Raw genomic sequence first — 57,671 nt, 5'->3', positions numbered from 1 at the left:
ATCTTCAAACACTCATGACGAAAAACACGACCCGGCTCGATTCAAGTGATGCGGAAACGGTGTCCATTCTCACTTCACAGATGATCTGGCCCGCAACCCATGGGAATAACCAGCCCGGTACGGTCATCCTTGTTCCACAGAGTCAATGGCAGCTTGGATTGGCGGCAGTCGATCTTGTCCATCATCCGAATAACGGACCGGTCCTCTTCTATCAGGAAGACGGGATCTCGGATGCTACCATGAATGAAATCAACCGATTGGATCCGAAGGGGAATGTCAACGAAACCGAGATCATGGTGATGGGAGATGCACCGAGAGCCGTATCAGAACAGCTGAAAGGATACAAGACAGAAGAAATGAAAGCCTCATCCCCTGAACGCTTCGCGGCTGAAATCGACAAAGCCTATGCCGAGGTGACCAATGGGACGTATCCGGAAAACATCATCATCGTCTCCTCCGAAGAAAAAGCAAAGCTTTATTCGCTCATCGCGGCCAACTGGATCGCCCATATGCCGGAGCCCCTCCTGTATGTGAATGACGGCGGCATCCCGGAAGAAACGAAGAAAGCGCTCGAGAAAAGGGACGGTCAAGCGAATCTTTATCTATTGGGCTCGACGGATGTGTTATCAGAAAAGGTAGAAAAGGAACTGAAAGACTTCGGAAACGTAACGAGGATAAAAGGGAGTGACCCTGTAACGATGAGTGTGGAATTCGCATCGTTCAAGGATGATGACACAGGATTCGGCTGGGGCTTCGATGAACCCGGACACGGTCTGTCTTTCATTTCTACCTCTACCTCTCAGCTTGCAATTCCGGCGGCACCGTTTTCCCATCTCGGGAAACACTCCCCTCTCATTTGGCTGGAGGATGGTGAAGCCGGTAAGATCGTGACCGACTTCCTGGCCGGTATCAAGCCACTATTCAAGGACAGTCCACAAGACGGTCCTTATAATCACGGCACGGTCATCGGAGGCCGCGAAGCCGTTTCCCATCAATCACAGGGTATCCTGGATGATGTCCTGGAGATCGTCCCTGCGAGCGGCGGAGAGCATGGAAGTCATTAATCCGACTTGTAGGGTGGCTTGATGGCAGTAGTACCGGATAATCCGGAATCTGCACATTTTCTTCAAAAAATTCAGGTACGATATCATTGGTAGGAAAGGAGGGTATCCATGAAGAAGATTTCCACGAAGCTCGCGGTGTATTTTACGGTGGTCGTGTTGATCCTTGAAGCCCTGCTCATGTTTTATCTTCATGAAAAAATCGTGAACAATCGCATCGGGGAAGAACTGGAAGCCATTCAATCCCGCGGGAACAGCCACAGGGATGTCCTTGAGGATCATTATTCAGAGGATACCCTCCGGCACATTGCATTGATGGAATCAAAAACGGAAACCGAAGTATTGATTACAAACCGGGAACGAAAGGAAATCATCAGTTCCCCAGGACTCCCTTCAACGCTGAAAAAACAGATCATAAAAGCGCCCCCTCCTTCCGGCCGCAACGGCACGGTCCTTGAAGGGGATTATCGAGAGCAGCAGTATCTGGCAACGGTCACTCCATTCAGGACAGACAGTCAAGCAGGCTATGTGTATATGTTCAAAAGCACGGCTCCGCTCCGGGAGTTGATCAGGGAACTGAACGCCCACTTCTTGATTGCGGGGATCTCGAGTCTCATATTGCTCGTCGTCATCCACTTCACCCTATCAAAGCTTCTGACCAGGCCACTGATCCGGATGAAGCATGCCACGGAGAGGATCAGCAACGGAGATTATGATGTCACCCTTCCCCCGCTCGGCCATGATGAGCTCGGGGAACTCGGCGAATCGATCAACAAGCTGTCACAGGATCTGAACACGATGAAAAGGGACAGGGCTGAATTCCTTGCCAGCATTTCACACGAACTGAGGACGCCCCTTACATATGTCCAAGGCTATACGAATGTCGCCTTGCGAGAAAATATCGACGAACGTGACCGTCAGGAATACTTACGGATCATCCAGGAAGAGACGGGCACGATCGTGAAGCTTGTGGAAAATTTATTCGAGCTCGCGAAACTCGATGAAAATGCGTTTACGATTTTTAAAGAAACATTCGATCTTTGCCCTTTCCTGCACAGCATCCATTCAAAGATGGCACCCGCTTTCAAGAGCGAAGGAAAGATGCTGCACGTAGAGTGTGAACCCCACCTCACTTTGCACGCCGATCCAATCAGGCTCAGGCAGATCCTCGTGAATCTTCTGGATAACGCAAGGAAATATTCGAAGGAGGATACATCGGCAATCCTCCACGTCACATCCAAGGAACAATCGGTTGAGTTCATCGTCAAGGATGAAGGAATCGGCATTTCACAGTCCGACATCCCCTTGATTTTTGAACGCCTCTATCGTGTCGAAAAATCAAGGTCACGCGAGCTCGGGGGCAGCGGGTTGGGACTCTCGATCGTCAAGATGCTTGTGGAAGCACATGGTGGCGCCATTTCCGTCACCTCTACCGAAGGAAAAGGGACAACGGTCGCAATCAAGATGCCAAATACTGAAGGAGGATGAAGATGAGGACAATGTTACTTGTGGATGATGAATCCCGGATGTTGAACCTGTTGGAGCTTTATTTAAGGCCAGCGGGGTATTCGATCGTGAAAGTGAATAATGGCCATGAAGCGATACAAATCATACGGAAGAAAAGAATCGATGCCGTCCTCCTCGACATCATGATGCCTGAACTCTCGGGTTGGGAGACATGCGAGCGGATCCGCTCCTTCTCCCCCGTCCCCATCATCATGCTGACGGCGAGGGATACAAAAGAAGATGTGATCAAAGGGCTGAATGCAGGGGCGGATGATTATATCACAAAGCCTTTCGATGAAGAAGAGCTCCTTGCCCGCGTAAATGCCCTATTGCGACGGGAGAACAACGAATTCCATTCGGCTGAGAGCCTACGTTTGAGCCGGGGTGAGTTCACCCTTGATTTCAGCTCTTATACGTTCCATCACGGGGACAATAGAATCTCACTCACAATGAAGGAATTCAAGCTTCTTGAGGCGCTCATGAAGAACCCGGAGCGCGTCTATACCCGGGATCAGCTGCTCGTGATGGTGTGGGATGTGAATGCGACGACCGAGACAAGGACGGTCGACTCCCACATCCGTAACTTGAGGGACAAGCTCAAACGCGCCGACTTCCCGATCGAAGAACATCTGACGACCGTTTGGGGAATCGGCTATCAATGGAAAATCTAATGTAGAAAGCAGGAGATTCAATGAAGAAGTTAATCGGAATGGCAGCGGCTGCAGCCCTTGTAATGACAGGATGCTCTTCTTCCGGAAGCGAAGATTATGCATTCACGGACATAGACAACGGAAAGGTCGAACACCTCCATGGCGCAGGTTACCCGAATGCTCAAGAAGCCTTCGTCATTGCGACCCATGATGGACTATTAAAATACGAAGATGGAAAATGGTCCGAAGCGAACAGCAAGAAACACGATTATATGGGATTCTCCCCATACAGCGAGGGGTTCTATTCAAGCGGTCACCCCGAAGAGGGCTCTGACCTGCAAAACCCACTCGGTCTCGTCAAAAGCACCGACTACGGAGCAAGCCTTGAGAAGCTTGCTTTTTACGGGGAAACGGATTTCCATTACCTTGCCACAGGCTATGACTCCGGTGTTGTGTATGTCTTGAATCAAGAACCCAACTCAGAACTTGAAGCCGGGCTGTACTCCACAGATGACGAAGGGCAAAAGTGGGAGAAGAAAAAAATGGACGGATTCGACTCCACCGGGATCGGCAGCATGGCTGTCCATCCAACTGATCCAAACCTGTTCGCAATCGCAAGCCGGGACGGCCTCTTCCTTTCAGAAGACGGAGGAAACAGCTTCAACGCCAAGACCGAAGGCGTGATGACGACCGGAATCTTACTAAGCGAAAAAACAGGCGTGTATTCGTCCATTGAAAATGGTAAAATCACACTGGTCGAGTTCAATCTTGAGAGCGGAAAAGAAACCCCGCTTCAAGCGCCCGACCTAAAAGAGGACAACCCGATCATGCACATCACCCAGAACCCCGACAAGCCCGATGAATTGACGGTCGTGACCTATAAAAACGATATTTACCGCACAACCGACAAAGGCGGGGAATGGGAAGAAATCATGAGTGAAGGACAGATCGAATAGTCCCCCTCACACTGTTTAAATAAGGAATGAAGACGATGGAATGGCTGTCACTGATAGTAAAAGAAATCATGGAAAACGAATTGAGCGGGACTGCCTTTCTCCCCGCACTATTCAGCATTATCGTAAACGTCGTAATCAGTGTTGCCGGTGTGCTCCCGAGCGTCTTCCTCACCGCAATCAACATTTCCTACTTCGGCTTTGAAACCGGCTTGCTCATTTCCATCATCGGAGAAGCACTCGGCGCGATCATCACCTTTATCCTGTACCGGAAAGGGATCTCTCTTGCCAAGCTGGATAACATCTCGGAGAACCGTTACTTCATGAAACTGAAGCAGGCGGAAGGCAAAGAGTGGATCTTCCTCTTGTTCCTGTTCCGGATCATGCCCTTTGTGCCATCCGGGGTCGTCACGGCTGCCGCGGCATTCAGCAGCATCTCCACATTGGCATTTGCCGTCATCAGTACGATCGGGAAGATTCCTGCACTGGTGATCGAGGCGTTGATCGTCGTGAACGTGATCCAGTCATCGAACGGGACGTGGATCATGCTCGGTGCGGCTATCGTATTGGTACTTGGCTACGGAGCGGTACGACTCATACGTTCAAATAGAGGATAAGAAAACGCCCGGAACACAACGTTCCGGGCGTTTTCCCCTGTTTCATCCATTAAGTTCGTTCCTTACTTCCACACGTTTAAAATCATCGACGCTCATTTCCATTTTTCCTGCGTCTTTTTCACTCTTATACTTTTCTTTGAATTTCTTATAATAGTAAGAATGCCCGGAAGTTGCTCGGACATACCCTTCCATCATCAGGGCGACGGCAAACATCGCACTTGCAAAGAACAGGATCGGCGTGAGCGGAATCCACGGTGCCCCTTGTAGATACCTGAACGTGTCGCCGATCAAGCCTGACCACTCATTGGTCATCGACTGCGGCGGATCCTTTACTACGGAGTAATCAACGTCCGTCCCTCCCACAAACAGTTGCAGCAATCCAAGGTGGATGAAGACGATCAGTGTCTGTATGATCTGCTGACCGAACAGGACGACCAGCTTGTCTTTCAACATCGGGAAAATATGCTTGAAAATGATCCGAAGCTTACTTGCCCCAAGCACCCTGGCGCTGAGAATGAATTCTTCCTTATAGATCATCGACACTTCATTTCCGAGTAAGGACGACAGAATCGGGACGATCAGCAAGGTCAGTACGATGATTTCAATGATGAGGCGTTCCGTCATCGTTGTCGGGAAGCCGTTGAACGGTTCCCATAGCACAGGGTGAAGCAGGAAGTAAGCCAAGATGGATAACGGAATGTAATGAAACGAATCGATGGTCCCATTGATCGACTTTTTGAACCGTTGCAAGTACGTCCCGAGAATAAACGCCACCGGAAGGGAAATCGCCACTCTCAAGAACGCGATGATGAAGGAAATGATCAGCGTATACTTCGCCCCGATCAGGATCTTCGCAAGCATATCGAGGCCAAGCGGATCGGTCCCGAACGGAAAGCTCCATTTTGGAGAGATGGGGGCCGACTCGACCAGAACCCCATTCTCCGAGATAAAATAGAGCCTCCTGACCTCATCGTCCCATATGAACGTATACAGAAAGCTTGCCAGTATCAGAAAAGACAGATACAGGAATCCTGTGAGGAATAACGGATTCCTCCATACACTTCGTTCCGTCATAGCTCCTCCCCCCTGTTGGCCTTGCGGGAAAGGATGTACTCCCCAAGGTTATAAAATAAGAATAGCGGTACGAATATGCTCAGCAGCGCGAGCGTAAATAATTTGGGCTGCAGGGTGGCCATGAGAAATCTGGTGATGCCCGGGATATTGAACAGCAGCTCGACGACAAATAAATTCGAGAGCATGAACCACACCGTTTTCTTTGATTGAAAAAACACGGAAATAACGGCATTCCTAAGGATATGTACGATTAAAATGAACAAGCGGCCAAGCCCGATGGACTTTGCTAGCAGAACGTAATCCTTCTTCTCTTCTTTCTCGAACGTCATGATGGTCAAGCGATACAGCTGGATCGTCGGCAGAATCGAGAGCACAATGATCGGAAGAACATAGATTTTCTCTTCATAGGTTGCGGCGATTCCGACCAAAACTGCGCCAGTTTGCTTGTAGGAATATAAAAGGGCCAATTGAAGCAGCAGGATGATGAGGAGATCCGGCAGTGATTCAAATAAATAGAAAACAAATTTAATAGAATCCCTGATTTTTTCGGAGAACATCATGGTGAAGATCGTAAGGAGGGCTGCCATCAGCATGCTAAGGAAAAAAGAAGAAAAAAGGACCGTCAATGAATACTGGATCGGTTCCCAAAGATAAGGAAACAGATCGCGCTCCTTCTGTCCCCCGATGACCTTGTATGTCAAACCTGAAGGGTGCAGGATGGCATCGATGATCTCACCGATTGTCATCCAATATTGACGGAATCGCCATTCATTTTGGGCAAGTCCTGAAACGAGGACCGGCAAGCCGCCCATCAGGAGAATCCCCAGAACGGAGAGAATGAATGTTTTTAAGATTTGCAGAAATTTCATCGACAGCCTCCCATAAAGTGGAATTTATTAATGATAGTTAAATTATACCAAAAAGGGACGTGATTGCACGAAAAAAAACAGGAAACCAATTCGGTTGCCTGTTTTAACGATGGATTGGATCAAACAGAGCAATTATTCGGCCCAGTCTCCATCTTCTGCTGTGTGCTCTCATCCGGTTGTTTCTTCCCCATATTCGTTTCACGGATTTCTTCATGACTATTCGGTTCCTCCGGCAGATGATCAGTGACGAGATGACGGAACTTCTCACGGTCATCCACTTTCAACTTTTGATTTTTCTCATAAAGCCTGTCCAATCGTTCATAGACACTTCCATCAGCATTCAGTTCAGTCATTTCACCGAAGTGGGAAGGAAGGACGGTTAATACCGGTGAAAGGCTCTTATACCGTTCGTACAGGGTGTCCCTTAAATCGCCAACCCAATCCTCTGCTTTACCGGCAAGATCGGGACGGCCGATCGATTCAACGAAGAGGATATCACCCGATAGCAGAAATTCGTCATTCACAATCAGGCTCGTGCTACCGATTGTATGACCGGGAGAATAAAACGGCTTGATCGTCACCGCTCCGACCGTGATTTCATCCCCATCCCTTAGCGGCGTGTATTGGAATTCGACACCTTCATCATCCTTTTCAGGAAAATAATAAGCAGCATCGTATTGCTTCGCCAAGTCGCGGCCTCCCGAAATATGATCGGCGTGAAGATGGGTGTCCATCACGGCTTTCAGCCCTATTCCCTGCTCATCGATGAAATCGGTATAAAATCCTGTCATCCGGTTCGCATCGACGATTGCAGCTTCCCCGTCGGATTCAATGAGATAAGAAAGACATCCTTTTCCGAGTCGGACAAATTGATAAATCGCTCCGCCTTCACCAGGCAGCTTGCCGATTTTCACAGGCTCAAGATGCTCACTCCAGCCGTTCATCCCGTTCACGACATACGTGATGTCTTCCACTCCTGCTTCCCTCAGGATTTCGACTCCATCCTGTGACGAGATCCCCTTGGCACAAACAACATAGATCGGCTCATCTTCCGGCAGTTTCGCTTTCGCTTCCTGCGGGCTTTCCTTGATTTCCTTAAGCGAGATATTCAAGGTTTCCACGGTTTCTCCTTCAATTTTCCAATTCTTATAGTCCTCCTCACCTCGGACATCGAGGATGAAGATTCGTTCTTTTTTCATGATTTTCTTGGCTACATCTTTGACCGGCATCGGTTGCATAGACACACAAACATCTCCTTTCGAATTCATTCACACTCAACTATACCCTTATGCGTATTTACGAAACATGAATTTTCAATCTTTTTCAGGAGGAAACTTGTTGGCAAGACATGCCTTTTGACAATAAAAATAATGTGTTGTATCGTAGTTTAATCCCGACTAAATCAATACGAATATTTTCTTTACTAATAAAGGATTCTTATAGAGCTTATAGGGTAAAACTACCAAACAAAGGAGGAGATAAGATGAAGGCGATATGGACGAAATACCTCAATGCCTCTCTTATTTTAAAAATAACCATCGCACTGGTTCTAGGTGTCATCGCGGGGCTCGTATTCGGCCAAGACGCGGCCGTTCTGAAACCGCTCGGTGACGTCTTGATCCGCTTATTGAAATTTCTCATCCTTCCACTGATCCTGTTCACGCTGATTGTCGGAGTGAACCAGACGAATGTGAACAAGCTCGGACGGATGGGCGGAAAAATGTTCTTATATTATGTACTGACTTCTGCTTTAGCCATTGTGGTCGGGGTTTCGGTCGCCAGCCTGTTCGACCCTGGTACAGGCATGACGCTCGATACAAGTGAAACGTTTGAAGTCCCTGAAAATCCAGGGATCGTCAGCGTGCTGCTCAACATCATCCCTGATAACATCGTGACGGCTTTCACCGAGTTCAATCTGCTCGGGATCATCTTCACGGCACTCACCTTTGGAATTGCAATCTCTTATTTACGTTCGAGTGAACAGTTCCATGAAGTCGGGGAACAAGTCTATAAGGTTGCAGAAGGCTTGAACGAAGCCACACTCGTCATCATGAAGGCAGTTTTACAGTATGTGCCGGTCGGCATCTTCGCCATCATGGCAAATACAGTCGGGAATCAGGGCATGGACACCCTATTGTCCCTCGGGAACATGGTGCTTGTATTGTATGTGGCCATTGCGGTTCAGATCGGGCTGTACATCCTGTTTATGATCTTCTTTAAAATCAAACCGGGTGCTTTCTTTGCCCAGGCCCGCACACCGATGGTCACGGCCTTCGTCACGCAAAGCAGCTCAGGCACACTGCCCCTTACGCTCAATGCGGCGAAGAACTTAGGGCTGTCCAAAAGCCTGTATGGCTTCAGCCTTCCGCTCGGCGCGACCATCAACATGGACGGCGCCGCCATCCGGATCGCGGTATCCGCTGTATTTGCCGCTAACGTGGTCGGCGATCCATTGACGCTGACAGAAATGCTTGTCGTCGTCCTGATCGGGACACTTGCATCAATCGGAACCGCCGGCGTTCCAGGTGCGGGAATCGTCATGATCGCGACCGTATTCGCACAGCTCGGATTGCCGATGGAAACCGTCGCACTCTTGACTGCAATCGACGCCCTGGTCGGCATGGGAGCGACAGCGCTGAATGTCACAGGTGACTTAGTCGGGACCGCCATCATTGATAAAACAGAAAAAAATGAAGCCGAATCGACAATCTAATCATAAAAAAGCTTGCAGACTCATCTCTGCAAGCTTTTTTACATTGCTATGATACCTGATGGCGATCCCAGCCCGAATCCTGGTCGGCGAATAAGATGCCGAGTTCGTGGTGGTCGCCTTCATATAGCGCACCCTGTGCAAAGCGATTTTCTCCGTTGACGTCCAACACTTCAAGTTTACAATAGGCACCATTCTTCTGAAGTGCCTCGTAAAATTCACGTTCCGTCCTGACCTCAATGCCGTTCACTTTCAGGATGACCTCTCCGATCCCAAGCGACAGCTTCTCAGCCGGCGAACCCGGAAGGATGCCGAGGATCATGACGCCACTCGATTGTCTTTTATAAAAATAAGGCTTCGTTTCCTCTGATGAATGATGGCGATACGCAATCCAGGCGCGGCCAAGGATGGCAACGACCCCGGATGCAACTGAAAACATCGGTGCAAAGAAGCCAGTCACAGCAAGTGTGAGCACGAAGGCACCGAGCCAGAAAACACGGGACGCGGTCTGCTTAATCGCAATTTCCGGCAGCGTGCTTTTGACCACTTGCTGAAATCCTAGTAAGAACGGGACACAAAGCAGCGAATAATTCTCTGTTCCAAGCGTGAAGACCGGCCACCAATCAAACGGCAGACTCAGATTCCCCGTCGGAAGGAGCACAAACATCGGCACCATCCACAGCTTCCTGCTTTCATGGACCCCTACCTTCAAGCCACGCTCACTTTTCATCAGTCGCGGTGACGTATGCTTCCATCCATTGATGCCAATCAGGATGCCCTCGATCAATGTCAGCACACCGGCAAGGATCATAATCGAACTGAGCAGCCCAAGATTTAATCCTTCCATATATGTATCAAGGTACGGGATGTCCCAACCGAAATAATGGACCGTCACAAGAAGAAAATATGAGAACCCGACCGTAATGGCAGCCGAGACAAGGTGAAAATTCCTCGTAAGAGCAAACAGAACACTCAAGGCCCCGATCAACGTTAGGGAAATAACCGGAACAACAAGTCCCACTCCCACGGTGACCAAGGAAAACAAAAGCCCTGCAGCAATCCCATATGATAATAAAACACGCGTATCATGATACCCGTCCAATAACCTTGTATGAAAATCTTTCCGTTCTCTTTTCACACGATAATACCCAGTCAGGACCGCCAAACACACAGACAGGATCAAGACCGGGTGAAGAATGAACTTGCCTAATGCCTTCAAGGCGTCCAACAGCCAGAGCTCGACCAATGAAACGCCACCCCCTCTACACGATTTTCTATTATCTATCATTTTATCAAAATACTCTGGTAAAACCTATTGCAATTTTTTTCTGATTCTATTACAAAAAGAAGTGTTTCGGTAATCTATTGAATTCTTTCGACAGCATCCGTTATATTTTCCCGGGAAATGATGTCGGAAATTCCGGGATGGTGGCGGGAGTGTGCCTGGCACGATTCGGCTCTTTTTGCCTGGCTCAATCCTGGCCTTTTGAGCCTGGCTCAATTACACCCTTTTGTGCCTGGCTCAATCCAGTCATTCTGTGCCTGGCACCGCTCAATCAAGAAGCCACTCACCCAAAAACAAAAGACCGCTTCCAAAAGAAGCGGTCCACTCCTATTATTCAGTTTTCGCCTGCGCCTTTGCGATGCGGTTGACGTATTCGATGGCTGCCTGCAGTTGAAGGTCGTTCTTTTCGTTTTGGACCTTCTGGTAGATCTCTGCCTGAAGGTGCTGGGCGGTTTCAGTGTTGATGACGCCGTTCATGTCGAGGCCTTGTTGGATCTGGAATTCCTTGACGGCCTGTTCGGTTTTCTTGCTGTAGTATCCGTCTGTACGGTCGAGCATGAAGCCGAGGCCTTTCAGCATTTCCTGGGCGTTCTTCACTTGTTCGTTATTCATTTCCAGCTTCAATGGTTTTTCAACCTGAAGTGGATGAGCATAATAGTAGGCAGGCTGCTTGACTGGGATATCGGGCTTGATCCCTTTTTTGTGGATCCAGTGGCCGTTCGGTGTCAGCCATTTGTACATCGTGAGCTTGATGTTGCTTCCATCCCCCATCGGGACGGCCTGCTGCACGGTACCTTTTCCGAAGCTCTTCGTTCCGATCAGCGGATACCCTTCCGATTCCTTGAGTGCACCGGCCAGGATTTCAGAAGCGGATGCACTTCCTTCGTCAATCAGGATCACGACCGGGTAGGCTTTCTTTTTCTTATTATCGGAGAAGGATTTCATCACTTCGCCGCTTCGTTCCTGGATCTGGATGTACGGCTTTTTGCCGGTGACGAATTCCTGAAGGATCTGTTCGACACTTGATAGGAGTCCGCCTGGATTCCCCCGGACGTCGATGACCAGGCCTTCCACGTTTTTCTTTTCAAGTTCTGTCAGCTGCTTTTTAAAATCGATAGCCGTGTTTTCCGAGAAGGTGGTGATCTGGATGTACCCTGTTGACGTTCCGTTCACCTTCTTCACATCTGAATGGACGGTTTCGACCGGGATGTCGTCCCGTTTCACGGAAACTTCGATCGGGTCCGTGACCCCTTCCCTGAGGACTTCGAGTTTCACTTTGGTGCCTTTCTTCCCTCTGATCTTGAGGGTCGCTTCATATAAATCGAGGCCGTCGATGCTGCTGCCGTCGATCTTGACGATGCGGTCATTCGGCTTCAGTCCCGCTTCCTCCGCAGGTGAATTTTTAAAAGGTGCCACGATGATCAGCTTGCCGTCCATCATCGTCACCTCGGCTCCGATTCCTTCGAATGAGGAATCTAGGGCATCGTTGAACTGTGAGGCCGTTTCGGCGTTCATATAGACCGAGTATGGATCATCCAACGTTTTCAGCATCCCCTGGATGGCCCCTTCGACCAGCTCTCCCTTATTCACATCCTGAAAAAACTTCTCACTGATCAAATCATATGCGACTTCCACCTTGTGCAGCTTATCGTTCACGTCACCCTTATCGCTGAAATCCGCAAGATCGCTGGAATCGTTAAAATCAAGGTAGGTGACGCCTCCGTACATTCCTCCTGCTCCGATCAGCATGCTGACCACGATTGCAATGATGAGCTTTTTGCCTCTCAACTCCATATTTCCCCCTCCAACTCTTGTCATGGCTGATAAGAACAGTGCCGGCTGCATTCAGGTTGCGACTGGTTTGTCCATTTTCACGGTATTCACCAGTTCAATCCATGCTCCCAACACTGCGAAAAAGCGGTGACCATTCTTATCCTTGGACTGTTTGTTCAAATCATGTTGAAAACGCCCACCAATAAAAAAGACACCACACAAAAACGCGCTTCTTCGCGGTGCGATGTCTTTGCTTATTTCACTATATGCCGGAGGGGGACAGGTTATGATAGTTTAGGCGTTCACAACCCGTTTGGTTCGGTGGTCGTTCAGATGGGAAGAAATGATGCTCCCCCATTTCTCGAATTCAACGAGGAAACCATCATGGCCAAAACTGGTCGAAATGAAATAATGCCGGCCACGCCTCACCTCATTTGTGAACGTTTCCATCTTGTGCGGGTCGTAGATCAAATCACCTTCGTAGCCGATGGTGATGAGTTCAGTCCCATAGTTTTTTGCGAGGGAGACAAGCGTACCACTGCGGTTCCTGCCCACGTCATGGGAGTTCATCGCTTTCAATAATGTAAGGTAGCTGTTCGGGTCGAATCGCTTCGCAAGCTTACCTCCCTGATAATCAAGGTAGCTTTCCACTTGAAAACAGGTTGGGGCTTCTTCCCGCTTGAAGCGATCGTCAAATAGCGTTGGCGTCCGGTATGTGACCATCCCGACCATCCTCGCCATCTCAAGCCCCTTCAATCGTGACCCCGGGGAGTAGTTCCCCTTCTGATAGTCAGGGTCTGATTCAATTGCCGTAATGCCGATATGATTGAAGGCGAGTCCGTAATCGCCAAGAGTGGGTGTGACGGCAAGGGCAAACACCTTATCCGTGGAGGCAGGGTGCATCATCCCCCACTCAAGTGCCTGCATCCCGCCTAAAGAACCGCCGATCACCGCATGCAGATGCGTAATTGACAGTTCTTTCAGCGCCAGATATTGAGCATTGACCATATCCCTCACCGTAATCCGGGGAAAGTTACGGCCGTAGGGTTCGCCCGTTGAAGGGTCGATGGAAGCAGGTCCGGTGCTTCCATCGTTTCCTCCGAGGACATTGAATGAGATGACGTTATATTGATCCGTATCAAGATAAGATCCCGGTCCGAGGAGCCGGTCCCACCAGCCTTCATTTCCCACCGTCCCTTTGACAAGATGATTGCCGGTGAGTGCGTGGCAGATGAGGACGACCGGGCCACCTTTTCTGCCGGTCCTCTCATATACGAGCTCCACCTCTTTGAGCACCTCTCCGCTTTCCAAGGTCAGGGCCGGGATCACAATGGAGTTCAGTTCGTATGGGGTCCTGCCGGTATAGGGGTTCTCCATTCCGTCTCCTCCTTTTTAAAAATTGGTTAGGGGACGGGATGGGACCGCCCCTCGGGATCATCCGGGAAAGGACAAAGTAATGTCTTACACTGGTGAAGCAGCCAGGGCCGCCTCAATGGCACTGTCCAGGTCTTCGATCAGATCTTTCGCCGATTCCAGACCGACCGATAACCTCACAAGTTCTTCCGTCACCCCGGTTGCACGCAATTCTTGGTCATTCAATTGCTGATGAGTCGTCGAAGCTGGATGGATGATGAGTGATTTCGCGTCACCTACGTTTGCCACATGCGACCATAATGTAATGTTATCAACGACTTTTCGTCCCGAGTCCCTGCCTCCTTTGATCCCGAATACAACGATGGAACCGCCGCCTTTTTTCAGGTATTTAGTGGCCAGTGTGTGGGACGGATGATTGACGAGACCAGGATACGAAACCCATGCGACACCATCTTGCTGTTCGAGATGCTCCGCCACTTTCTGGGCATTTTCCGTGTGCCTTTCAAATCGCAGGTGGAGGGTTTCGAGTCCCTGGAGAAGCAGGAATGCGTTTTGCGGGCTTAAGCACGCACCGAAATCGCGTAGTAGCTGCACCCTTAATTTTGTAATGAAAGCTGCCGGACCGACATCGACTGCATATCGGATGCCGTTATAGCTCCGGTCTTCATCAATAAAGCCTGGGAACTTCTTATTATTCCAATCAAATTTCCCACCATCGACGACGATGCCACCGATGGCCGTCCCGTGCCCGCCGATCCACTTGGTGGCCGAATGGATGACAATGTCGGCGCCCCACTTGATCGGGTTGCAAGCGTAAGGTGTCGCAAACGTGTTATCGATGAGGAGCGGGATTTCGTTGTCGTGTGCCACTTTCGCGACGGCCTCGATGTCAAGGACATGAAGGCTCGGGTTTCCGATCGTTTCGGCAAAGACCGCTTTCGTCTTCGGCGTGATCGCCTTCCGGAAGTTCTCTGGATCGGACGGATCCACGAAGTGTACCTTGATCCCATACTTCGGAAGCGTTGTCGAGAAGAGATTATACGTTCCTCCATAAAGATTCGTCGCCGCGACGATTTCATCGCCTGCCCCTGCGATGTTCAGGATGGATAGGGAAATCGCCGCCATCCCGGAGGAAACCCCCAATGCCCCGATGCCACCTTCCAACAGGGCGATCCGCTTCTCAAGGACATCGACCGTCGGATTCATGATGCGAGAGTAAATGTTCCCTTCTTCTTCAAGTCCGAATAACTTGGCGGCGTGCTCACTATTATCGAATACATACGAAGTGGTCTGGTAGATCGGGACCGCGCGTGAACCCGTTGCCGGATCAGGCTGTTGGCCTCCATGAAGCAATAACGTTTCAACATCGAATGATTTTGTCATAAAATTAGTTCCTCCTAGGATTTCATTTTTTGTTTGGGTGTCCATTGGCGTTGGTCGGGAAATCGAAACATGTTACATCGGGTGCGGTCTCGGTCAATGGATCCTGCATGCAGCATCCTCGCGACCGATCTTGGAGTGTAAGAAGAAGAGGAAAAATCAAAAACCCCCTTCCTAAGAAGAGGGTCTAATTGAATAGGGTCCTCCTCTTATCTTTCAGACTTTCGTCTGCAGGAATTAGCACCTTTTCATGTACTGGGTACATGAAGGTTGCCGGGCTTCATCGGGCCTAGTCCCTCCGCCTCTCTGGATAAGAGCGATTCAGTTGTGTTTTAATGTGGTTCGTTGTGATGAATTATAAAGGCAGTTTCATTTAACGTCAAGAGTATTTTTTGATTTTTTTAAATTGTCTATCTTTTAAGCGCCCTTATTTCAACATTCCTTAACTAATTGAATTTTTAATTGCCTCGTTGAACTGGGTGACGATATCATCTGCGTCTTCGATCCCTAAGGATATTCGCACGACATGTGTGTTGATGCCCAGTTTTTCCTGCGCTTCTTCCGGCAAGGCGCGGTGTGAGGTACCGAGCGGGTAGGACACCGTTGTTTCGACTCCTGCAAGGGTCGGCACGATTTTGATCCAACCGAGGGACTTGAAGAATGCACTGATATCGCATGAAGGATCGAGCTCGATCGTCACGATCGCCCCGTTTCCTTTTTCCGACAGGTTATCAGGATAATAAACATGTTTTACGTGACTATTATTGCGAAGCTCGTCTGCAAGCACTCGTGAATTATGCGCCTGGGTACCCATGCGGAGGGCGAGTGTCTTTGCCCCCCTGACCGTCAGCCAAGCCTCGAACGGACTTAGATTGGAGCCGATATTGACCACTTTTTCCCTCGCCTTTTTCACTAAATCTTCGTTTCCTACGACCACGCCTGCCGTGATATCACTGTGTCCGCCGATATACTTGGTCGCGCTGTGGGCAACAAGGTCGACTCCATCCAGGAATGGCTGACAAAGGTATGGGGTCGCGAAGGTATTGTCGATGATCGTCTTCAAGTTATGGGCCTTTGCAATTTCTACAAGAAGAGGTATGTCCTCGACCCTCATGAACGGGTTGGTGACCGTTTCACTGTATAGTAGTTTCGTCTGTGGTGTGATGGCTCCTTCAATGTCATCCCGTTTCGTGAAATCGACAAATGTCGTCTCGATGCCGAGCCCTTTCAGTTCTTCCTTTAACATATGGAACGTGCCACCATACAGGTCCTCGGCTGCAACAATGTGATCGCCGGATTTCACCACGGCAAGCACGCTAGCAAGGATGGCCGATAAGCCCGATGATGTCGCAACGCCTGCCGGGGCACCCTCGAGTGCCGCGACCATCCGTCCGAGTTCATCCGTGTTCGGATTCCCGGTCCTTGTATATAAATACGGCGATTTCCCTTCATAGAAACCTTCAAGCTCTTCTAATGATTCAAATGTGAAGGCGGAAGTCTGGTAGATGGGCGTCGTCTTGCTGCGGATCTCCTCCGTGCCTTTCAGCTGGCTATGTACGACTTTTGTTGTGAACTTCATGACTGTCATCCTTTCCCTTGAAACGGTGTGTATTTAGGAAAGTGTATCATATTCAGAAGATTTTGAGGAAGGGAAATGTTTCGGGTGCCGGATTGTTTTTGGTGTGATGTGGTTGGTTGAGGGGGTAGAACTTTTGACGAAGAGGCAGATGCTATAGCGAAATGTTGAGCTGAGGATCTAGTGATTTTATGATTTTTCGACAAGTTGCATGTATTCGGGGATTTTGGAAAGCGGAATGACTTTCGAGAATTTGGAATGTACTTTAAAAATTGGAATGATTCCCGATGCAGGTTATTGAGGTGTTACTCTATGGATTGTTGCCTCGCAATTAAACACTTCAACTACTATCACGTATTTCCCCCCTCCCCAACCAAATACACCCGCCGCCAACGCAGCAGGTGCTTCAATTCAAACTTTATACCCGTTCCAAACAACCGATCAATCGATTCTCGATATCGAGTGCGAGGTTCTTCAATTCATCATTATCGACAAGCTCGATCAGCTTGCTCGGCTTCGCCATCCCGACTTTCGTCGTGCCGTTTTCAGTATAAACGGTGATCTTGCATGGCAGGAAGTAGCTGACCAGCATGCTTTGCTCCAGGACCTTCTTCGCTTCATGAGGGTTGCACACCTCGAGGATGACCACTTCTTCGTCAAACTCAAGGCCCTTGTCCTTCAGCTTGCCGGCAAGGTCCAAATTCCACAGTACCCCGAAGCTTTCTTCCTTCAGTACTCCCTCTACCTTCTCCGCCGCTTCCTTTACACTCATCGTTACGTCCTTTGTATAATGAAACATCCTGACTCCTCCTTCAATTTCTCTCACATTTTCATAGTGTCTTCAATATTCACAACCACATACCACCTGTATACCTCAAGGAGTATTGAAATAAACCACTTTCATAAAGCGAGGGACGTACCTTTAGCGTGCTAAAGGTACGTCCCTCACTGCGTTAATGCGTCAGTTCATGCCAGAGACCATTTCGGCCATCATGTCTTCGTTCATGGGGCCGACGATTTTGTGCTGAATCTGTCCGTTGGTGTCGATCATATAGGTAGTCGGGATGGTGAACGCTCTGTACTCTTCCCCGATATCCCCATCGATATCGAGAAGGATCGGGAAGGTTAGGTCATACCCATCAGCGAATTCCTGCACTTTATCCTGACCGTCGTCCATGCTGGTCAAATTGACTGCCAGGATTTCGACGTTCTCTTTTTGTGCATTCTTTTCGTAGTATGTTTCCATATGAGGCATCTCCGCTTTACAAGGCGGACACCAAGTCGCCCAGAAGTTGAGAATCACTTTTTTTCCTTTGTAGTCAGAAAGCTTCACGTTTTCCCCAGAAAGGGTCGTAAGTTCAAAGTCAGGGGCCTTGTCTCCTTTGGTGAGTCCCTGTTTAGCATTTGAAAGGTCCATCGACTCTTCGGCCAGTTGCGCAGCTTCCTCTTTTGCTTTTTTCTCCTGCTGATCCTGAAATAGGTTCACAAGGAAGATTCCAATCAGGAGAGCCACGATGGCCAAAGCAAAGTTACGTTTATTCACTCGTTATTCCTCCCTGCCTGTCAGTTTCCGTAGGCATTTTCATAAGAAGCAGCAGAACCACTGCTACCAAGATGTATGTCAGCATCGGGGTATTCATGCTAAAGCCCCCGAAAGAATTCATCAGCATTTGAAACAACGTGAACATGATCAAGAGCTGGGGCACCCATACCTCCCCGCCTGCATCTTTCATTTTTTTCAGTAAAAAGAAAAGCAGGATACCGTTCACGATAAGCTGTGCGGGACCGATCATGTACTTGCCTAGAAGGATGTCGAATACCCCTTCATAGACGAGCACGGTCAAGAACCATGCAACGATTGCATGATGCGGGTTCACTTTCTTCACGAGCGTGTACACCAGGATGGCCGCAATTCCAAGCCAATACCCGGTTATGCCTCCGTTGAAATAAAGGATGGTGAGCGGATGCTTGATGACCGTGCCAAAATCGACAACGATCACGCTCAGCTTCCAAATTAGGATAAAATAGAAGACGGCATTCGAATACCAATCGCTCGCCTTCTTATTCCAGAAGAAGAGTGCTATGAATGTTATGATGAAAGCCATCACCAGCGCTGCCCAAGAGCCTGGAAAGGTGAAGGCACCGATATTATACCATGGTTGATTCATTGTTATTCTTCTTGGAAGTCGTTAGTTCCTCATTGAAGGGTGCTTGGTCCCGATGTTTGTACCAGGTACATCACTTGCTTTGTGTACCTGGTACAGTGGGTTCTCAGTTTAAAGGTGCCAGGCACAATCTGGTTGATTTGTGCCTGGCACCAACAAGTCATCCCTTACGTACAGCGATGTAATAAACAGAAGGATGCAAATGACCCGTTTCGGTTTTGAATCCGGCGGTATCAAGTTGCTGTGCCAAATCCTCAGAAGCAATCCGCTCGTGAAGTGGCGGTCCCATTTCCGACTCGACGGCTTCCCAGTCGAGGATGAGCCAGAGACCGTCATCCTTCAGCATATCATTCAAGTCCTGGAACACTTTCGTCAGATTCGGGACTTCATGCAGGACGAATGCGGAGACAACCTTGTCGAGGGTGCTTTTGTTGAAGCTCAGGTATTCAAGTGACGCTTTTTCGTAGACGATATTCGTGATGTGTTCTTCCTTCGCCCGGTGCTCGAGATATTCGAGCATTTCCTGCTGAAGGTCGACTGCATGGACTTTGGTATCGACAGACTTTGCGATCGGGAGGGTCAGATAACCGTTTCCGCATCCAAGGTCTGCAACGAGATCATCTTGCTGCAGTTGAAGCAAGTGGAGCACTTTGTCAACCGGCACCAGTTCCTGCCGTTTTGGGTCGAGCAATTTCGCCGCCTTATGGTGTTCAAATAAATGGCCGTGTCCTTCCATTGAGGGTCCCTCCAATAGTGTAGTTGTTGTATCGGGCATACCGGATGGGACCGTGGCTTGGTTCATCCTATCGCCTGCGCATCCGCTTACATTCAGATTTAAAAAAATATCCCACTTCATACCCGGTTATGTATGTAAGTATCCTATTTTTTCCGATGGCAATCAAGTAGAAACGCTTGTAGCCAAAAAGAAAAAACCGGTGGTCCATATGTAGACTACCGGTTACCTATATGATGGCTCTTTCTTCCGAATTTACCCTGTGTGACCCTTTGAGTGCTTCCAGCATGATGATTAAATACAATCCCGTATTTCCACCTCTCTGGTCGATTACCTCTACATCGTCAACGATTCTCTTCAACTCTTCAAATCCGAGCGTGCTTACAACTAAATCACTGATTTCCTCTGCTGAATATGACCCGTACTTCTTTAAAATGGAACGGTTGCGCCTGCAAAAACTCTTCAACTTTCTCTTAACCTCTGAAACATTCCCTTGTTCCATCTTCGCTTCCCCTTTCGTCATTCATTCGCCGGAAAACTACCTGCCGCTACGTTGAAAATGGGATCATACACCAAAAGTAAGATTCCCGATACCACTTATGAATCGCAGAATTGTAACACTCATAAAAAATGCCCGCCAAAAAGAATGGCGGGCATAAATGAATGCGACAATCGTCGACATCGGTCATTTATCTTCCAATCCTTTTCGGTAACCCGGCGGTCATGGTTTAAAAAAACGTTAGATCCGTGGTTTTGCGTCCTAATCTTTCGAATTAGTTTGCCGTTATCGAAGGTAGTTTACTAGTTCTATTGTTATAGTTCTTTTTTCCTCTTATAACATATAGTACCAGTGAGATTCTTGTTTGAAAAGTACTTTTTTTGACTTTTTTCGAGGTTTGTCATCATTATACATGATTACGTATGATTTGTAAGGGTGGGAGAATATTCTTTTATGAATAATCCTGGTCCCATGAAGAATGACGAAGATCCATAAAAAAATCCTGCCATAAACGGATGGCAGGATTTCGTTAGTTTGTTCTATTAGAAGTTCACATATTTACGTGGGTTAACGGCATTGGAGTGTGATGCATTCCAAGAACCTTCGTACAGTTCAAAGTGTAAATGCTGTCCGAAAGAGTAACCCGTGTTACCCATGTAACCGATTTGCTGACCCTTGTCCACAGGTTGTCCAGTGCTGACGGATGATGAAGACATATGGGCATAGACGGTTGTAAAGGTTTGTCCATTGATGGAGTGTGTGATGTATACAACATTTCCATAGCTTGAGCTGTAGTGGCTCTTGATGACATATCCATCAGCCGCTGCAACGATTGGAACCGTTCCACCTGAAGCAATGTCCGTGCCATAGTGGTAGCGTGGTTTCCCGTTCAATGTATCCCAGCCGAACTCAGTCGTGATTCTGCCATGTGCAGGTGCTGTCCAAGTTCCTGAGCTTACAGGTGTAGTCACTGTTGGAGTCGATGAACCGCCACCGCTGTTGTTGCTTGCTGCTTGCTTTGCAGCCGCAGCAGCCGCCGCTTCAGCCTGTCTCTTCTTCTCAAGTTCACGCTGACGGGCAAGCTCGGCAAGACGTGCCTGTTCTGCCTGGATTTCTCCACCGATTTGTTGTTCCATCTTCGCTAGTTCATTGGATTCTTGTTCAAGATCCGCTTTTTCCACTTCAAGTGACGCCTGTTGTTTTTCAAGCTGCTTGAACAATTCTGCTTTTTGAGCTTTTTCGCTGTTCAAATTTTTCTTCAAGGTTTCAAGGCTTGCTTTATCGTTTTCTAGTTGTGCAAGCTTTGATTCTACATCTTTTTTCTTTTTCTCTAATTCTTCCTGATCACGCTTTTGCTCGTCCATGATTTTCTTGTCCGCACTCACAATCGTGTTGACTGCCGTGATCCTGTTGATGAAGTCGCCGAAGCTTTCCGCTCCAAGAAGGACATCAAGGTAGTTCGCAGATCCGCCTTTTTCCTGGATCGCACGAGCACGTTCCTTCAAAAGTGCATCGCGCTCCTTGATTTTTTCTTCAAGCGCTTTGATTTCTTCTTTAAGTTTTTCAATCTCAGCTGTAGTTTCATCGATTTCTTTTGCCTTAGCTGAGATTTTGCTTTCAGTGTCTTTTATTTTCGCGTCAAATTCTGCGATTTGAGCTTTGATATCTTTTTGTTTATTGATGTTGGCATTGATTTCGGAATTTTTCTTGTCGATTTCTCCGTTAAGTTTATCCTTTTTGGAAGAAACCTCATCTTGTTTCTTTTTCAATTCCTGTACGGATGTTGCATTGGCCGGTGTTCCCATTGCAGGGAAGCTTCCGATTGTGAGTGTTGCTGCAATCGCTATAGATAAAAAATACTTCCTGTTCAAACGGCATGCTCCTTTCAGCTTCTATCAACCTATCAAATTTTTAAACTCTCAAGAATTTACGAACAGACATGAAGCTTCCCCAAGCCCCAATCAAGCATCCCATTAGGAGAATTAATCCGTTTACTTGATAGATGAACGGGGTAAAGTCCAATATCTGAATAAAATGGTTTTGAAGTTTCGGTTTTATAAAGTCGTAAGCATAGTAATAACCAGTTGTAACAAGAGCGATCGGGATAATAGAACCTAAAACACCCAGCCATAAACCTTCCAAAACAAACGGCCAGCGTACAAACCAGTTGGTTGCACCCACGAGTTTCATTATCTCGATTTCCCTTCTTCTCGCGACGATCGTTATTTTAATCGTATTGGAAATGAGGAACATTGCTGTGAATAGTAGACCGATGATCAGCACCAATCCAACGTTTCGACTCATTTCAAGGATATTAAATAACTTCTCGATCTTCGCTTCACCGTACATCGCTTCATTCACATGATCAAATTTATTGACCTTGGCAGCGATCTTGCCGGTATTGCGCGGATCTTCCGCTTTTACAATAAACACATCATAGAGTGGGTTATCTTGCTCGAATAATCTGAAATCATCACCGAGATCCTTCACAAGGTTCTGAAGCTCTTCTTCCTTGGAAGAGTAATTGACGGATTCGACTCCATTTATTTTCTTTATCTTCTCTCCAACGGCTTTCGCTTCATCAGGTTTTGTACCGATTTCCATCAGGACCCTGATCTCTACATCTTTCTCTATATCCGTTGCAACCTTGTTCATATTCAGCATCAGGACGATGAAGACACCAACCAGTAGCAACGTTACGGTTACGGCACTAACGGATGCAAATGTCATCCAGCCGTTACGACCGATACTCTTGAAACTTTCCCTTAAGTGACGGGTATATGTCCTAGCCTTCATAACCGTAATCACCTCGCTGTTCATCACGGACAATGCGGCCATTCTCAATGGCGATTACCCGGTGCTTGATTGTGTTGACGATTTCACGGTTATGCGTGGCCATGATTACGGTCGTGCCGCGATTCGCGATTTCCTCAAGGATATTCATGATATCCCATGAAGTCTCCGGATCAAGATTTCCTGTCGGCTCATCAGCAATCACGAGCTTCGGTGTATTGACGATTGACCGTGCAATCGATACACGCTGCTGCTCTCCGCCTGAAAGCTCATTCGGGAGCATTCTCGCTTTATGCTTCAGTCCTACAAGGTCCAGTACATCCATGACCCGCTTCTTGATATTCTTCGGATGCTCCTCGATTACTTCGAGGGCAAACGCAATATTTTCATATATTGTCAAGGAAGGTAGCAGTTTGAAATCCTGGAAGACCACTCCTATGTTCCTGCGCAAATGTGGTACTCTACTATTTTTTATCTTTGCCAGATTGATACCGTCTACAATGATATCACCTTTTGAAGGTTTGACTTCGCGGTACATCATCTTGATGAAGGTGGACTTTCCGGCGCCACTTGGACCCACAACATAAACAAACTCGCCTTGCTTTATGTGGACGTTGAACCCATTTGCAGCCATAACGCCATTGTTATACTGCTTATAGACGTCTTTCATTTCTATCATTATCAAATCACCTAATTTGTAGTATGTAGTTCCCCTCTTGGCTGTTTTCATTCTAGTATGTGAGACGGCAATTCTTGCGACTCTACCAATTTAGACATAAAATGGTGAAATTGCTCGAATTTCGCTTACGAAAATATTATAACATCACTTTTTACGAATTTAAGGAAAAAAATTATTACAGTTTTATTTCAGGAACGTGGATTTTGAGAAAATTTTACCTTTTTTATTGACAATTATACCTAAAATACGAGAGAGTTCTAGTATTTTTTAACTAGTAACAGGTACTAACAACAAGTACGAAAGGTAGAGAGGATAAGTTTTCCAACATCAATGGTGGACTTGTCTGGAACCCACCAATGACTTTTTTTAGCTTATTACGACTGTGTCACATAGATTTAAAGAAGCTTCATACATGAATGTGGATAAATTTGTTGAAGTTTTGAACAAACAAAAAAGAGAACCCTCACAGGATTCCCCCTCTTAACAAGCTTATTTTTTATTGGCAAGCCACTCGGCAACCGCTTCTGCTTCTTCACCTTTGACAAGGCCAGCAGGCATTTGCCCTTTTCCGTTATTCAGGATATCAAGAATTTGATCTTTGTCATAGCGTGAACCGACATCTTTAAGGGCCGGACCCATGCCTCCTTCAAGATTCCCGCCGTGACAGCTGGTACATTTGTTATTCACAATCTTCTCGGCGTCGATGCCACCGGAGCTTGTTTCCGTGCTGTCTCCGCCATCGTTTCCGCCACAAGCCGCCAGTACCAATGAAGTTCCTAAAAGAATGCCTAAAAGCTTTTTCTTCATGTTTTCTCCTCCTAGGAAAAATTTAAGGGTGGAAGATCGAGCTTGGTGAAGTCTCTCTTCCATAGATAATTATACCAAGCTTAAACCCGTTTGAAACCTTCCCCCAACACCTCTGAAGCATCCATTGTGACCACAAATGCAGACGCATCAATGCTTTTCACCAGTTGTTTCAGTTTTGTGAATTCGGTCTGATCCACAACGACCATGAGGATGGGACGTTCATCATCCGTAAATCCACCATATGCAGATAGTTTTGTCACACCGCGGTCGATTTTATTCAGGATTCCTTCCCGAATCTCTTCCTGGCGGTTCGTGATGATGAGTGCCATCTTGGACCGGCTGATCCCGACCTGTACGAGATCAATCGTTTTACTTGTCACATACAGCCCGATCAAGGCGTACAGACCACGCTCAATATCAAAGACGATCGCAGCCGATAAAACGATCATCCCATCAATCATCGCCACACACGTCCCGAGTGACAGACCGGTAAATTTGTTCACGATCTGGGCGGCAAGATCCGTCCCTCCAGTCGAGGCTTTCCCCCTGAATACGATGCCCAGTCCGATTCCGACTCCGATCCCCCCGAACAAGGCACCCAGAAGCGGATCCTCCGTCCATGGCTGCCAGTCTTCCGTCAAATAGACGACAAGTGGCAAAAACACGGTCCCGATTGCGGTCTTCACTCCAAACTGTAGACCGAGGAAGATCAGTCCGGCAATGAATAGCGGAATGTTAAATGCCCACTGAACAAAGGCAGGCTTCCAATCAAATAGCCCCTTTAATATGGTTGAAATCCCGCTGACCCCTCCCGATGCAACTTCATTGGGAAGTAAAAAAACATTGAACGCAATGGCCACGATCGATGACCCAAACACAACAAACAAATACTCCAATAACTTCTCTTTCCGAGGATTATATGACTGCTCTCGACGTCTCTGCTTCAAACCCATCCCGTACGACTCCTTCTTCATATGTAGTAATAGTATGAGTACAACCCGCCCGTCTCATCCCTCTAGGATTCCTTGAAGTGTTGCATGCGCGCTTTAGCACGGTAATCGAGTGAGGGACGTACCTTGGTTGGGTCATTCATTTATGTACTGTGCGGATGCATGGAGAATTCACACCAGCCTGCTCTGTTATAACCTTTGAGAGTATAGCATGGGTGGTGGAAGGTGTAAATGACAGTTGAGTGACGTGTTAAAGCATTAATGGGGTGGGGTGTTTTTGGATGGTGGGGCGGGAGTTGTTGTTTTGTGGTGGATTGGTGCCGATGGTTGGGGAGCGTGGTTTGGGATGGGGTGCCCGGGTAAAAAGGAGGGATTTGTGCCTGGCTCGTTTTGGTGAGTTTGAGCCTGGCTCAGATGAGCATATTTGAGCCAGGCTCAAAAACGTGATTCTGAGCCTGGCTCCACCCAAGTGTTATCCCCATAAAAAAACTGAACCTCTCACAAAGGAGTGGTCCAGCTTTTAGAATTACTTAATCTTCGAGCGAAGGTACGCATTGATGAACGGATCAATGTCTCCATCCATGACGCCCTGTACGTTTCCTGACTCCGTATTGGTTCTGTGGTCCTTGACCATGGAATACGGGTGGAAGACATAAGAACGAATCTGGCTTCCCCATCCGATTTCTTTTTGCTCGCCTCGGATTTCAGCCATTTCCTGCTCTTGCTCTTCGATTCGTTTTTGGTATAGTTTTGCTTTCAACATCTTCATGGCAGCTTCACGGTTCTTAATCTGTGAACGTTCAGACTGGCATGTCACAACGACATTAGTCGGTAAGTGCGTGATACGGACAGCCGAATCGGTCGTATTGATGTGCTGACCGCCGGCACCGCTCGCACGGTACGTATCGATTTTAAGATCTTCCGTACGGATTTCGATTTCGATTTCTTCATTGAACTCCGGCATCACTTCGCAAGAAACGAATGACGTATGACGGCGGCCAGATGAATCGAAAGGAGAAATACGGACTAGACGGTGTACACCTTTTTCAGCCTTCAGGTAGCCATAAGCGTTGTGGCCTTTGATGGCAAGGGTGACACTCTTGATCCCGGCTTCATCTCCAGGGAGGTAATCGAGTGTTTCCACTTTGAAGCCTTTTTTCTCAGCCCAGCGAGTGTACATACGAAGCAGCATAGAGCCCCAGTCCTGTGACTCGGTACCGCCTGCACCCGGGTGAAGCTCGAGGATGGCGTTGTTTTTGTCGTACTCTTCGCTTAGGAGCAGTTGAAGCTCATAGTCGTTCAGACGCTTCATCAAGTCGCCTAGCTCTTCTTCAAGATCCTGTTGAAGGTCTTCGTCTGGCTCTTCTTTTACAAGCTCAAGCGTAAGCTCCAGGTTTTCCTGTGTTTCGAGTAGCGCTTTGTACTCATTTACAAGGCCTTTTAGACCGTTCCCTTCGTTGATGAGACCCTGTGCTTTTTGCTGGTCATCCCAGAAACCTGGCTCTACCATGATTTCGTCAAGTTCTTGGATTCTTGCCTCTTTGTTTTCTAAGTCAAAGAGACCCCCTGAAGTCCGCTAATGTCTTAGCTGTTTTTTCTAACTCTGATCTGATTTCTGCAAGTTCCATGATTGGTCACCTCTAAATTTATTTTGTAATTAATTGTGCTCTATTAATACCGCTGTTGATTTCCGTGGAAGACTTCGCTTTCCGCGGGTGACCCGTGAGCCTCCTCATCGCTTCGCTCTTGCGGGGTCTCACATTAGTCACTTCTCCCGCAGGAGTCTTCGTCTTCCACTCCAATCATCAGCTGGATAGTTCCCACATACCAAAGTCGCACTGAATTTGAATTGAGATATAGTCTAGTTTTACGTTGAGCCAGGCTCAAATTAGCTGTTTTGAGCCTGGCTCGGAATCTTACCAAAAGCTGTGCCTGGTACAACAAGCGTGATTTGTTCCTGGCACAATTCGTTCCATCTGTGCCTGGCACCACGAGCAGTTTGCCAGAATCCTCTCACTAAAAACGGAAAAGTACCTGGTACCCCTAAACATAGGTACCAGGTATCATCTCCATTCTTACATTTATCCCATTCTGCCGTGGCAGTGTTTGAATTTTTTGCCGCTTCCGCATGGGCATGGTTCGTTGCGGCCGGTTTCCTCTTGTTTGCGGACCGGTTTTTTCTTGGCTTTGCCACCTTCTTCTTTCGGGTTGACGGCTTGGCCTTTTGCGACTTCCTGGCGCTGCAGGTTGTTGCGGATTTCAGCTTTCATGATGTACTTGGCTGCATCTTCTTCGATGGCCATGACCATGCTTTCGAACATCGCGAAGCCTTCATGCTGGTATTCGCGAAGCGGATCGTTTTGACCGTAGGCACGAAGGTGGATCCCTTGGCGCAGCTGGTCCATCGCATCGATGTGGTCGATCCATTTTGTATCAACCGAACGAAGCAGGATGACCTTTTCAAATTCACGCATTTGTTCAGGTGTCATCTCTTCTTCTTTTTCATCATAGCGATGCTTCACGTCTTCCCAGATGAGATCCATCATTTCATCCGCTTCTTTTCCTTGAAGGTCTTCAACCGTTACGTCACCTTCAGGAAGCAGGTTCGCATTCACGTAATCGACGATTCCTTGAAGATTCCAGTCTTCCATTTCCTCGTTTGCGGTATGGGCTGAAACCTGGCGTTCGATGACGGATTTGATCATCGCTTCTACGATTTCACGAAGGTTTTCGGATTCGATGACATCGTAACGCTGCTTGTAGATGATTTCGCGCTGCTGGCGAAGGACATCGTCGTATTGAAGGAGCTGCTTACGAGCGTCGAAGTTGTTTCCTTCCACACGTTTTTGTGCAGATTCAACGGCACGGCTGACCATTTTACTTTGGATCGGTTGGGAGTCATCCATCCCAAGACGCTCCATCATGCTCTTCATGTTATCGGAGCCGAAGCGGCGCATCAATTCATCTTCCATTGAAAGATAGAATTGGGTTACACCAGGGTCTCCTTGACGTCCGGAACGTCCACGGAGCTGGTTATCGATACGGCGTGATTCATGACGCTCGGTACCAATAACGGCAAGACCGCCAAGATCGAGTACGCCTTCGCCAAGCTTGATATCCGTACCACGTCCGGCCATGTTCGTCGCGATCGTCACGGCGCCCCTTTGGCCTGCTTCTAAAATGATTTCGGCTTCACGGCCATGGTTTTTCGCATTCAATACGTTATGGCGTACGCCTTTTTTCGTCAGTAGTTTCGAGATCAATTCTGATGTTTCAACGGCAACCGTCCCGACAAGGACTGGTTGTCCCTTTTCATAACGTTCCTTGATATCCTCGACGACCGCATTGAACTTCCCTTCCATGGAAGCATAGATGAGGTCGGCACGGTCATCACGGATGATCGGTTTGTTCGTCGGGATCACAATAACGTTCATGTTGTAAATGTTACGGAATTCCTCTTCTTCCGTCTTCGCCGTACCGGTCATACCAGAAAGCTTTTCGTACATACGGAAGTAGTTCTGGAACGTGATCGTTGCCATTGTCATGCTTTCGTTCTGGATCTCGAGACCTTCTTTTGCCTCGATGGATTGGTGAAGACCGTCACTGTAACGGCGGCCTTTCATCAGACGACCCGTGAACGAGTCAACGATGACGATTTCACCTTCTTGTACCACGTAATCAACGTCACGGTGCATGCTGACATGTGCCTTCAACGCCTGGTTGATATGGTGGTTGAGGGTGACGTGTGAAATATCGAAAAGGTTATCGATGTGGAAGGCTTTCTCCACTTTGGTGATCCCTTCTTCGGTCAGCTGAACACCCTTTGTTTTTTCATCATACGTATAATCTTCTTCTTTTTTCAGCGTGCGGACAACCGCATTCGCCTGGATATATAGCTGAGGCGTGCGCTGTGCGTTACCGGAAATAATCAATGGTGTACGCGCTTCGTCGATCAGGATTGAGTCGACCTCATCGATCACGGCGAAATGAAGCGGACGCTGTACCATTTGATCTTTATAAAGGACCATGTTGTCACGAAGATAATCGAAACCGAATTCGTTATTCGTTCCGTATGTGATATCCGCTTTGTACGCTTCACGTTTCTCTTCTTTTGACATGGAGTTGAGGTTCAACCCTACAGTCAGTCCAAGGAAGTTGTACAGCTTTCCCATTTCCTCTGCGTCACGGCTGGCAAGGTATTCGTTGACCGTGACAACGTGAACGCCTTTTCCAGTGATCGCGTTCAGGTATACCGGCATCGTCGCTGTCAAAGTTTTACCTTCACCGGTCTTCATCTCGGAAATATTACCGCCGTGAAGGGAAGCTCCCCCCATCAGCTGGACGCGGTATGGATAAAGTCCAAGGACACGGCGTGCCGCTTCCCTTACAACCGCGAATGCTTCAACGAGCATGTCATCAAGGTCTTCGCCTTTTTGATAACGCTCCTTGAATCGCTCCGTCCTCTCACGAATCTGATCATCCGTGAGTCGCTCCATTTCAGGACCCAGTACTTCTATTTCATCAGCCAGTTTTTCCAGCCTTTTAATTTCTCTTTTATTTGCATCAAATACTTTGTTCAAAATCCCAAGCATGTATAACGCTCCTTTATCCTGTAAAAGTAAGAGCCAAACAACACTTTCCACTATAACGAAAGGAAATGAGAATTTCATGAGAAAAGGGAGAAAAACGATAGAGTGGCTTATCTACCACCCGTTCCCCGGCTCAAACATCTCTTCTACACTTTCGCTAAAAGCCCTATAAATCCTGCTACTACATTCCTACTAATTCTACCACTATCCAACCCCTCTTACAACAAAAGCCAAGATGAGCAGAGAGAGGGTTGGTCCTTTAGCGATTTAAACGACAAAAGGTACGTCCCTCATCGCGGTGAAGCGATGAGGGACGTACCTTGGATTGGGTTAATTATTTAGTAGTTCATAGACGGTGTCCTGGTAGCTTTCCCAGATCTGTTTGCTTCTTCTGGAGATGCTGTTGGCGGACACATCAAAGTATTCGGCCAGTTCCTTCTGGACGTGGCGGATACTGATTTCATCGATGTTTTTCGCCATGTCGACGAGTGCACCAGAATAGATTTTCGGGTTACGGATCGTCGGGCGCTCACTGTAGAAGTATTTTTCCAATACCGCTACAAGCAGGGCACTTTCTGCTTTGTCTTCCCCTTTTTCAGAAAGGAACGTTTGCAATGCCGTTAGCGCTTCAGCATATTCTGGGGTCTTCCAAATTTCTACGCCTTCAATCGTCCCGTCCTGCTCACTGGACTCTTCTTGTTCCTCCGGTGCTTCAATCTCACCTTCAGCGACTGCCGATTTCTTACCGGACTTCTTCTTTTCCGCATTATATAAAACAAAACCGACGTCAGCGAGCATCATATATTGATCGGCAAGGTAATCCTGAAGGTTCTCGAATTCCCCTTGTTCGAAACGGATTTTCACCAATTCCATCGCTGCTTTTTCAATGGATGGGTAGATGAAGTACTGAGCAAATGGCAGGTACTCTTCTCCGTTCGGCAATAGCAGGGCCAAGAAGAAGCTGTTTTCTTCAAGCTTACCGAATCGCTCCTTCACGACCAGCTTGTCACCCGTGATCACTTCCTCTACGTGCAGCGTAGTGTCATCCATTTTTTCCACCGTACCGGCTGTGACACGCAGTTCTTTCCACGATTCTAAAATGGCAGCGGTTTGAGGTCGTGTGACCGTACCGACCGTCTTGTCGATGAAGCGGTCGATTAAACGCACGCCTTCTTCATCCTTCTGGGTCGCACCGTACCAGCTGACAAACGCCATTTCGTAGATATCCGGGTCGGCTTTCATCAGATCCATTTTCTTCAGGTATTCGTGATACGCCTCTTCCATCATTGGATCCTGCGCCGTTGCGATGAAATCATAAAGCTGCGCCTGAAGCACTTCAAGCTCCTGATTCACCATGCTATCTATATTCACACCGTTCGCTTTTTCACAGCATTTCTTATATTTTTTACCGCTCCCGCAAGGACACGGTTCATTTCTTCCGACTGTACTCATGGTTGTTCTTACCTCCGAATTCTTGAGTCCCGTTCACAAATGTTCATTATATAACATTTTCGGGATTGGTTAAACTGTTTTGGGGTATGTAAAAACAACCAGTGGCAGTTTGGCAGTTCAAATAAAATTCCCAAAAATAAAAAAAGCTGCTACATAGGCTATTTCACCTCTATAACAGCTCACCATTCTTTATTCGTCATAACTTTACTCACTCTTTTCTTTTAATAATGTATCTATATAACTTTTTATCTCTACAATTTTCTGATCTGTCACCTTCGTAATCTCATTCGATTTCTCATTTAGTTCCTTTTGATAATTTTCGTTCAACTTCTCATTAAGATAATAATGGGTTTCATCCTTTAGTCTTTGTATTTCACTTTCAGTAAGTGCTTGAACATCATTCTTAACCTTCATATCCCTTTCAGAAAAATATGATGAAATCTCTGCCTCATATTCCTTCTTCAATACTTCTGCTGCATCATTCACGTGGTAAACAAGGGCACCTGCAGCTCCACCGACTATGAAACAACATATGGCTGTAATGATGAAAACCTTCGAAAATAATTTCCCCATTTTTACACCATCCCTTTTTTAACCTAATATTATATTCTATTAATTGTTGATTGTTTTCATACAAATTAATTGAAATTTGATAAAAAAAGAGCCACCCTCAAGTTGAAACCTAAGAACAGCTCATTTTCAGTCTACCTATTTTGCATTTTCATATAATTCAAAACATCCAAATCAATATAATTCTCTTCCTGCTCCCGCATTTCGAAGTTTTCTGTATGCAGATAATCCTTCAAACATTGATGGAGAGACTTTCCTTGGCCAGCATACCCGAGGCGTTTGAGCTCTTTCTGAAGATTTTCCTGAATCTCTCCTTCTATTAATACTACTCTTCCAGGATTTGTTTCCTTAAAATAAAGCTGGTGCATCAGATAGATTCTCTGTAATTCTTTAATAGGGGTTGAATGGTCATCCACCCTTAAATCAATGTAGCGGTCATTGAACCCACCGTAGCCACCGTTCTCTTTTACAACCAAAATGGCTGCGGACTGCATGCCTCGAGAATCACCGCCTGCTTCCTGACCCGCATCCAGTGCCTGAAGCAAACGGTCTGCAAGACTCCCAGTAGTAGATTCAAAGGTTTCTCCCATCGCTTTTACCGTTTTACTATCTACTAAAATATTTCCTTGGGCAGCAAAATGGTTTCCGGTGATTCCACCTGCCCAATCATAACAGCCTTCTCCTGTGAATGTGGCTGCGTGTCCCCAAGCGTCAATCAATCCCACCTGTCTCAGATGGCGCTCGGGATCATCTTTCGTGATGATCTCCAGTGCTTCCTCAGCCGTCTTTCCTTCTTCCATCAACTGCAGTGCCTGCGGGCCGTAAGCAGTATTCGCATAAGACTGGGTAGCCACTGCACCGATTCCCGCTTTGGCAAAAGGTACGACCGATCCGACACCAAGGAACTTGGACTGGACAGCAATCCCCCATTCTTTTTGTTCGGGGTCATATCCGACAATGGAATATGTCATGTTTATTACCTCCTAAACTAATTGCGAAAAATTCACCAAGGATATGGAAAAAATCCTGCAGCCATCACGACGACTGCAGGATCTTTGGTTGTCTAATTAGTTTGTTTCAATCAATCCATATTTACCGTCACGACGCTTGTACACAATGTTCGTCGCATTTGTTTCAGCATCCGTGAAGACGAAGAAGCTGTGGCCCAACAAATCCATCTGTAAGATTGCTTCCTCACTATCCATCGGTTTCAGGTTGAATTGCTTCGTACGGACCACTTCTGAATCCGTATCCTCATCCACTTCAACAGCCGCAGCGTTTGGAGACACATGATTCAGGTCCTCCTGAGCAGCGAAGAATTCCTTCGGGCTTCCTTTTTCACGCATTTTGCGGTTCACTTTTGTTTTATGCTTACGGATTTGGCGCTCTAATTTATCTACTATAAGATCAATGGCCGCATACATGTCAGTGTTTCGTTCCTCCGCGCGAAGGACCAGGTGCGGCATTGGGATCGTCACTTCCACTTTTGTATTTTTATCAGGGTACACTTTTAGGTTAACATGTACATTTGCATCAGGAGTTTCATTAAAGTAACGGTCTAACTTACCAATCTTCTTCTCCACGTGTTCGCGAATCGCTGGAGTTACCTCAATGTTCTCGCCTCGAATGTTGTAATTCAACATGTAAACTCCTCCTTTTAAAAATAAAGCTATGTTTATATATTCTCCTTTCCCTCAAACATTCCTGCTTAAACTTTCAAAATTTTTTGTCATTTTAAAATGTTTTTTGTCGCAGGATTGCAGCACATGTCGAAAACGTTGCTACGTAAGGGTCTAGAGAGTAAAGAGTGTGATATTATGGTTGTGACGATTCACTCTCTACATTATTATTGTCTCACTTTTCGGGAAGAATAGACGGGTCAGTTTTGAAGGATTGGTGGATTTTTTGGGGCAGGTTTGTGAATGGGTGGTGCCAGGTACAAATCGAGGGAATTATGCCTGGCACCAGCGTTACACAACGATATCCCTCTTACTAAAAACGAAAGCCGACAACAAACCAAACGCAGCCAGATAGAATCCGATGACTATTACCGAGAACCCAAACGTCATCCCCCCAAAAGGAGGCGTCGCAAAGAAATACTGCTGCAAATCCGAATTCGCCATCAGCCAATACTTGCCCCCCTCCATACCACGCTCGTCGAATAGCAACATGAGGGTGTTGGAGGTAAAAGTAAGAAAAATGGTCAGTCCGATTGCAAGCGAACTTCGCCTCGTAACCACCGAAATCGTAAATGCCAACGAACATATAATGACCATCTCGATGAACCGCAACACGTAGGCACCGGCTACAACAAAGAAATCCACTGTAAATTCAAAGAAACTATCATAAAACCATAGAATGCCGAGGACGGATGAGAACAGAAAGTGAGCGGTCGTCAATAGGGGCGCCCACACTATGACGGTAATAAATTTTGATAGAAGGATCGTACTTCTTTTCACCGGACGGATCAATAGCAGCTTGATGGTTCCACTTGAGAATTCATCCGACACAATAGACCCTGCGATCACCAGGCAGAAGACCTGCACAAATACGTGCAGGTTCGACCTGATTCTCATAAACTCCCAAAAGAAAAACTGGGTTCCGTCAAAAAGCATGTAAACGAAGAAGGATGCCACGGAGTTGATGAATAGGATGATGCCGAGGAAACCCATGTGCGGGTGAGCGAGGCTTGTTTGATGGTTTCGTTGGTGATGAGGTTGAGTAGGGGTTTCATTGGGTAATCATCTCTATTATCATAGCACATAAACTTCAAAAAAATAGAAAAAGCCTCGAACTGTACGAGGCTCAGCATTAATTACTCAATAAAGGCGATAGGATCCCATCAGCCTCCGTTTTCCATATGATGAATGCAGGCTTTAGTTTAGTGCAAATAATTCTTTCTCTAGCAACCGGATCCTGCAGATGCGTACCCAATGACTTTCTCAAACTCATTGAATAGATTCGTCATCTCTTCGAACGGGTCGAACATTGCAGTTAACACAACATTCGTTTCCAACACCTTCCCAAGCGCCTCAAAAACACCTGACAAAACAAGACTGCCTGCCGTTTTGTCATCGTCTTGATAGGTCGCCTCAAGATAGTCCACCGCTTCCACCACCACTTCCAGCATGCCCACATATTGTTGAAGCAGTTTGAATTGCCGTTCATCTAGTTGTACTGCATTACCAAAGAATCACCTATTTCTTCTTATCATAGAACATACCGTCATGCTGCAGGTTTTCATAAGGGTTGGTATACTTTTGAGCCGATGTTTTCTTCTTCGTCAGTCCGTTCATATCACGCTTGATTTCTGCACGCAGGAGCATCAGCTTCCCGTCTATCTCCTGATTCCACCCCATCATCTGTTTTCCGATAGCTTGCTCATTCTCTGTGAATGGGGGGTTGATTGCGCCTAATAAACTTTGACGTTCGACTAATAGCTTCTCTATTTTTTCAATTACAGAATCTCGGTTTTCATCGGTTACACCATCAATGGCTTCTAATAATTGCTTTGTGATGCTGTGACACAGGATGACAGAGCTCATTATGCCTGTCCGCCTTGCCCTGCATGCTGTTTCTGGCGATTCACTTGCACGACTTGTTTCCACGTATCCCTGAAATCCGTCAAAAATTCTTCAATTTCTTCCAAAATAGAAAGATCGTTTTTCACATTCGCTTCTGCTAAACGGCGATTCAAGTAATCGTACAGTGACATCATATTTTTCGAGACTTCGAGATCCATGTTCAATGTCACCATCAGTTCATTCACAATCGCTTGTACTTTCTGGATGTTTGTATTCTTAAGCTCAATATTTTTATCTTCAATGGCTTTCTTGGCGATATTTAGAAACTTCAAGCTTCCATTATAAAGCATAAGCGTAAGCTCACCTGGTGAAGCCGTGTTGACCGAGTTATTCTGATAGGCTGTATAAGGGTTATTGATGGCCATGTTGACACTCCTTGCTATTTATAAAAATTACATACCCCCGCCGAACTGGTTCATGAGGTACATGGACTGCTGGTTCGATTGCTGAATCGCTTTTTCCATCGCGGTGAACTGCTTCCAATAGCGGTCTTCGACTTGAACGAGGCGATCCTGGAATCGGTCTATTTGGCTGTCCATATTATCAAGCATCCGACCGAGCGTATATGAGTTATTGACACTGGTTGGTTTGCCGGCTTTCTTTTCAATGCTTTCGACTGTGCCACTGATCGTTTCACGGACCCGCTTCAATAATCCCTGTGATTCTGTATCCGTTTTGGAGCCTGTTGCATTGAAGAGAGCGTAGACGGCTTTCGGATCATCTTCAATCGCCGCTCTCAATTTATCTTCATCGATGGTTAACTTACCTTTTGCCTGCCAGTTAAGCGAGCTAATTCCAATTTGACTCAACTGCTTATAATCTTCATTGACACCCGATCCATTAAAGGGAGTATATAGAGCAGTCCTGAGCTTCGTAAGTGCCCCGGATAATATAGAATCACTGCGTATCAACCCGCTTTTCGCTCGCTCTTCCCACATCTCTACCTGTTTTTCTGACATGCTTTCTTTTTCTTCATCAGAAAGCGGCTGATAGTTTCGGTAACGTTTTTCTGAAAGTTTTTCGTCAATTTTTTCAATCATTTCATTATATTTGCCTATAAATTTAACGATTTTATCGACCATATTGTCGGTATCACCTGAAACAGATACCTTGCTTGGGACGCCAGTTGGACTTTTTTGGTGAAGGGTATATGTAATGTCATTCAGGGAAAAAGTGTTACTTGCCCTTGTCACATCCAGTCCATTAATCGTTGCCTTCGCATCCATACCCGTTGTTGTTCGATCCAAAACACCTGCAGTATGAGTCAACCCAAATGATTCGAATAATAATTTAGCATCATCATCCTGCAACATAATCGAGGAGGCAGAACCGGTATCATTCTTCGTAATGGAGACCTTACCTCCTTCAGCGAAAGCAGTAATTCCCAATTCACGCTTATCTGATAGCTGTTTCAATACATCATCAAGAGTAGCACCCGCTTTAATCGTTAACTTAATGACGTCGGTTTCTGTACCATCTGGATTTTTCACCATGGACGCTGTCCCATCACCGTTCGTTACCTTCAATTCAATCTCTGTGTCGACTGAAAAAGGAGGAGAGGCAGTATAAGTCGAACCACCTGAAATCCAGTTGGTTGATGTTGCCAATTGTTTCACTTCCACCGATGTATTGATATTCCCGGCTGAAGGACCTGCCGTTGCTGTCACCACATTCGAATCGGAAGTTGCCACTTTCTTCTTTAGAAAATCTTTCTGTAACGTCATTTCATTAAAAATAAAGCTATCTAAATCACTAAGCATCGTATTCATACTGCGATAATCATCCCGCTGCCATTCCATCACTTGCTTCTTCTGCGTAAGCTTGTCAAGCGGGAGCCTCTCAGCCTTCATCAAGTCCGCCACAAGCGAATCAATGTCCATTCCGCTTGCTAAACCACCGACTCTCATAAAAAAAGCCCCTTTCTCTAAATCTTCTTATCTACCATCAATCCCACAAATTCCGTCATTGCCGCAAACATATCCAACACTTTCTTTGAAGGAATCTCTCTTATCACTTCTTTTGACTGCTCATCTACGATCTTCACATAATATTCCTGTAATTTATCATGAAATTCAAACTTAAGGTGAGTATTGGAAGCCGATAAAAACTCATTCATCCCGCGAACGACATCTTCCATCTTCTCTTTTGTAACAGGCTCTTTGTTTGTTTTTTCTTGGTGTAGTTCTTGTACCTGGAGTTGTTTTACCGCTTCATTTGTATTAGTTTCTGATATACTGAATGATTGTATAGCCGGGGTTGAACCTGTTACTTTTTCAATCATCAATCTTCCTCCTAAGGTTTATATAGCTTATATCGGAATGATTTATGGGAAGTTTAATATGAGATTTTATGTGTGTTTGATAATTATTTAACTATTACAAAACCAAATATAAAACCCACTCAAATTGAGTGGGTTTTATATTTGGTTCAATCATATTAGGATTAATTGTTTAGAGTTTAAATGTGCCACCTATATTTCAATAATAAAGTCTTGATAAAATTTCAAATGAATTATTTCTGATAAAACTCTATCACTTTATTGACAGCTTCTATCACAGAGTCGGTATCTTTTTGCGACATCTTTGGAAATATAGGTAACGTAATTATCTCTTCATACCAACTTTCCGCAATGGGGCACAACCCTTTTTTGTAACCTAACTTTTCATAGTACGGATGCCAATATACAGGGATGTAATGTACATGTACTCCTATATTTTCCGCCCTTAAAGCGTTAAAAATTTCCAATCTATTTACTTTTAGCTTATGAGTATCCAATCTCAATATATATAAATGCCAACTCGATTCAGTGCAATCTAATTGATTAGGGATTATTACTCCTGGCAAGTGAGCAAAAGCTTCGTTATAGCATTGAGCAATTTCCCTTCGTAACTCAATAAATTTCTCCAACTTTTCTATTTGCGATAATCCTAATGCGGCCTGTACATCTGTCATTCGATAATTGTAACCCAAATCAACCATTTCATAGTACCATGGTTCTTTAAAATTGTTTTTTATTATCCCATGACTACGAAAGAGTCTAAGTTTTTCTGCATATTCTATTGAGTCGGTTACGATTATTCCACCTTCACCTGTAGTAATATGCTTCACTGGATGAAAACTAAACATGGTCATATCAGCTAAAGATCCGATTTTACTACCACTATAAGTTGCTCCTAATGAGTGAGCCGCATCCTCAATTACTACTAGGTTATGCTTATTTGCAATATCCTTGATGCTACTCATTTCTGCAGGTTGACCGGTAAAGTCTACAGGTATTATCGCTTTAGTTTTAGAACTAATTACTTCTTCTATCTTTTCAGGATTAATATTATAAGTATCATTGTGTATATCTGCAAAAACCGGCTTAGCACCTACATACAATGAACAATTCGCACTTGCAGCAAAAGTAATGGGTGAAGTAATAACCTCATCACCTTCTCCTACACCAGCTGCATGACAAGCTCCATGTAAGGCAGCAGTACCATTAGAAAAGGCTACTGCATATTTCACCCCTACATATCTGGCGAATTTTTCTTCAAATTCTTCTATTGCAGGTCCTTGTGTAATATATGGACTTTTTAAAATTCCAATTACACTATCTATATCATTATCGTCAACCCATTGTTTTCCATAAGATAAATAATTTTCTCTAGCTGGTTTCCCGCCATGAATTGCTAACATTTTTCCACCCCGCCAAATGCTCATGTTGATGACTGGATTATGACCTGAATTTCATAAAACACATTCATTTAAACTAAACTGGTATAAATTTAATATATGTATTTCTTTTTTGAGTAAATTTCTTGCTCTTAAACTATACAATATCCCAAGACATAGGAGTACCTTTCTTCAAATCCCGTTTAACTGTTTTACCTACCAATACATTGAAGTATTTCGGAGATAACCCTAGCCCCGGCCTTATACACTTTATATGCTCTTTTGTTAGGATTTCACCAGCTTTAATATCTTTAACTATATAGATTGATCTTCTACGTTTTAATGAATTTTTCTCTTTTTCAGTAGGTCCATATTTAATCTGTCCAATTGCATCAAAAGCTCTATTAGCTTCAGTAACTAGCTGTTTTAGTTCATTCGGCTCTAGTGAAAAAGCAGCATCAACTCCTCCTTCACTTCGCGAAAGAGTCAAATGTTTTTCAATAACTTTTGCCCCAAAACTAATACTTGCAACTGCTACCCCAATCCCTAGTGTGTGGTCTGATAGTCCTACTTCACAATCAAAGAGTTCACGCATATGTGGGATAGTTAAAAGATTAGTATCTTTTGGTGAGGCTGGGTATGTACTTGTACATTTTAGTAGTACAATATCCTTACAACCTGCTTCTTTAGCAGTTCTAACTGCATCATCTAATTCAGCTATAGAAGCCATACCTGTGGAAATAATAATCGGTTTTCCAGTACTGGCTACTTTTTTTATCAATGGTAAATCAATATTCTCGAACGATGCAATTTTATACATCGGAACGTTTAGGGACTCTAAGAAGTCTACAGCAGTTTCATCAAAAGGGGAGCTGAAAGGTATCACACCCAATTCATGACATTTTTCAAATATAGGATTATGCCATTCCCAAGGAGTATATGCTTTTTCATATAGATCATATAATGAATGCCCATTCCAAATATTATCTGGATTATCAATAACAAATTCATTATTTTTGATATTAAGCGTCATTGTATCTGGAGTATACGTTTGAATCTTTACTGCGTCTACTCCAGCTTTTGCAGCCTCCTCTACTAGTCGCAATGCTTTATCTAAAGATTGGTTGTGATTCCCAGATAGTTCCGCAATTATAAATGGTTTTTTATTTATTTCTTGAGAAAGTGAACCTACAAATCTCATTCGTTAACCACCTCAGTATCTATATTAAAATGCAGTAAATTTGATGCAACCTCACTATTTTTAATTGCATCGTCTCTATCTAATCCTGAACAAACTATATAATAGAATCGATCTGAACCATTTCTTAAGGGACGAATCCGGGTGTTACGTGGGTCTTGGAAAAATCCAAATTGTTTAACTACTTCCATTTGACTTAAATTTTCCTCGCCTGATATTGAACAAAGCATACCTTCATCCAACTCCCCTGGGTCAGCAGTCAGAAATTTAACTGTAATTGCTGGATGCTCTTCAAATACTTTATAATTTGGCAGTTTAATTTCTTCTCCTAAAGAAATATCTAGTTGTAAATCTATCAAATTGTATCCTGTAGCAAATTCAAATACCTCTTTCATAATACCACCTGGTATTCGTTCTCCTACTTCAATAACACTCAATCCATCTTCACCTTTTATCATCTGCGGAAAAATAATCCCATTTTTTATTGATAAAGTGTCAGCTATTTTTTGGCAAATGTTTTTTATTTCGCCAATATGTTTATTATAGTTTTCACACGGGTATAGATGTCGAAGAACAACCCCAAAGGATTTGTCTTTATGTTTAATTCGATCAGAAGCAATAGTTTTTACAACTTGCCCATTTAATATAAGAGAAACAACATTAATTTCATCACCTTCTATGAATTCTTCAATAATAATTTCTCCCTTATTAGAAGATTCTATCGCTTGACCAATAACCTCATCTGATAACTGCTCACGAGAATTTATTTTAAATAGACCAACTTGTCCACCTTTGTCAGTTGGTTTAATTACAAGTGGGAAACCTATCTCATAAGCTGCAGTCATTCCATCATTTATTGAAGTAGCATGGATATATTTAGGGTTTTGAATATTGTTTTTTTTAAAGTATTCCCGCATCTTGTATTTACTTTGTGAAGCCAGGACACTTGATAGACTCGGAGAAGGTAATCCCAATTCTTTTCCTACTTCGTAAATACTTCTTAATGGGGTTTCTGTTATCATTGATGTTATTGCATCGACTTTCTTTTTAGTTGCAAGGTCTAATATACGCTTATGATCTACAGTACTTATTAAGTGGTGCTCATTCGCATATTTAAAACCATATGCATCTGGATTTTTATCTACAGCAATTACATACATACCTCTATCTTTTGCTCGTTTAATAATAGGGAACTGTTCATAACCTGCGCCAACTATCATTATACGCTTACTCATTTTCTTTCCCCTCAATCACTATAATCTCGTTATTATTAATATGGAACTGATTCATTTTATTAATATTTCCCCATTTGTTAATTGAAATCAAGCCCCTGATCCAAGCTCCATGACCGAATATAAGTAGAGTATCTAGAGTGATATATTTATCGATGAATGATTTAATACGTTTTTCAAAGTCTATTAAACTTTCACCTAACACTACATCTCTAGGATTTTCAACCCAATTTACAACTTTGCTTAACTCTGACTTTTCTTTACCTTCAAAATAGCCAAAGTTTAGTTCATTTAAAAGTGGGTCGATAATTAAATTTTTGTATCCATATAAGTTTGCTGTTTGTTTTGTTCTTTTTAGTTCACTACATAAAACTAAATCAAAGTTAAATTCATTTTTAAGTTTTTTCCTGTTTTTTTTAATTTCACAATTATGATAATGATTTGGTGGAAGTACCTCAATATCTTGTGTACCTTGCAATAAATCTTCCATATTCCAGTAAGTCGGTAAATGTCGAATAATCACAATTTTCATTTAACATTCACGTGAAAAGTTTCACTTCTTAGGCCTTGACGCTGTGTTTCTAATAATAATAAATCTCTTAAAGGAATATTCCCTACATTGACATTAGGTCCAATTAAATTAATAAATAGCATCTGAGTTTTAGGAGTAGGTGCTTCAAATATCAGCTTTTCTGCTGGGATTTCTGCAATGACATCAGAAACTAATCCAGCCCTCAGCTCCCCGTTTGGTCTATATATACCGGCTGACGCAGAATCTCTACCTTCTGTAATTACATACTTACAACCAACTTCAATAAAAGATTTGATTTCATGTATCCAACTTGAAGGAGCCATAATATTTTCCGGATCCTTGGATCCGACTTCAGCAAGTACTGTAAAACCACTTTCCATAGCATTTTTAGCAATTTCTAATCTTTCCTCTAGAGGAATGGTAATTGTTCCACTCGAAATTTCAATCCAATCAACCTCAAAGTCACTTAAAAATTTTAAATATGTATTTAAATTATCTTCATAATAAAACTTTTCAAAAAGGGTTCCACCAAAATAAGGAGTAACCTGGTAATCCTTATAAAGTTGAATTTTTTCTTTTAATTTGGGAGAAACTGCAGCAGTACCTATTCCGAATTTCGCCACATCTATAAATTCGTGGTAATCTTCTAGAATATTTTGTAATTCTTTTATAGGTACCCCTACATCCGTAACAGCTGTGATACCTGTTTTTCTGAATTTTTTTGTTCTATTCGGTAGCTTTAAGTATTTCATAAACATACTCCTTTAGATGTTAATTTTCATTATGTAACTCAGATTTTTCATTCCTAAATAACACTACTATTCTTCACTTAATGTTGGAAATTACTCTTTAATTAGCTGAACTATACGCTTCGTGCCTAAACCATCTATTAGTTTTTGGCCATTTCTGATTAATTCCTCTCTTTTTTTTGTATCATTTAGTAAGTTCATAACTTCTCTACTAATAAGTTCTGGATTGATATTTCCAGATTCCCCTAAATATGTTGTGGCGTTAAAATCTTCAGATATAACTTTTAACGCTCTTTGGTTACTTGCAGTTTTTATACTAATTGTTGGTAAACCCATATATAACATTTCAATCAAAGTTGTACCACCAGATGTGATCCCTAAATCTGCCCAATTAAAATGATCGTACATTTGGTTAGATGATGTAATTATTTCGATACCATATGTACATTTATTTTGAAAATCAGTTATTATACTTTTATTCTTATTTAACGGACCTAAAATAACTCTTACTTGAAAGGTTTGATTTAATTCCATTTCAAGGAGTGCGTTTAATATAAGTAGAACTATATTTTCTTTATCTGAACCACCCATAGTAATCAAAATCTTTGTCGGTATCTCAGCTGTAATTTTATTTTCTAACTTGTTAGCCAGAAAATCTTTACGTAATAATGCGTATTTATGTCCAAGTAAAACTTGTGTATAGTCCATTCGATTAGAATAATCCACACTATTTGCAAAAAAACCCCTATTTATTACATAATCGGCGTAATAAATGTCGCATTGTCCAAAGTCGTCAAATAAGAGGATTTTATGAGAATGATTTTTAATTTCTTTTTGAAATTCAGAATTGAAATAATAACCATCAATTACTAGTATATCTATCTCAAATTTTTTTAATTGTTTTATTGTTTCGTTGGCGTCCCTGATAGAACCTGGTGCTACATCTTTTTCATTTATTATTTCAATTTGTTCTTCTAAAAGTAATTTTTCTAAATCTTTTGGGAGATCAAAAGAAAAGAGATATACCGCTCCCCCTTGAGAGATCCATTCTTGAGCAAGTGCCAAGCAACGCATAATATGACCTATACCAATTTCATTACTAGCATCAGCTCTTATTAATAGTTTTTTCATTTAATATAACTCCCTGTTATACCTGTTTTTGTTCTATATGTGAATTTATATTCACTAGATCCGGATTATCTTTTAGAAATTTCAAAACATCATTCATATAAAACAGCTCTCCTTCTATATAGAGCGAATCGTAAATATTTTTAATCAGTTCAAAATCTTCCGTTGTATCTACCGTCCACCTGTGGTTTTTATTTCCTTCGTGCTCATTAATCACATTACTTATTTGATATTCGGATATGTTATTATAGATATACTTTGTAACATGCTCACGTTCAGCAGCTGATACTGCTTTATTATTCATTTCTTCTAATACATCCATTGAAAAGATGGATGCATCTAACCCCCTCGGAAATGTTCTCTTAATTGTATTAGATACTAAATCATAAGATGGATAGTTTTCCAAATAATGTTGTACTACCTCGTCAACAACCTCAGGGTCTATTAAAGGACAATCTGAAGTGATTCTAACTACGGCATCTGCTTCATAGTATAGTGCTGCTTCATAATACCTTGAAAGCACATCTTCCTCAGATCCCCTAAAACTATTGATATTCAGTTTTCTACATATATTAATTATTTTATCGTCACTATTATTATTGGTAGTGGCCACCACAATTTGGTTAATTTTTTTAGAATGTGCTAGCCTTTCAAGTTGATGTTCTAATAAGGTTTTCCCTCTTACCTCTTTTAAAATCTTTCCTGGTAAGCGTGTTGAATTCATTCTAGCTTGGATTATGCAAACAACTTTCATTTAATTCACCCTTAAAAAATATGTTAATCTATTAATATGTTGAGTTCAGCCACTGATAACCATGAATCATTTGTATCGCTACTATACTTAAATCCTTCTGGGAGCGTTACCCCTTCACTAGAAACATCGAACTTCCACCATGGGAATTCAGGCTGAATTAAATAATAGGATGGAAACTCTATTGTTCTCCTTGCATCATCTTCCGTAATCATTACTTCGTGAAGTTTTTCACCGGGTCTAATGCCTATGACTTTTAATTTGCATCCCGGAGATATAGCTTCTGCTAAATCAGTGATTTTCATGCTTGGAATTTTAGGAACAAATATCTCTCCGCCTTGCATTCTTGTTAAGCTGTCGATAACAAATTGTACACCTTGCTCTAAAGTAATCCAAAATCGGGTCATACGCTCATCTGTGATGGGAATATGATCCTCGCCCTGTTCTTTAAGTTTTTTAAAGAAAGGCACCACACTGCCCCTGCTGCCCACTACATTTCCATAGCGGACGACAGAAAATCTGGTTTCTTTATTCCCTGCATATGAATTTCCTGCTACGAATAATTTATCCGAAGCTAATTTAGTGGCTCCATACAAGTTAATCGGGCTTGCTGCTTTATCTGTACTTAAAGCAATAACCCTTTGTACTCCCCTGTCTATTGCAGCTTCAATAATGTTTTGGGCTCCATGTATATTCGTTTTCACTGCTTCAAAAGGATTATACTCACAAGCCCCCACATGCTTTAATGCTGCAGCATGAATAACTACATCTACTCCGTCAAACGCTCTATATAATCGTTCTTTATCCCTTACATCACCAATAAAAAATCGAATTCTAGAATCTGTAAATTCTTGCGCCATTTCATATTGTTTTAATTCATCTCGACTAAAAACAATTACTTTTTTTACGTCATAATTTAATATTTTTTTTATGAACTTCTTTCCGAATGATCCTGTGCCACCAGTAATAAGAATTGTTTTCCCAATAATACCAAACATTTAAATCTCTCATTTCGTGTGAATTTTTCTTTTTGCCAACGTTTGTTCTTCATTGTCTTTTATCGGAAGTAACAATGGTTTTATAAAGACTTATATCGAATTTTAACATGGAAATAAAAACCACCAACCTCCCGCCTTAAATATAGTGAACTTGGATTCGGTCTTCATTTTTATGAAATAAAAAATAAAAGCTGGCTTTGCCAGCATGGGTTAATTTTTTGTTAAAAGCTTAGATTATTGTAAAAATTGTGGATTTAGCTTAGAAAGGTTTTGGGTTATAACCCTATAATTGAAAAGCATTCTTGTTATATCTATATGTAATTTAGGCGTTCAAAAATTCTCGAAGTGAAATATGATCCCACCCCTTAATATAGGCTCCACCTTCAGTACAATTGCACAACTCAATATCTTGATGAGTGCTAGCATATCTTTCAAACCATTTTAAATATGCATATAGATTTTTGGAAGTTTTCACCTGGCTGTTTCCATAGTAATCTTTTACTTCAATGTAACTATAGTCTTCTTGAATTACTTTTTGCGCATGAGTATTTGCAGCATGTGAATAATTATCTGTAAATGATAGGTCTTGACCGATTAACCCTATACGCTTGCTACCTAATTTAACAAGCATATCCAATAGGCAGGTTGCTACTGAACCACCTGTTTCTATGAGAATTGTATTACTCTGAGCCTTTATTTCGGCTTGTTGAAAACCTTTTTGCCAGGCAATATATCTTTCACCCGAATAACTCTTTACTGTTAAATGATTTGCTGTACTCAAATATACTAGAGGTATACTTGTCGTATTTATCCCCTCTAATTGTTTAAATATATTATCTTTAGGATCGGATATCATGATTAAATCAGGTTTGATATTTTCTGCAAGTAGTGGAATTACAGCGGTACCCACACAAATTACTTTAATTTTTTTATCGAGTCTTACTCTCTTTAACATACTTAATTGTTTTGTTAGTGAGGGGCCAGCCGATACTAAAATACAAGTATGATCATGAAAATTGAATCGTTCATTACTTATCTCTTTATCTCTTAAGGTAAGATTTAGATTAAAATTCTCTATTAAATTCCCAGATTGTTCTAGAATCGTTCTATTATATAAATGAAAAGATTCCAAAGATCTTTTCATCGCTTTGTTTTCAATGAGCTCTAAGGAAGGTTTATAGATAAACAAGTTTTCCATATTTTCATTTAGCATTTGCATTAGTTCATCTAGAATACTATCTTGGTCAAAATGCAAAACAACTTGTTCATTTAGAAGATCATCTGAAATTAACTTGTTGTCATTCATCCATTTAACATATTTGGCGTTAAATTCAAAAATATGAATGGTGAGATCAGGATATATCTTTTTTAATTCTGCAATATGATATCCCAATCCTAATCCAATGACGATAACTTTATCCTGCAGGATTTTTGGAAGCCCGTTGACCCATGAAGTTGCTTCTTTTATCGGATTATACCTACTGTGCAAATAATATTCTTTCCCGTCATGCTTTACCTTTACTGTATTGTGTCCCCTAGCCTTAACTAATTCCCAGTTCAATCTCTTCACTTATCCTTTGCTATTCTGTCTAACCATCTATGCATCGCAGGATTAATCTCATATTCGAAAATATCTGCAATAAGGACTGTATCTTTAAATTGTAACCCTTCTTGAATTTCAACTAGGTATTCATTTATTTCATGTGTATCTATATTTAGAGAATAATCTATCCCTTTAATCCCATTAACCGCACTAACAATCCATTCGATTCCATTTATTATCTTTTGGATTCTACCCATAGCTTCAAAATCTTTATCTTTTCGAAGCAATTCTGCAATAATAATAGACTCATTTGCTACTTTCGGCAGAAATTCTTCTAGGCTCTCAATCGTTTCCAAGACTAACTCATTATGTGACATTCTTATCCCTCTTTTTTTCATTTTCACTTAACTTGTCTAGTAACTCTAATAAAAAAGAATGACTAAGTTTTGTGGATTCTTTAATTCCTTCAAAAAGCAATTTTGTTTTGTTGAAAATTCGTTTATTACTATCTTCAAAGGATTCATTATCTTGTTCTAAATTACTATGTTGCACTTTAAAAATAACAGGTCTCAAAATATAAAATAGAAATTCATTGTGCAAGTATTCCTTTAATTCATTTTCACATTGGGAAAGTCTTTCATTACTAATTGTATCAAACAAAAAATTATTTTCTTTGATATGAGACATTATCTTTTTAACTTTACTAGTTAGCTTAATTATTTTCTCATGAATCACAACTAGTTCTTTAACTTCCATTCTAAAATGTTCCCATTCTTTATTAGAGCGTTCATTTTGATTTGGAAGTGTATCAATCAAAGTAGTTTTTTTAGAAATCTTACAATAACTATCGACAAATGTTTTAAATGGAATTTGCTGAAAACCAGTAATTTTCACTCCTCCTTCTGTACAATTATATAGCCGATGTTTATGATTTCCAACCGAGCTCGCATATTGCTCAAATCCCTTTTGCATACCATTAAAAACATAATCCGTTAAAACTTTTTCTCCATTGTAGCCTTCAGTGTAATACATTTTTCTTTGTTTTTCTTTTTCTTTATCAATACCAGACTTCCCTTTATTCCCAGATGCATGAGTTTGATTATTTGTGTACGCCAGATCCTGTCCAATTAAAGCAACGGGGCCAGTAGTTAACTTCATCGCTATATCCAAGGAGAAATTGGCTACTGAATGTCCAGTTTCGACTACTCCATTGTCTCGTTGAAGCAATTTATTTGTCCACTTATTCATGTACGTATGATCCGAAATGTTAAAGGTAAACTGTTTTCCATTATGCAAGGTAGGTATTCCTTTATGAACTATAAGAGGATACGCCATGGGGATATCAGAAAAATTAATATCTTTAAAATGATTATAGTTTGGTTCACCCCCATCCACTGTCACAACTAGATCAGGCGTAATCCCTTCCTTTAATAGTGAATTAATAGTAGAACCCGCACAAATAATAAATGACTTATCGCGAATTCCTTTTAATAATGGAAGTTGTTTAGTTAAGGAGGGGCCACCGGAAGTAATGACAATTGGACAATCCATTTTCCCTGTTAAATCTTCTATATTATGGGAGGTGAATGCAGAATATAAATTTGAAGTATAATTCTCTTGCCATTTTCGAGAAAACATATGACGAGTGTTATTATTGAGTATTTCCATCATTAGCTGATCTTTGGAAATTTCTAAGCACTTCTTAAATAAATCCGGGTAAAGTTTTTGATAATTCGGTGTCTCAACTATTGTAAATCTTCCCATGTATTCTTGGAAACCTGCATTCAAGAGAGATTCAAATGAAGTAAAATCCTCACCTATACAAAAGTTAATATTTAAACCAGAAGTAATAAGACGTTTATTGTATTTTAAAGCTAACTCAAATACTTCTTCATCTGGCTCGATTATTATTAACCTGTCACCTTCGCTCATTTTATCAATAATTGAGTCGACTAAATATCCAAGACCCAAACCAAACAAAATATGTAAATGATTCTTTTTATATGAAGATTCCACTATTCTCTCAGCTTCCTCTAATGGATCATATTTACTGTGAACCAGTAAACCATTAATTTTTAAACTTATCATACCTCTTTTACTATCGAGTGTTTCAATTTTATACTTTCTTTGAACTTTATCCATTTACATACACCCTTTTAAAAAGGCAACCAATAAATTGGTTGCCTTATTGAATATTCTAGCTAATTAACGAAGTAATTGTAAAACTCCCTGTGGCTGCTGGTTTGCTTGAGCAAGCATTGCTTGAGCAGCTTGAGAAAGGATTGAGTTTTTCGTTTGAGCCATCATTTCTTGAGCCATATCTACATCACGGATACGAGATTCTGCGGCCGTTAAGTTTTCAGAGCCTGTATTAAGGTTATTGATAGTGTGTTCTAATCTGTTTTGAACTGCACCGAACTTAGATCTCATTGTAGATACAGTCTCAATCGCAGTATTTATGTTTGTAATAGCAGCATTTGCCGCAGTATTACCACTAACAGTGATTGCACCAGCTGATAACCCTAGAGCAGTAGCACTCATATTAGAAATAGAAAGTGTTATGACTTGTCCCGAGTTTGCACCCACTTGGAAATTATAAGTACCAGCAGATTGAATCAGCTTTTGAGTATTAAACTCAGTTTCATTTGATATACGTGTGATTTCTTCTTTTAATTGAGTTAACTCAGCGGAAATGGACGTACGGTCAGCTGAAACATTCGTATCGTTGGATGCTTGAACTGCTAATTCTCTCATACGTTGAAGAATAGAGTGAGTTTCATTTAAAGCACCCTCAGCAGTTTGAATTAATGAAATACCATCTTGAGCATTACGAGATGCTTGTTCCAATCCACGAATTTGCCCACGCATTTTTTCAGAGATCGATAGTCCAGCTGCGTCATCTCCAGCACGGTTAATACGAAGACCAGAAGATAATTTCTCCATAGATTTCATTTGTCCATTGTTTGCGGAACCTAATTGACGGTAAGTATTAAGAGCTGCAATATTATGATTAATTCTCATAACTAAATTTCCTCCTTGAAAGTAAGTCCACATCCTTGTGAACTGTTCAGTATTTGGTTTACAAAGAACATAAAGGTCGGCCGCCCTTTTCTTCCTTGCTTACAAGATTAATATCGGTCGTTATGACTCGGATTTAATAGTTTCATGAAAAATTTATTGTTTTTTTGGCAGTATGTTAAAGAGGTTGTCGATTCCTTTTGATGCTTCTGCATTTTCTTCCTGGATGGTCAGGTAGATTTCTTTTCTGTGGATTTCAACATTCTTTGGTGCGTTGATGCCGAGCTTCACCTGATCTCCTTTTATAGAAACAACACTAATTTCAATATCTTCCCCGACTTGGATGGCTTCGCCTGTTTTTCTTGTCAGTACCAGCATCGTCTCACTCCTTACCGGCTTGCTCTGACTGAGCAAAGATTAAGTGTTTTGTTTGGTAATCTCTATCGTTTAAGATGACTTGTTTCGCTTTGTTGTTTGCCAGATTGATAATGATCGGGGCTTGAAGATTCGCTGTTGATTCTTTCAATGTTATCTTCATTGTTAGTATTGTCAGTACTTTCACGTCTTTTTCCGAAGAAAGCTCTAATAACTCTACGCTCCCTGAATCTAACTCAAAATCGTATTCGTTTGTAAACAAGAAAGGGTCCGTTACTACGAATCCAAGCTCTGGTGTCGTAATCGATTGCAGAATTAAAAACCAATCGTTTTCCTCCAATGGAAGAAGCACGAATTGTTTCTCATCAAGAAAACCCGGTATACCCTGTTCAAATTTCAGTATGTCGTCCTCTTTCACATCAATTTCACCATGATATTTCGTATGTAGTTTCATTCTCTCATTCCCTCACTTTAAATTTCCTGCTCATATTTAATCCCGACATGCTTTAAGTTCACGAAATCAATTTGCAAATCGGCATACCTTTGAAGACTAATATCTACCTGCGCCTTTGATACATTCACATTTGGTTTTACAACCTGAGTGTTATTGACCACTTTTTGTGGAGTAAAATTCACCTTCACTTCACCAGGATCGTATTGAATTTCCACGCTTCCTGCTGAAGGAATCCAACCGATATTGAATTCATAGATTGGATCTTCACCATTTCGATTGGCTTGCTCTGCAATTGCATTGCCTCTGTTTTCGATCATCATGAGTTCGTCTCCATCCTGAGCCACTCGTGCTAGACCGGAAAGCCAGTCTTCATATCCCCGCTTAGAGAATTCCTCATTCCGTCTGCGCACGGATTTCAAATCCATATCAGCACGGGCTTCTGTCTGGTCAATCGTCAGTTTGGATGGTCGCCGTACAATTTCCATCTTGGCTTTTGGCTGCTGAATGTCAAGGGCAGGAGGCGGAGTTTCAATTTCTACTTTTCCGGGAGTTGTTTTGATCCCAATAGAAGCTGGCGTGGATTGCAATCGTATCTGTGGAACGTTCATAAGGTTTCACCTCTACTAAAAAAGGACCGCCTCTAAGGTGACGAAACACCTTAGAGGGTTGGTCCCCTTGCTTTTTTATCGTAAAAAGTCCATGAGTGTCGGCTGGATGATCCTTGCCCCCACTCCCAGTGCTGCACGATGGACACTCTCTTGAGTCTTTAAATCGGTTATTACTCGTTCGATGTCTGCATCTTCGTTGTCGGACAGGATTCGATTTGCGACTACTTCCTGTTGGCCAAGACGGTCATCAATCATTTCTAAACGGTTATAGCGTGCCCCGAGCTCAGATCGTTCTGCGGACAAAGTTTCCATCACATCGTCCAAGTTTCCAAGCTCTGCATCAAGCGAAGTAGTATCCCCTGATTCAAGTGCTTTTTGAATGTTATGTACCGTATCAAAAAGCTTCTGGCTGAACACGTTGCCTGGATTCACGTTGGCTTTCAGGGAAACACCCTGTGATACTTCAACATTATAACTACCGATGACCGAACTCGTCAGATTATCCGCCACCTTTGGAACACTACCGTCTGAAGGGTTTCCGTCTTTGATAGGGGAATTCCCAACATCCGTACCGTGGAAGATATAGCGACCTGCAACCTTTGTCTCGGCTACTCCGACCAAATCCTGCTTAATTTGTTCAATTTCAACTGCAACAGCTTTTTTATCCTCATCACTCAGCGTCCCGTTCTTCCCTTGAATGGTCAGCTCACGAACACGCTGTAACCCTTGGTTCACCTGGTCAATCCCGGCTTCAGAGTTATCCATCCACAAATAGAGCTCAGAAAGATTCCGCTTATACTGATCGATACTCGTCAAGTTCGAACGATAAAACATTCCTTTCATCGCGACGACTGGGTCGTCAGAAGGCTTGGTGATTTTTTTACCCGTCGCTAGTTGATCTTGAAGTTGTCCCATCCGGCCATAGGATGAACTGAGGTTTCTCATTGAGTTATTGGTTAACATGCTTTGTGTTACGCGCATTTAGCTTTCACCTTCCTATCTTCCCACGGTGCCCATGCCGTTAATGATTTTATCTAGCATTTCGTCTTGAAGGGTGATCATTCGTGCAGAGGCGTTATAGGCGTGCTGGTATTTAATCATATTGGTCATTTCTTCGTCCAGTGACACACCACTGACTGACATACGGCGCTCATCAACCGCTGACCGCAGTACTTCGGAGTTCTGAGACAAACGAACGGATTCCTGTGATTCGACTGCCATGGCTCCGATGACCGATTCGAAGTGTGCTCTGAAGGTCGCCGGCTTTTCACCGTATGAAAGCTCTACGGATGTAATGATATCGGCTAGAGCACCAACATTTTTAGAATCCCCAAGTGTCGGGTTGGCAGCACTGGCTGTTGCAATCATGTCTAGGTTGATCAGCTCATCTGCAATCTGGATTCGGTGGGCAAATCCAGATTTATCAACGCTTCCCAAGTCTGCTGAAGCATCCTTGCTATCTTGAAAGAACTTTGGTGTTTCTACCGTAGAGTCCTCCATTCCAGCAGGAGACACCCCTTTTTGGTGCTGTTCATTGAACGCTTTTGCAAACTCGTATGCCATGCTGTCCAGTTCGTTCAGCATCGTAATATAAGAGCCCTTGGCTTCGCCATTTTTATCCTGATAGCCGTAAGTATCAATGAGTGCCCTTAATTTCCCTTCTCCCTGTTGTAGAAAGTCATTCACATCAATGTTTTTGGTTCCAATGGTGACTGTATCCACCGTATTTTGAGGACCTCCCATTGAGACCTTGAGTTCATTTACCCTGCCTTTCCCAACTAAATTGACAGCAACGTTTCCATCTTGACCAACCAAATTTATCGTAACCTGTCCTTCAGCAATAGGTGAAGATGCACCACCACTAGATTGATAGGTTGTCTGGATGGAGACGTGCTTCGATAATTCATCGATTAACCTATCACGCTCATCATATAAATCGTTCGGCAGGTAGCCATGAGGCTCCACATCAGCAATTTGCTGATTAAGCTTATCTATTTGATTTGTAAGTGAGTTGATTTGTTTGACAGATACCGATAGTTCATTCTTCAGGTCATCCCGAACTCCAGTAAGCGATGAAGATAAGTAGTTAAACGTATTTGCCACGGCAATTCCACGTTCACGGACAACGGAACGGGCACCTGCATTTGTCGGATTGACCGCAAGATCCTGGAGCGACTGCCAGAACATGTCCATCGTCTTAGACAAACCTGATTCCGATGGCTCGTTCATGACTTCCTCCATCTTCTTCATCGCTTCCATTTTCGATTCCCAGTACCCTAGCTTATTATTTTCACCACGATATTGAATATCCAGGAATGAATCCCGAACACGCTGAATGGATCCTTCTTTTACGCCTGTTCCTATTTGTCCAGGAATATTCGGACGGTTCATGGCAGGGGCAGGGTACGGTTCAGTTTGTTCAAAATTCACACGTTGCCGGCTATATCCAGGTGTATTGGCATTTGAAATATTATGACCGGTTGTATAGAGTGCGCCTTGCTGGGTGTACATGCCACGTTTGGCAGTCTCAAGGCCGAGGAAAGTAGATCGCATGGTGGTGCCTCCGTTTCAAATAATTAAGCTTTCGAGTCGAACATGGACCGTGACGGCATGGTCGGCTTATCGCTGTTAGGTTTGTTATAAGTGGATTGGTTGTCCTGCGGTTGCATAACAGACAAGTTCATATTGACGAATTGCAAAGATTGATAGACTAATTTTTGATTCAGCTCATTCCGTTCCTTCAAGTCAAAAAGTAAGGCTGTCAACTTTTGCTGCCAATCACGAAGAACGGGTTGATCCCCGGAAGGGCTGTGCTCAATGCATTGCGATAATGTTGGAATTTCCTCCGTCAGCAGTCCCAACGATTTCAGATAGTTACGACACTCACGTTGACGTTCGTTCTCAATCGTGTTAATGGCAGTAACATGCATCTGCTCATCCTTCAAAAGATTATCGAGTCCTCCCATGTCACCGCTTTTGACTACATCGGTTTTCTTAACCGACAGGTCGTACAAACTTTTATTCAGCTTATATAATTTTTCAAGCGTTGCTATAAGCGCAGTTGCTGACATGGTTGCTCTCTCCTAATTCTGATAGAAATTCTTTAGTCCTTTGGCAATGGCTTTTGAATCAATTGTATAATTTCCGCTCTGTACGCTATCCTTCAAAGCCTCTACCTTCGCTTGGCGCTCTTGCACTAATTTCGAAGCTTCCTGCATTTCTTTTGCCGTGGAAGAAATCTCGATTTTGTCAGAAGGTGCCTTACCTGACTTAGCAGCAGCTCCCATCTTGTTCAGACTCCGCTGATACGGATTGATATTCTGGTTCCCAATATTATTGATTTTCATATTGTTTCCCTCACTTTCTACACGTTCACATTCTCTATTTAAGTATATCGGATAGAACGCTGGATTGTTTAGCGATGTTCCCTGGTCCGTTCTTCCTGATTCTAGTATGGTTCACTTGTCACGCATCGTGTAATATGCACCTTGATTACTCATTTTTTTCTTCCAATCACTATTTGCATCATGCAGCTGCAAGTCCTGTTTTATTTCATCCGTACACCCTTCACAAAGCTTACCGCGCGTAATAATCTTAGCGCACCGGTCACAGGGATATCCCAAGTTCGGGAACAACTTCGTCTGGATACGCCCCTTTTTCACCCACTTATATAGAAGTTCTTCGTCGACACCGGTCTGATTGATAATTGTCTCCATCGTGGCAGCCCTATTTTCCCTCATCTTTAAAAACCGATAAACCGTTTCGTACATTTTCTCATCTTCCTTAAAGCATGTCTCACAGACATCTCGGAACTTATTTTGCATGAATAGCGCATTACAGCGCGGACAGTTTGTAACCTCTGACATCTTCATCTTCCTCCTGATGATCCTCATTGTTTCCTTTTATATCGGAGGAAAACCGTTATCGTTTAGCCCCTTGCGAGAGTGAGGGAAGATACTTGTTTGGCTCCAGCTTGTTTTAACAGTATGGCGGCGAGTCTTAAGGTGATGCCGGTTGTGTAGATGTCATCGAATAATAGGATATTTTTATTGGTAAGGTTGCATTCCGTTAGAGTGAATACTTGCTTTTGATGTAAACGTTCCTGTCGGGGTTTTTTGGACTGTTTTTCGGTATGAGCCCTGGTTAGGATATTGGAAGGAGTGACACTTGCCGCCTCCAAAAATGCAGTAGATTGGTTAAAACCTCTTTCATAGTGTCTTTCTTCGCTAAGGGGAATGGCGACGATAAAATCGAATTCGATTGAATTCAGGGACTTTTTTATATAGTTGCTGAAAGCCTGAGCCAGAATGTGGTCTCCTCGGTATTTATATCGTGCGAGGTAAACTTTTAGGAATGGATTATATTCAAAGAGAGAGGTGTTAGTTGAAAGAACACCTTTCCACTCGGAATCCTCCTCCCAGCGTTGACAATCCAGGCAGATATCGCCCCTGACTAATTCTCCTGGCAACTTTTCCAACGACCTTGAACATTGCACGCATCGCTTGCCTGTAATATGCAGGAGTCCTTCTTGGCATTCTTTGCATAGATGTTTGGGTTCGTAATGGAACAGACCGGTCCAGGACTCCATTTCCCTCATTGGTTTCTCACAATAAAGACAGAACTTACCCATCGATTAATCCTCCTTTAGCCGCTTCCTTATTCATATTATTGATGTGTAGGAGAGCACGGATCATTTCCCTCGTCTTTCCGTAGTGAAAAAAGGTGACGTCCCCGGTTGGGAATTCGGAGCTCCTCCCCACCCTTCCTGCAATTTGGACAAGTGCGCTTTCAGTAAAAATATCCTCTTCAGCTCCCAGAACGGCTACATCGATATTGGGAATGGTGACGCCCCTCTCCAGGATGGTCGTGGTGAGCAGGATCGGGATTTCCTTGTTTCTCATTTGATGCACTTTCTCCTTTCTGGAAGGGTCTTCTGCGTGGACGGATTGTATTGCAGGATGGATTTTTCGCATTAGAGGGAGGGCCTTTTCCATTGTTTTGACCGATGGGAAGAAAATGAGTGAAGGCTTATTCTGATTCAAGCGTTCAATGGTCCATCTTATTAGAGGAGCTGGAATGCGATGTTTTTCTAAATTTTTTTTCCAATTCCCACTCCATGAGAATCGGGGTGTGGGAATCGGGTGACGGTGATAGCGGGCGGGGATGGGGATGTAGTCTAATTTCCTGGTGGAACATTTGTGTTGTGTCAACTCATCTGGAGTTGCCGTTAGATGGACGGTTGTAGACTTGGACTTCCTTGCTTTGTCCACCGCATACTTCAAAGAGTTGTCATAGGAAAAGGGAAACGCATCGACTTCATCAATGATCATGAAGTCAAAGGCATGCTTGTAACGGAAGAGCTGATGAGTGGTGGAAAGGACGAGCTGACCGTACTGGTGGCGTTCTTCCGAGCCTCCGTAAAGGGTGGTGATGGAGGTATGTGGGAAAACTTTTTGTAGCCGCGGGGAAAGTTCTAGGATGACATCGGTGCGAGGGGCTGCAACGCAGACTCGTTTGTTTTGTTTAAGAGCCTGGTTGATTCCTTCGAATAGTACTTCTGTTTTTCCGGCTCCACATACAGCCCAGACTAATAGATTTTGATTGGTGTTGAGGGCATCCATTACTCTATCAGATGCTTTTTTCTGGGCTTGTGTGAGGGTGCCATTCCAGTTGAAGGTTGGGTGTATGTGTGGGGGTGTCCCTGTTGGGATGTGGTTTGTCTGTGGGACTGGGGCTGGACCTGTCCAAGTGATGAGTGGTGTGCACTCTGATACCCGCC

At 43.6% G+C, this 57,671-nt stretch carries 58 protein-coding genes and 2 riboswitches (2 of these 60 only partly in view); of the genes, 6 read left to right on the top strand and 52 right to left on the bottom strand.

Annotated features, from left to right (window positions below; all coding sequences use genetic code 11):
• From LCM10_RS10150 to LCM10_RS10130, 5 genes are all read left to right on the top strand, one after another.
• On the top strand, nucleotides 1-1,064 hold the 3' portion of the coding sequence (locus tag LCM10_RS10150; RefSeq protein WP_224876127.1) for a cell wall-binding repeat-containing protein. Its footprint begins 223 nt before the window's first position; 1,064 of the gene's 1,287 nt are visible here — the last part of the coding sequence; its start codon lies beyond the left edge, outside the window; it ends in the stop codon at nucleotides 1,062-1,064.
• Nucleotides 1,065-1,172: 108 nt separating this feature from the next.
• Nucleotides 1,173-2,549: a sensor histidine kinase gene (locus LCM10_RS10145; RefSeq protein WP_224876126.1), complete on the top strand. Its 1,377-nt coding sequence runs from the start codon at nucleotides 1,173-1,175 to the stop codon at nucleotides 2,547-2,549.
• A 2-nt stretch (nucleotides 2,550-2,551) separates the two neighbouring features.
• Nucleotides 2,552-3,238: a response regulator transcription factor gene (locus LCM10_RS10140; RefSeq protein WP_224876125.1), complete on the top strand. Its 687-nt coding sequence runs from the start codon at nucleotides 2,552-2,554 to the stop codon at nucleotides 3,236-3,238.
• Nucleotides 3,239-3,258: 20 nt separating this feature from the next.
• Nucleotides 3,259-4,173, top strand: a complete 915-nt coding sequence (locus LCM10_RS10135; protein WP_224876124.1) for a F510_1955 family glycosylhydrolase — start codon at nucleotides 3,259-3,261, stop codon at nucleotides 4,171-4,173.
• Between the two features lie 35 nt (nucleotides 4,174-4,208).
• Nucleotides 4,209-4,787, top strand: coding sequence for a TVP38/TMEM64 family protein (locus tag LCM10_RS10130; protein WP_224876123.1), 579 nt, complete (start codon nucleotides 4,209-4,211; stop codon nucleotides 4,785-4,787).
• A gap of 42 nt (nucleotides 4,788-4,829) precedes the next feature.
• Here LCM10_RS10130 and LCM10_RS10125 read toward each other — a convergent pair whose 3' ends face one another.
• From LCM10_RS10125 to LCM10_RS10115, 3 genes are all read right to left on the bottom strand, one after another.
• Nucleotides 4,830-5,861, bottom strand: coding sequence for an ABC transporter permease (locus LCM10_RS10125; protein WP_224876121.1), 1,032 nt, complete (start codon nucleotides 5,859-5,861; stop codon nucleotides 4,830-4,832).
• Nucleotides 5,858-6,730 carry an ABC transporter permease subunit gene (locus LCM10_RS10120; protein WP_224876120.1) on the bottom strand — a complete coding sequence of 291 codons (873 nt, stop codon included), beginning with the start codon at nucleotides 6,728-6,730 and terminating at the stop codon, nucleotides 5,858-5,860. Before LCM10_RS10120 ends, LCM10_RS10125 begins: the two co-directional genes overlap by 4 nt.
• A 119-nt stretch (nucleotides 6,731-6,849) precedes the next feature.
• Nucleotides 6,850-7,974: an MBL fold metallo-hydrolase gene (locus tag LCM10_RS10115; protein WP_224876119.1), complete on the bottom strand. Its 1,125-nt coding sequence runs from the start codon at nucleotides 7,972-7,974 to the stop codon at nucleotides 6,850-6,852.
• A gap of 239 nt (nucleotides 7,975-8,213) precedes the next feature.
• Between LCM10_RS10115 and LCM10_RS10110 the strand changes: the two genes are divergently transcribed.
• Complete coding sequence (locus LCM10_RS10110) at nucleotides 8,214-9,443, top strand: dicarboxylate/amino acid:cation symporter (protein WP_224876118.1); 1,230 nt, start codon at nucleotides 8,214-8,216, stop codon at nucleotides 9,441-9,443.
• Nucleotides 9,444-9,489: 46 nt separating this feature from the next.
• Here the strand turns inward: LCM10_RS10110 and LCM10_RS10105 are convergent, their stop codons facing one another.
• The 49 genes from LCM10_RS10105 to LCM10_RS09865 all read right to left on the bottom strand — a co-directional run.
• Nucleotides 9,490-10,686 carry a PDZ domain-containing protein gene (locus tag LCM10_RS10105; protein ID WP_224876117.1) on the bottom strand — a complete coding sequence of 399 codons (1,197 nt, stop codon included), beginning with the start codon at nucleotides 10,684-10,686 and terminating at the stop codon, nucleotides 9,490-9,492.
• A gap of 369 nt (nucleotides 10,687-11,055) precedes the next feature.
• On the bottom strand, nucleotides 11,056-12,519 hold the full coding sequence (locus tag LCM10_RS10100; RefSeq protein WP_224876116.1) for a S41 family peptidase: 1,464 nt from the start codon (nucleotides 12,517-12,519) through the stop codon (nucleotides 11,056-11,058).
• 273 nt (nucleotides 12,520-12,792) lie between these two features.
• Nucleotides 12,793-13,875 carry a homoserine O-acetyltransferase MetX gene (gene metX / locus LCM10_RS10095; RefSeq protein ID WP_224876114.1) on the bottom strand — a complete coding sequence of 361 codons (1,083 nt, stop codon included), beginning with the start codon at nucleotides 13,873-13,875 and terminating at the stop codon, nucleotides 12,793-12,795.
• An 84-nt stretch (nucleotides 13,876-13,959) separates the two neighbouring features.
• Nucleotides 13,960-15,255 (bottom strand): O-acetylhomoserine aminocarboxypropyltransferase/cysteine synthase family protein, encoded by a 1,296-nt coding sequence (locus tag LCM10_RS10090; protein WP_224876113.1) that lies wholly within the window; start codon nucleotides 15,253-15,255, stop codon nucleotides 13,960-13,962.
• Nucleotides 15,256-15,458: 203 nt separating this feature from the next.
• Nucleotides 15,459-15,569, bottom strand: a riboswitch (SAM riboswitch).
• Nucleotides 15,570-15,694: 125 nt separating this feature from the next.
• Nucleotides 15,695-16,831: a trans-sulfuration enzyme family protein gene (locus LCM10_RS10085; RefSeq protein WP_224876111.1), complete on the bottom strand. Its 1,137-nt coding sequence runs from the start codon at nucleotides 16,829-16,831 to the stop codon at nucleotides 15,695-15,697.
• A 415-nt stretch (nucleotides 16,832-17,246) separates the two neighbouring features.
• Entirely contained in the window at nucleotides 17,247-17,627 is a 381-nt protein-coding gene (locus LCM10_RS10080; protein WP_224876110.1) for a DUF302 domain-containing protein, read from the bottom strand.
• Nucleotides 17,628-17,789: 162 nt separating this feature from the next.
• Nucleotides 17,790-18,371, bottom strand: coding sequence for a peroxiredoxin family protein (locus LCM10_RS10075; RefSeq protein WP_224876108.1), 582 nt, complete (start codon nucleotides 18,369-18,371; stop codon nucleotides 17,790-17,792).
• Entirely contained in the window at nucleotides 18,364-18,996 is a 633-nt protein-coding gene (locus LCM10_RS10070) for a hypothetical protein (RefSeq protein WP_224876107.1), read from the bottom strand. Before LCM10_RS10070 ends, LCM10_RS10075 begins: the two co-directional genes overlap by 8 nt.
• Before the next feature lie 157 nt (nucleotides 18,997-19,153).
• Nucleotides 19,154-19,795, bottom strand: coding sequence for a class I SAM-dependent methyltransferase (locus tag LCM10_RS10065; protein ID WP_224876106.1), 642 nt, complete (start codon nucleotides 19,793-19,795; stop codon nucleotides 19,154-19,156).
• A 160-nt stretch (nucleotides 19,796-19,955) separates the two neighbouring features.
• Nucleotides 19,956-20,228, bottom strand: coding sequence for a hypothetical protein (locus LCM10_RS10060; protein ID WP_224876105.1), 273 nt, complete (start codon nucleotides 20,226-20,228; stop codon nucleotides 19,956-19,958).
• A gap of 203 nt (nucleotides 20,229-20,431) precedes the next feature.
• Nucleotides 20,432-20,519, bottom strand: a riboswitch (cyclic di-GMP riboswitch).
• 248 nt (nucleotides 20,520-20,767) lie between these two features.
• The gene (locus LCM10_RS10055; RefSeq protein WP_224876104.1) at nucleotides 20,768-22,096 is read right to left on the bottom strand and encodes a murein hydrolase activator EnvC family protein; all 1,329 of its coding nucleotides are present in this window, start codon (nucleotides 22,094-22,096) and stop codon (nucleotides 20,768-20,770) included.
• Between the two features lie 40 nt (nucleotides 22,097-22,136).
• On the bottom strand, nucleotides 22,137-23,021 hold the full coding sequence (ftsX, locus tag LCM10_RS10050) for a permease-like cell division protein FtsX (protein WP_224876102.1): 885 nt from the start codon (nucleotides 23,019-23,021) through the stop codon (nucleotides 22,137-22,139).
• Entirely contained in the window at nucleotides 23,011-23,697 is a 687-nt protein-coding gene (ftsE, locus tag LCM10_RS10045; RefSeq protein WP_224876100.1) for a cell division ATP-binding protein FtsE, read from the bottom strand. Before ftsE ends, ftsX begins: the two co-directional genes overlap by 11 nt.
• A 489-nt stretch (nucleotides 23,698-24,186) precedes the next feature.
• Nucleotides 24,187-24,504 carry a cytochrome c551 gene (gene cccB / locus LCM10_RS10040; RefSeq protein ID WP_224876099.1) on the bottom strand — a complete coding sequence of 106 codons (318 nt, stop codon included), beginning with the start codon at nucleotides 24,502-24,504 and terminating at the stop codon, nucleotides 24,187-24,189.
• An 80-nt stretch (nucleotides 24,505-24,584) separates the two neighbouring features.
• On the bottom strand, nucleotides 24,585-25,457 hold the full coding sequence (locus tag LCM10_RS10035) for a YitT family protein (protein WP_224876097.1): 873 nt from the start codon (nucleotides 25,455-25,457) through the stop codon (nucleotides 24,585-24,587).
• A gap of 523 nt (nucleotides 25,458-25,980) precedes the next feature.
• Nucleotides 25,981-27,082 (bottom strand): peptide chain release factor 2 gene (gene prfB, locus LCM10_RS10030; protein WP_224876096.1). Its coding sequence is split into 2 segments (ribosomal slippage): nucleotides 25,981-27,009 and nucleotides 27,011-27,082, totalling 1,101 coding nucleotides; the frame shifts between segments, so codons are not numbered across the junction.
• Nucleotides 27,083-27,535: 453 nt separating this feature from the next.
• Nucleotides 27,536-30,046, bottom strand: coding sequence for a preprotein translocase subunit SecA (gene secA / locus LCM10_RS10025; RefSeq protein ID WP_224876095.1), 2,511 nt, complete (start codon nucleotides 30,044-30,046; stop codon nucleotides 27,536-27,538).
• 327 nt (nucleotides 30,047-30,373) lie between these two features.
• On the bottom strand, nucleotides 30,374-31,495 hold the full coding sequence (locus LCM10_RS10020) for a YecA family protein (protein WP_224876094.1): 1,122 nt from the start codon (nucleotides 31,493-31,495) through the stop codon (nucleotides 30,374-30,376).
• 204 nt (nucleotides 31,496-31,699) lie between these two features.
• Nucleotides 31,700-32,068 carry a hypothetical protein gene (locus LCM10_RS10015; protein ID WP_224876093.1) on the bottom strand — a complete coding sequence of 123 codons (369 nt, stop codon included), beginning with the start codon at nucleotides 32,066-32,068 and terminating at the stop codon, nucleotides 31,700-31,702.
• Between the two features lie 131 nt (nucleotides 32,069-32,199).
• Nucleotides 32,200-33,036, bottom strand: a complete 837-nt coding sequence (locus LCM10_RS10010; RefSeq protein ID WP_224876092.1) for a DUF1028 domain-containing protein — start codon at nucleotides 33,034-33,036, stop codon at nucleotides 32,200-32,202.
• A 96-nt stretch (nucleotides 33,037-33,132) separates the two neighbouring features.
• Nucleotides 33,133-33,708 carry a ribosome hibernation-promoting factor, HPF/YfiA family gene (hpf, locus tag LCM10_RS10005; RefSeq protein ID WP_224876091.1) on the bottom strand — a complete coding sequence of 192 codons (576 nt, stop codon included), beginning with the start codon at nucleotides 33,706-33,708 and terminating at the stop codon, nucleotides 33,133-33,135.
• Nucleotides 33,709-34,035: 327 nt separating this feature from the next.
• Entirely contained in the window at nucleotides 34,036-34,737 is a 702-nt protein-coding gene (locus LCM10_RS10000; protein WP_224876090.1) for an ABC transporter permease, read from the bottom strand.
• 230 nt (nucleotides 34,738-34,967) lie between these two features.
• On the bottom strand, nucleotides 34,968-35,195 hold the full coding sequence (locus LCM10_RS09995; RefSeq protein WP_224876088.1) for a hypothetical protein: 228 nt from the start codon (nucleotides 35,193-35,195) through the stop codon (nucleotides 34,968-34,970).
• Nucleotides 35,196-35,262: 67 nt separating this feature from the next.
• On the bottom strand, nucleotides 35,263-35,610 hold the full coding sequence (locus tag LCM10_RS09990) for a flagellar protein FliT (RefSeq protein ID WP_224876087.1): 348 nt from the start codon (nucleotides 35,608-35,610) through the stop codon (nucleotides 35,263-35,265).
• Nucleotides 35,610-36,014: a flagellar export chaperone FliS gene (gene fliS / locus LCM10_RS09985; protein WP_224876086.1), complete on the bottom strand. Its 405-nt coding sequence runs from the start codon at nucleotides 36,012-36,014 to the stop codon at nucleotides 35,610-35,612. Before fliS ends, LCM10_RS09990 begins: the two co-directional genes overlap by 1 nt.
• Nucleotides 36,015-36,041: 27 nt before the next feature.
• Nucleotides 36,042-37,556, bottom strand: coding sequence for a flagellar hook-associated protein 2 (locus LCM10_RS09980; protein WP_224876085.1), 1,515 nt, complete (start codon nucleotides 37,554-37,556; stop codon nucleotides 36,042-36,044).
• Nucleotides 37,557-37,573: 17 nt separating this feature from the next.
• Nucleotides 37,574-37,930, bottom strand: coding sequence for a flagellar protein FlaG (gene flaG / locus LCM10_RS09975; RefSeq protein WP_224876084.1), 357 nt, complete (start codon nucleotides 37,928-37,930; stop codon nucleotides 37,574-37,576).
• 230 nt (nucleotides 37,931-38,160) lie between these two features.
• Nucleotides 38,161-39,330 (bottom strand): UDP-4-amino-4,6-dideoxy-N-acetyl-beta-L-altrosamine transaminase, encoded by a 1,170-nt coding sequence (gene pseC, locus LCM10_RS09970; protein ID WP_224876083.1) that lies wholly within the window; start codon nucleotides 39,328-39,330, stop codon nucleotides 38,161-38,163.
• A gap of 133 nt (nucleotides 39,331-39,463) precedes the next feature.
• Nucleotides 39,464-40,507, bottom strand: coding sequence for a pseudaminic acid synthase (gene pseI / locus LCM10_RS09965; RefSeq protein ID WP_224876082.1), 1,044 nt, complete (start codon nucleotides 40,505-40,507; stop codon nucleotides 39,464-39,466).
• Nucleotides 40,504-41,739 (bottom strand): ATP-grasp domain-containing protein, encoded by a 1,236-nt coding sequence (locus LCM10_RS09960; protein WP_224876081.1) that lies wholly within the window; start codon nucleotides 41,737-41,739, stop codon nucleotides 40,504-40,506. The genes pseI and LCM10_RS09960 overlap by 4 nt, the downstream gene beginning before the upstream one ends.
• Nucleotides 41,732-42,268, bottom strand: a complete 537-nt coding sequence (locus tag LCM10_RS09955; RefSeq protein ID WP_224876080.1) for a histidine phosphatase family protein — start codon at nucleotides 42,266-42,268, stop codon at nucleotides 41,732-41,734. The genes LCM10_RS09960 and LCM10_RS09955 overlap by 8 nt, the downstream gene beginning before the upstream one ends.
• Complete coding sequence (locus LCM10_RS09950) at nucleotides 42,265-43,020, bottom strand: phosphosulfolactate synthase (RefSeq protein WP_224876079.1); 756 nt, start codon at nucleotides 43,018-43,020, stop codon at nucleotides 42,265-42,267. Before LCM10_RS09950 ends, LCM10_RS09955 begins: the two co-directional genes overlap by 4 nt.
• A gap of 90 nt (nucleotides 43,021-43,110) precedes the next feature.
• The gene (gene pseG / locus LCM10_RS09945; protein WP_224876078.1) at nucleotides 43,111-44,148 is read right to left on the bottom strand and encodes a UDP-2,4-diacetamido-2,4,6-trideoxy-beta-L-altropyranose hydrolase; all 1,038 of its coding nucleotides are present in this window, start codon (nucleotides 44,146-44,148) and stop codon (nucleotides 43,111-43,113) included.
• A 16-nt stretch (nucleotides 44,149-44,164) separates the two neighbouring features.
• On the bottom strand, nucleotides 44,165-44,899 hold the full coding sequence (locus tag LCM10_RS09940; RefSeq protein WP_224876076.1) for a cytidylyltransferase domain-containing protein: 735 nt from the start codon (nucleotides 44,897-44,899) through the stop codon (nucleotides 44,165-44,167).
• 23 nt (nucleotides 44,900-44,922) lie between these two features.
• A complete protein-coding gene (gene pseB, locus LCM10_RS09935) occupies nucleotides 44,923-45,894 on the bottom strand; it encodes a UDP-N-acetylglucosamine 4,6-dehydratase (inverting) (RefSeq protein WP_224876073.1) in 972 nt (323 codons plus the stop codon).
• Between the two features lie 322 nt (nucleotides 45,895-46,216).
• Entirely contained in the window at nucleotides 46,217-47,455 is a 1,239-nt protein-coding gene (locus LCM10_RS09930) for a motility associated factor glycosyltransferase family protein (RefSeq protein ID WP_224876072.1), read from the bottom strand.
• 5 nt (nucleotides 47,456-47,460) lie between these two features.
• Entirely contained in the window at nucleotides 47,461-47,814 is a 354-nt protein-coding gene (locus LCM10_RS09925) for a hypothetical protein (RefSeq protein WP_224876070.1), read from the bottom strand.
• Nucleotides 47,804-49,579, bottom strand: coding sequence for a motility associated factor glycosyltransferase family protein (locus LCM10_RS09920; protein WP_224876069.1), 1,776 nt, complete (start codon nucleotides 49,577-49,579; stop codon nucleotides 47,804-47,806). The genes LCM10_RS09925 and LCM10_RS09920 overlap by 11 nt, the downstream gene beginning before the upstream one ends.
• 63 nt (nucleotides 49,580-49,642) lie before the next feature.
• Nucleotides 49,643-50,458, bottom strand: coding sequence for a flagellin Hag (gene hag / locus LCM10_RS09915; RefSeq protein ID WP_224876068.1), 816 nt, complete (start codon nucleotides 50,456-50,458; stop codon nucleotides 49,643-49,645).
• A 153-nt stretch (nucleotides 50,459-50,611) separates the two neighbouring features.
• Nucleotides 50,612-50,833, bottom strand: coding sequence for a carbon storage regulator CsrA (gene csrA / locus LCM10_RS09910; protein ID WP_224876067.1), 222 nt, complete (start codon nucleotides 50,831-50,833; stop codon nucleotides 50,612-50,614).
• A 4-nt stretch (nucleotides 50,834-50,837) separates the two neighbouring features.
• A complete protein-coding gene (fliW, locus tag LCM10_RS09905) occupies nucleotides 50,838-51,284 on the bottom strand; it encodes a flagellar assembly protein FliW (protein ID WP_224876066.1) in 447 nt (148 codons plus the stop codon).
• A gap of 17 nt (nucleotides 51,285-51,301) precedes the next feature.
• Nucleotides 51,302-51,892: a DUF6470 family protein gene (locus LCM10_RS09900; RefSeq protein ID WP_224876065.1), complete on the bottom strand. Its 591-nt coding sequence runs from the start codon at nucleotides 51,890-51,892 to the stop codon at nucleotides 51,302-51,304.
• A gap of 75 nt (nucleotides 51,893-51,967) precedes the next feature.
• Nucleotides 51,968-52,873, bottom strand: coding sequence for a flagellar hook-associated protein FlgL (flgL, locus tag LCM10_RS09895; RefSeq protein WP_224876064.1), 906 nt, complete (start codon nucleotides 52,871-52,873; stop codon nucleotides 51,968-51,970).
• A gap of 15 nt (nucleotides 52,874-52,888) precedes the next feature.
• Complete coding sequence (flgK, locus tag LCM10_RS09890; protein WP_224876063.1) at nucleotides 52,889-54,445, bottom strand: flagellar hook-associated protein FlgK; 1,557 nt, start codon at nucleotides 54,443-54,445, stop codon at nucleotides 52,889-52,891.
• A gap of 23 nt (nucleotides 54,446-54,468) precedes the next feature.
• Nucleotides 54,469-54,963: a flagellar protein FlgN gene (locus LCM10_RS09885; RefSeq protein ID WP_224876062.1), complete on the bottom strand. Its 495-nt coding sequence runs from the start codon at nucleotides 54,961-54,963 to the stop codon at nucleotides 54,469-54,471.
• A 12-nt stretch (nucleotides 54,964-54,975) separates the two neighbouring features.
• Nucleotides 54,976-55,239 carry a flagellar biosynthesis anti-sigma factor FlgM gene (gene flgM / locus LCM10_RS09880; protein ID WP_224876061.1) on the bottom strand — a complete coding sequence of 88 codons (264 nt, stop codon included), beginning with the start codon at nucleotides 55,237-55,239 and terminating at the stop codon, nucleotides 54,976-54,978.
• Between the two features lie 111 nt (nucleotides 55,240-55,350).
• Nucleotides 55,351-55,758: a TIGR03826 family flagellar region protein gene (locus tag LCM10_RS09875; protein WP_224876060.1), complete on the bottom strand. Its 408-nt coding sequence runs from the start codon at nucleotides 55,756-55,758 to the stop codon at nucleotides 55,351-55,353.
• Between the two features lie 62 nt (nucleotides 55,759-55,820).
• Nucleotides 55,821-56,522: a ComF family protein gene (locus tag LCM10_RS09870; protein WP_224876059.1), complete on the bottom strand. Its 702-nt coding sequence runs from the start codon at nucleotides 56,520-56,522 to the stop codon at nucleotides 55,821-55,823.
• Nucleotides 56,515-57,671 carry the 3' portion of a DEAD/DEAH box helicase gene (locus LCM10_RS09865; protein WP_224876397.1) on the bottom strand. The gene runs 4 nt beyond the window's last position, so the window shows 1,157 of its 1,161 coding nt (coding positions 5-1,161); its start codon lies off the right edge, out of view — the gene reads right to left on this strand; its stop codon occupies nucleotides 56,515-56,517. The genes LCM10_RS09870 and LCM10_RS09865 overlap by 8 nt, the downstream gene beginning before the upstream one ends.

The sequence above is a fragment of the Rossellomorea aquimaris genome (assembly GCF_020171925.1).
GTDB classification, from domain to species: domain Bacteria; phylum Bacillota; class Bacilli; order Bacillales; family Bacillaceae_B; genus Rossellomorea; species Rossellomorea aquimaris_F.
This window is presented reverse-complemented; position numbering and strand designations above follow the sequence as displayed.

Excerpts from the sequence above, each read along its gene's own strand:
- LCM10_RS10145 (WP_224876126.1), top strand. The coding sequence starts at position 1,173 with ATGAAGAAGATTTCCACGAAGCTCGCGGTGTATTTTACGGTGGTCGTG.
- LCM10_RS10140 (WP_224876125.1), top strand. The coding sequence starts at position 2,552 with ATGAGGACAATGTTACTTGTGGATGATGAATCCCGGATGTTGAACCTG.
- LCM10_RS10135 (WP_224876124.1), top strand. The coding sequence starts at position 3,259 with ATGAAGAAGTTAATCGGAATGGCAGCGGCTGCAGCCCTTGTAATGACA.
- LCM10_RS10130 (WP_224876123.1), top strand. The coding sequence starts at position 4,209 with ATGGAATGGCTGTCACTGATAGTAAAAGAAATCATGGAAAACGAATTG.
- LCM10_RS10125 (WP_224876121.1), bottom strand. The coding sequence starts at position 5,861 with ATGACGGAACGAAGTGTATGGAGGAATCCGTTATTCCTCACAGGATTC.
- LCM10_RS10120 (WP_224876120.1), bottom strand. The coding sequence starts at position 6,730 with ATGAAATTTCTGCAAATCTTAAAAACATTCATTCTCTCCGTTCTGGGG.
- LCM10_RS10110 (WP_224876118.1), top strand. The coding sequence starts at position 8,214 with ATGAAGGCGATATGGACGAAATACCTCAATGCCTCTCTTATTTTAAAA.
- LCM10_RS10100 (WP_224876116.1), bottom strand. The coding sequence starts at position 12,519 with ATGGAGTTGAGAGGCAAAAAGCTCATCATTGCAATCGTGGTCAGCATG.
- metX (WP_224876114.1), bottom strand. The coding sequence starts at position 13,875 with ATGGAGAACCCCTATACCGGCAGGACCCCATACGAACTGAACTCCATT.
- LCM10_RS10090 (WP_224876113.1), bottom strand. The coding sequence starts at position 15,255 with ATGACAAAATCATTCGATGTTGAAACGTTATTGCTTCATGGAGGCCAA.
- LCM10_RS10085 (WP_224876111.1), bottom strand. The coding sequence starts at position 16,831 with ATGAAGTTCACAACAAAAGTCGTACATAGCCAGCTGAAAGGCACGGAG.
- LCM10_RS10080 (WP_224876110.1), bottom strand. The coding sequence starts at position 17,627 with ATGTTTCATTATACAAAGGACGTAACGATGAGTGTAAAGGAAGCGGCG.
- LCM10_RS10070 (WP_224876107.1), bottom strand. The coding sequence starts at position 18,996 with ATGAATCAACCATGGTATAATATCGGTGCCTTCACCTTTCCAGGCTCT.
- LCM10_RS10065 (WP_224876106.1), bottom strand. The coding sequence starts at position 19,795 with ATGAACCAAGCCACGGTCCCATCCGGTATGCCCGATACAACAACTACA.
- LCM10_RS10060 (WP_224876105.1), bottom strand. The coding sequence starts at position 20,228 with ATGGAACAAGGGAATGTTTCAGAGGTTAAGAGAAAGTTGAAGAGTTTT.
- ftsX (WP_224876102.1), bottom strand. The coding sequence starts at position 23,021 with ATGAAGGCTAGGACATATACCCGTCACTTAAGGGAAAGTTTCAAGAGT.
- ftsE (WP_224876100.1), bottom strand. The coding sequence starts at position 23,697 with ATGATAGAAATGAAAGACGTCTATAAGCAGTATAACAATGGCGTTATG.
- cccB (WP_224876099.1), bottom strand. The coding sequence starts at position 24,504 with ATGAAGAAAAAGCTTTTAGGCATTCTTTTAGGAACTTCATTGGTACTG.
- LCM10_RS10035 (WP_224876097.1), bottom strand. The coding sequence starts at position 25,457 with ATGGGTTTGAAGCAGAGACGTCGAGAGCAGTCATATAATCCTCGGAAA.
- secA (WP_224876095.1), bottom strand. The coding sequence starts at position 30,046 with ATGCTTGGGATTTTGAACAAAGTATTTGATGCAAATAAAAGAGAAATT.
- LCM10_RS10020 (WP_224876094.1), bottom strand. The coding sequence starts at position 31,495 with ATGAGTACAGTCGGAAGAAATGAACCGTGTCCTTGCGGGAGCGGTAAA.
- LCM10_RS10015 (WP_224876093.1), bottom strand. The coding sequence starts at position 32,068 with ATGGGGAAATTATTTTCGAAGGTTTTCATCATTACAGCCATATGTTGT.
- LCM10_RS10010 (WP_224876092.1), bottom strand. The coding sequence starts at position 33,036 with ATGACATATTCCATTGTCGGATATGACCCCGAACAAAAAGAATGGGGG.
- hpf (WP_224876091.1), bottom strand. The coding sequence starts at position 33,708 with ATGTTGAATTACAACATTCGAGGCGAGAACATTGAGGTAACTCCAGCG.
- LCM10_RS10000 (WP_224876090.1), bottom strand. The coding sequence starts at position 34,737 with ATGGGTTTCCTCGGCATCATCCTATTCATCAACTCCGTGGCATCCTTC.
- LCM10_RS09995 (WP_224876088.1), bottom strand. The coding sequence starts at position 35,195 with ATGCTGGAAGTGGTGGTGGAAGCGGTGGACTATCTTGAGGCGACCTAT.
- LCM10_RS09990 (WP_224876087.1), bottom strand. The coding sequence starts at position 35,610 with ATGAGCTCTGTCATCCTGTGTCACAGCATCACAAAGCAATTATTAGAA.
- fliS (WP_224876086.1), bottom strand. The coding sequence starts at position 36,014 with ATGGCCATCAATAACCCTTATACAGCCTATCAGAATAACTCGGTCAAC.
- LCM10_RS09980 (WP_224876085.1), bottom strand. The coding sequence starts at position 37,556 with ATGAGAGTCGGTGGTTTAGCAAGCGGAATGGACATTGATTCGCTTGTG.
- flaG (WP_224876084.1), bottom strand. The coding sequence starts at position 37,930 with ATGATTGAAAAAGTAACAGGTTCAACCCCGGCTATACAATCATTCAGT.
- pseC (WP_224876083.1), bottom strand. The coding sequence starts at position 39,330 with ATGTTAGCAATTCATGGCGGGAAACCAGCTAGAGAAAATTATTTATCT.
- pseI (WP_224876082.1), bottom strand. The coding sequence starts at position 40,507 with ATGAGATTTGTAGGTTCACTTTCTCAAGAAATAAATAAAAAACCATTT.
- LCM10_RS09960 (WP_224876081.1), bottom strand. The coding sequence starts at position 41,739 with ATGAGTAAGCGTATAATGATAGTTGGCGCAGGTTATGAACAGTTCCCT.
- LCM10_RS09955 (WP_224876080.1), bottom strand. The coding sequence starts at position 42,268 with ATGAAAATTGTGATTATTCGACATTTACCGACTTACTGGAATATGGAA.
- LCM10_RS09950 (WP_224876079.1), bottom strand. The coding sequence starts at position 43,020 with ATGAAATACTTAAAGCTACCGAATAGAACAAAAAAATTCAGAAAAACA.
- pseG (WP_224876078.1), bottom strand. The coding sequence starts at position 44,148 with ATGAAAAAACTATTAATAAGAGCTGATGCTAGTAATGAAATTGGTATA.
- LCM10_RS09940 (WP_224876076.1), bottom strand. The coding sequence starts at position 44,899 with ATGAAAGTTGTTTGCATAATCCAAGCTAGAATGAATTCAACACGCTTA.
- pseB (WP_224876073.1), bottom strand. The coding sequence starts at position 45,894 with ATGTTTGGTATTATTGGGAAAACAATTCTTATTACTGGTGGCACAGGA.
- LCM10_RS09925 (WP_224876070.1), bottom strand. The coding sequence starts at position 47,814 with ATGTCACATAATGAGTTAGTCTTGGAAACGATTGAGAGCCTAGAAGAA.
- LCM10_RS09920 (WP_224876069.1), bottom strand. The coding sequence starts at position 49,579 with ATGGATAAAGTTCAAAGAAAGTATAAAATTGAAACACTCGATAGTAAA.
- hag (WP_224876068.1), bottom strand. The coding sequence starts at position 50,458 with ATGAGAATTAATCATAATATTGCAGCTCTTAATACTTACCGTCAATTA.
- csrA (WP_224876067.1), bottom strand. The coding sequence starts at position 50,833 with ATGCTGGTACTGACAAGAAAAACAGGCGAAGCCATCCAAGTCGGGGAA.
- fliW (WP_224876066.1), bottom strand. The coding sequence starts at position 51,284 with ATGAAACTACATACGAAATATCATGGTGAAATTGATGTGAAAGAGGAC.
- LCM10_RS09900 (WP_224876065.1), bottom strand. The coding sequence starts at position 51,892 with ATGAACGTTCCACAGATACGATTGCAATCCACGCCAGCTTCTATTGGG.
- flgL (WP_224876064.1), bottom strand. The coding sequence starts at position 52,873 with ATGCGCGTAACACAAAGCATGTTAACCAATAACTCAATGAGAAACCTC.
- flgK (WP_224876063.1), bottom strand. The coding sequence starts at position 54,445 with ATGCGATCTACTTTCCTCGGCCTTGAGACTGCCAAACGTGGCATGTAC.
- LCM10_RS09885 (WP_224876062.1), bottom strand. The coding sequence starts at position 54,963 with ATGTCAGCAACTGCGCTTATAGCAACGCTTGAAAAATTATATAAGCTG.
- flgM (WP_224876061.1), bottom strand. The coding sequence starts at position 55,239 with ATGAAAATCAATAATATTGGGAACCAGAATATCAATCCGTATCAGCGG.
- LCM10_RS09875 (WP_224876060.1), bottom strand. The coding sequence starts at position 55,758 with ATGTCAGAGGTTACAAACTGTCCGCGCTGTAATGCGCTATTCATGCAA.
- LCM10_RS09870 (WP_224876059.1), bottom strand. The coding sequence starts at position 56,522 with ATGGGTAAGTTCTGTCTTTATTGTGAGAAACCAATGAGGGAAATGGAG.